This is a genomic window from Paenibacillus sp. PDC88 (assembly GCF_900106725.1).
Lineage (GTDB): Bacteria > Bacillota > Bacilli > Paenibacillales > Paenibacillaceae > Paenibacillus > Paenibacillus shunpengii.
Map to the genome: position 1 here is coordinate 1,209,728 of NZ_FNNT01000001.1, position 56,267 is coordinate 1,265,994.

The 56,267-nt window shown below is 45.5% G+C and carries 62 protein-coding genes and 1 riboswitch (1 of these 63 cut by a window edge); of the genes, 21 read left to right on the plus strand and 41 right to left on the minus strand.

Annotation, left to right across the window (positions count from 1 at the left end; all coding sequences use genetic code 11):
• Window positions 1-450 precede the first annotated feature (450 nt).
• From BLW49_RS05880 to BLW49_RS05930, 11 genes are all read right to left on the minus strand, one after another.
• The gene (locus tag BLW49_RS05880) at window positions 451-939 is read right to left on the minus strand and encodes a hypothetical protein (protein WP_090723649.1); all 489 of its coding nucleotides are present in this window, start codon (window positions 937-939) and stop codon (window positions 451-453) included.
• 40 nt (window positions 940-979) lie between these two features.
• Window positions 980-1,186 carry a hypothetical protein gene (locus BLW49_RS05885; RefSeq protein WP_090723650.1) on the minus strand — a complete coding sequence of 69 codons (207 nt, stop codon included), beginning with the start codon at window positions 1,184-1,186 and terminating at the stop codon, window positions 980-982.
• A 23-nt stretch (window positions 1,187-1,209) separates the two neighbouring features.
• Window positions 1,210-1,725 (minus strand): GNAT family N-acetyltransferase, encoded by a 516-nt coding sequence (locus tag BLW49_RS05890; RefSeq protein WP_090723652.1) that lies wholly within the window; start codon window positions 1,723-1,725, stop codon window positions 1,210-1,212.
• Window positions 1,722-2,027 carry a hypothetical protein gene (locus tag BLW49_RS05895; protein ID WP_047912047.1) on the minus strand — a complete coding sequence of 102 codons (306 nt, stop codon included), beginning with the start codon at window positions 2,025-2,027 and terminating at the stop codon, window positions 1,722-1,724. Before BLW49_RS05895 ends, BLW49_RS05890 begins: the two co-directional genes overlap by 4 nt.
• Window positions 2,028-2,219: 192 nt before the next feature.
• Complete coding sequence (locus tag BLW49_RS05900; protein WP_256209597.1) at window positions 2,220-2,648, minus strand: hypothetical protein; 429 nt, start codon at window positions 2,646-2,648, stop codon at window positions 2,220-2,222.
• A 107-nt stretch (window positions 2,649-2,755) separates the two neighbouring features.
• Entirely contained in the window at window positions 2,756-3,316 is a 561-nt protein-coding gene (locus BLW49_RS05905) for a histidine phosphatase family protein (protein WP_090723653.1), read from the minus strand.
• A 244-nt stretch (window positions 3,317-3,560) separates the two neighbouring features.
• On the minus strand, window positions 3,561-4,028 hold the full coding sequence (locus BLW49_RS05910) for an HIT family protein (RefSeq protein WP_090723655.1): 468 nt from the start codon (window positions 4,026-4,028) through the stop codon (window positions 3,561-3,563).
• A gap of 37 nt (window positions 4,029-4,065) precedes the next feature.
• Complete coding sequence (locus BLW49_RS05915) at window positions 4,066-4,545, minus strand: 2'-5' RNA ligase family protein (RefSeq protein WP_177178654.1); 480 nt, start codon at window positions 4,543-4,545, stop codon at window positions 4,066-4,068.
• A gap of 358 nt (window positions 4,546-4,903) precedes the next feature.
• Window positions 4,904-5,386 (minus strand): DUF6933 domain-containing protein, encoded by a 483-nt coding sequence (locus tag BLW49_RS05920; protein WP_090723659.1) that lies wholly within the window; start codon window positions 5,384-5,386, stop codon window positions 4,904-4,906.
• A gap of 190 nt (window positions 5,387-5,576) precedes the next feature.
• Window positions 5,577-5,867, minus strand: coding sequence for a hypothetical protein (locus BLW49_RS05925; protein ID WP_090723661.1), 291 nt, complete (start codon window positions 5,865-5,867; stop codon window positions 5,577-5,579).
• 360 nt (window positions 5,868-6,227) lie between these two features.
• The gene (locus BLW49_RS05930; RefSeq protein ID WP_256209600.1) at window positions 6,228-6,638 is read right to left on the minus strand and encodes a hypothetical protein; all 411 of its coding nucleotides are present in this window, start codon (window positions 6,636-6,638) and stop codon (window positions 6,228-6,230) included.
• Between the two features lie 155 nt (window positions 6,639-6,793).
• Here BLW49_RS05930 and BLW49_RS05935 point away from each other — a divergent pair, with 155 nt between their 5' ends.
• Both BLW49_RS05935 and BLW49_RS05940 read left to right on the plus strand, forming a co-directional pair.
• A complete protein-coding gene (locus BLW49_RS05935; RefSeq protein WP_090723662.1) occupies window positions 6,794-7,054 on the plus strand; it encodes a hypothetical protein in 261 nt (86 codons plus the stop codon).
• Entirely contained in the window at window positions 7,051-7,431 is a 381-nt protein-coding gene (locus tag BLW49_RS05940; RefSeq protein ID WP_090723664.1) for an aspartyl protease family protein, read from the plus strand. The genes BLW49_RS05935 and BLW49_RS05940 overlap by 4 nt, the downstream gene beginning before the upstream one ends.
• Before the next feature lie 179 nt (window positions 7,432-7,610).
• On the opposite strand, the gene BLW49_RS05945 is transcribed toward BLW49_RS05940, so the two are convergent.
• The 3 genes from BLW49_RS05945 to BLW49_RS05950 all read right to left on the minus strand — a co-directional run bounded on the left by BLW49_RS05945 (window position 7,611) and on the right by BLW49_RS05950 (window position 10,359).
• Window positions 7,611-8,798 (minus strand): winged helix-turn-helix domain-containing protein, encoded by a 1,188-nt coding sequence (locus BLW49_RS05945; RefSeq protein ID WP_090723665.1) that lies wholly within the window; start codon window positions 8,796-8,798, stop codon window positions 7,611-7,613.
• A 449-nt stretch (window positions 8,799-9,247) separates the two neighbouring features.
• A complete protein-coding gene (locus tag BLW49_RS28485; protein ID WP_143042070.1) occupies window positions 9,248-9,400 on the minus strand; it encodes a GrpB family protein in 153 nt (50 codons plus the stop codon).
• Window positions 9,401-9,591: 191 nt separating this feature from the next.
• Window positions 9,592-10,359, minus strand: a complete 768-nt coding sequence (locus BLW49_RS05950) for a nucleotidyltransferase domain-containing protein (RefSeq protein ID WP_090723668.1) — start codon at window positions 10,357-10,359, stop codon at window positions 9,592-9,594.
• A gap of 203 nt (window positions 10,360-10,562) precedes the next feature.
• Between BLW49_RS05950 and BLW49_RS29105 the strand changes: the two genes are divergently transcribed.
• A complete protein-coding gene (locus tag BLW49_RS29105; protein WP_256209633.1) occupies window positions 10,563-10,646 on the plus strand; it encodes a putative holin-like toxin in 84 nt (27 codons plus the stop codon).
• Between the two features lie 468 nt (window positions 10,647-11,114).
• Here the strand turns inward: BLW49_RS29105 and BLW49_RS28715 are convergent, their stop codons facing one another.
• The 4 genes from BLW49_RS28715 to BLW49_RS05965 all read right to left on the minus strand — a co-directional run bounded on the left by BLW49_RS28715 (window position 11,115) and on the right by BLW49_RS05965 (window position 14,345).
• A complete protein-coding gene (locus BLW49_RS28715) occupies window positions 11,115-11,276 on the minus strand; it encodes a hypothetical protein (RefSeq protein WP_177178655.1) in 162 nt (53 codons plus the stop codon).
• A 202-nt stretch (window positions 11,277-11,478) separates the two neighbouring features.
• Entirely contained in the window at window positions 11,479-11,883 is a 405-nt protein-coding gene (locus tag BLW49_RS05955; protein ID WP_090723670.1) for a GNAT family N-acetyltransferase, read from the minus strand.
• Window positions 11,884-12,070: 187 nt separating this feature from the next.
• Window positions 12,071-12,592, minus strand: coding sequence for an NUDIX hydrolase (locus BLW49_RS05960; protein WP_090723865.1), 522 nt, complete (start codon window positions 12,590-12,592; stop codon window positions 12,071-12,073).
• Between the two features lie 244 nt (window positions 12,593-12,836).
• Entirely contained in the window at window positions 12,837-14,345 is a 1,509-nt protein-coding gene (locus BLW49_RS05965; protein WP_090723672.1) for a peptidase G2 autoproteolytic cleavage domain-containing protein, read from the minus strand.
• Between the two features lie 298 nt (window positions 14,346-14,643).
• Here BLW49_RS05965 and BLW49_RS05970 point away from each other — a divergent pair, with 298 nt between their 5' ends.
• Entirely contained in the window at window positions 14,644-15,315 is a 672-nt protein-coding gene (locus BLW49_RS05970) for a hypothetical protein (RefSeq protein WP_090723673.1), read from the plus strand.
• A 344-nt stretch (window positions 15,316-15,659) separates the two neighbouring features.
• Here the strand turns inward: BLW49_RS05970 and BLW49_RS05975 are convergent, their stop codons facing one another.
• From BLW49_RS05975 to BLW49_RS05985, 3 genes are all read right to left on the minus strand, one after another.
• Window positions 15,660-17,429, minus strand: coding sequence for a B12-binding domain-containing radical SAM protein (locus BLW49_RS05975; RefSeq protein ID WP_090723675.1), 1,770 nt, complete (start codon window positions 17,427-17,429; stop codon window positions 15,660-15,662).
• A gap of 45 nt (window positions 17,430-17,474) precedes the next feature.
• Window positions 17,475-19,355, minus strand: coding sequence for a DNA helicase RecQ (gene recQ, locus BLW49_RS05980; protein WP_090723677.1), 1,881 nt, complete (start codon window positions 19,353-19,355; stop codon window positions 17,475-17,477).
• Between the two features lie 287 nt (window positions 19,356-19,642).
• Window positions 19,643-20,485 carry a MetQ/NlpA family ABC transporter substrate-binding protein gene (locus BLW49_RS05985; protein WP_090723678.1) on the minus strand — a complete coding sequence of 281 codons (843 nt, stop codon included), beginning with the start codon at window positions 20,483-20,485 and terminating at the stop codon, window positions 19,643-19,645.
• Between the two features lie 208 nt (window positions 20,486-20,693).
• Here BLW49_RS05985 and BLW49_RS05990 point away from each other — a divergent pair, with 208 nt between their 5' ends.
• Both BLW49_RS05990 and speD read left to right on the plus strand, forming a co-directional pair.
• Entirely contained in the window at window positions 20,694-21,728 is a 1,035-nt protein-coding gene (locus BLW49_RS05990; protein ID WP_090723680.1) for an RluA family pseudouridine synthase, read from the plus strand.
• A gap of 171 nt (window positions 21,729-21,899) precedes the next feature.
• Window positions 21,900-22,772: an adenosylmethionine decarboxylase gene (gene speD, locus BLW49_RS05995; protein WP_076311899.1), complete on the plus strand. Its 873-nt coding sequence runs from the start codon at window positions 21,900-21,902 to the stop codon at window positions 22,770-22,772.
• 66 nt (window positions 22,773-22,838) lie between these two features.
• Here speD and BLW49_RS06000 read toward each other — a convergent pair whose 3' ends face one another.
• Complete coding sequence (locus BLW49_RS06000; protein WP_090723682.1) at window positions 22,839-23,174, minus strand: hypothetical protein; 336 nt, start codon at window positions 23,172-23,174, stop codon at window positions 22,839-22,841.
• Between the two features lie 213 nt (window positions 23,175-23,387).
• Between BLW49_RS06000 and BLW49_RS06005 the strand changes: the two genes are divergently transcribed.
• The 4 genes from BLW49_RS06005 (at window position 23,388) to BLW49_RS06020 (ending at window position 26,093) form a co-directional block, all read left to right on the plus strand.
• Window positions 23,388-23,831 carry a MarR family winged helix-turn-helix transcriptional regulator gene (locus BLW49_RS06005; RefSeq protein WP_256209601.1) on the plus strand — a complete coding sequence of 148 codons (444 nt, stop codon included), beginning with the start codon at window positions 23,388-23,390 and terminating at the stop codon, window positions 23,829-23,831.
• Between the two features lie 24 nt (window positions 23,832-23,855).
• A complete protein-coding gene (locus BLW49_RS06010; RefSeq protein ID WP_090723685.1) occupies window positions 23,856-24,608 on the plus strand; it encodes an SDR family NAD(P)-dependent oxidoreductase in 753 nt (250 codons plus the stop codon).
• A gap of 26 nt (window positions 24,609-24,634) precedes the next feature.
• Complete coding sequence (locus tag BLW49_RS06015; protein WP_090723687.1) at window positions 24,635-25,393, plus strand: SDR family NAD(P)-dependent oxidoreductase; 759 nt, start codon at window positions 24,635-24,637, stop codon at window positions 25,391-25,393.
• Window positions 25,394-25,532: 139 nt separating this feature from the next.
• Window positions 25,533-26,093, plus strand: a complete 561-nt coding sequence (locus BLW49_RS06020; protein ID WP_090723688.1) for a GNAT family N-acetyltransferase — start codon at window positions 25,533-25,535, stop codon at window positions 26,091-26,093.
• 103 nt (window positions 26,094-26,196) lie between these two features.
• Here BLW49_RS06020 and BLW49_RS06025 read toward each other — a convergent pair whose 3' ends face one another.
• Together BLW49_RS06025 and BLW49_RS06030 are read right to left on the minus strand one after the other, a co-directional pair.
• Window positions 26,197-26,487, minus strand: a complete 291-nt coding sequence (locus BLW49_RS06025; protein ID WP_256209602.1) for a GNAT family N-acetyltransferase — start codon at window positions 26,485-26,487, stop codon at window positions 26,197-26,199.
• Window positions 26,488-26,701: 214 nt separating this feature from the next.
• Window positions 26,702-27,766 carry an NAD(P)-dependent alcohol dehydrogenase gene (locus BLW49_RS06030; protein ID WP_090723690.1) on the minus strand — a complete coding sequence of 355 codons (1,065 nt, stop codon included), beginning with the start codon at window positions 27,764-27,766 and terminating at the stop codon, window positions 26,702-26,704.
• Window positions 27,767-27,994: 228 nt separating this feature from the next.
• On the opposite strand from BLW49_RS06030, the gene BLW49_RS06035 reads away from it, so the two are divergent.
• From BLW49_RS06035 to BLW49_RS06050, 4 genes are all read left to right on the plus strand, one after another.
• Window positions 27,995-28,675 carry a GntR family transcriptional regulator gene (locus tag BLW49_RS06035; protein ID WP_090723692.1) on the plus strand — a complete coding sequence of 227 codons (681 nt, stop codon included), beginning with the start codon at window positions 27,995-27,997 and terminating at the stop codon, window positions 28,673-28,675.
• A 22-nt stretch (window positions 28,676-28,697) separates the two neighbouring features.
• Window positions 28,698-29,795, plus strand: coding sequence for a mannonate dehydratase (uxuA, locus tag BLW49_RS06040; RefSeq protein ID WP_090723693.1), 1,098 nt, complete (start codon window positions 28,698-28,700; stop codon window positions 29,793-29,795).
• Entirely contained in the window at window positions 29,792-30,655 is an 864-nt protein-coding gene (locus BLW49_RS06045) for an SDR family oxidoreductase (RefSeq protein WP_090723695.1), read from the plus strand. Before uxuA ends, BLW49_RS06045 begins: the two co-directional genes overlap by 4 nt.
• A 235-nt stretch (window positions 30,656-30,890) precedes the next feature.
• Entirely contained in the window at window positions 30,891-31,778 is an 888-nt protein-coding gene (locus BLW49_RS06050; protein WP_090723696.1) for an FG-GAP repeat domain-containing protein, read from the plus strand.
• A 225-nt stretch (window positions 31,779-32,003) separates the two neighbouring features.
• Here BLW49_RS06050 and BLW49_RS06055 read toward each other — a convergent pair whose 3' ends face one another.
• Complete coding sequence (locus BLW49_RS06055; protein WP_090723697.1) at window positions 32,004-32,957, minus strand: arabinan endo-1,5-alpha-L-arabinosidase AbnA; 954 nt, start codon at window positions 32,955-32,957, stop codon at window positions 32,004-32,006.
• 326 nt (window positions 32,958-33,283) lie between these two features.
• On the opposite strand from BLW49_RS06055, the gene BLW49_RS06060 reads away from it, so the two are divergent.
• The 3 genes from BLW49_RS06060 to BLW49_RS06070 all read left to right on the plus strand — a co-directional run bounded on the left by BLW49_RS06060 (window position 33,284) and on the right by BLW49_RS06070 (window position 35,646).
• Window positions 33,284-34,201 carry an ArsR/SmtB family transcription factor gene (locus tag BLW49_RS06060; RefSeq protein WP_047912075.1) on the plus strand — a complete coding sequence of 306 codons (918 nt, stop codon included), beginning with the start codon at window positions 33,284-33,286 and terminating at the stop codon, window positions 34,199-34,201.
• A 216-nt stretch (window positions 34,202-34,417) separates the two neighbouring features.
• Entirely contained in the window at window positions 34,418-35,188 is a 771-nt protein-coding gene (locus tag BLW49_RS06065; RefSeq protein WP_090723699.1) for a threonine/serine exporter family protein, read from the plus strand.
• A 23-nt stretch (window positions 35,189-35,211) separates the two neighbouring features.
• Window positions 35,212-35,646, plus strand: a complete 435-nt coding sequence (locus tag BLW49_RS06070) for a threonine/serine exporter family protein (RefSeq protein ID WP_177178656.1) — start codon at window positions 35,212-35,214, stop codon at window positions 35,644-35,646.
• A gap of 142 nt (window positions 35,647-35,788) precedes the next feature.
• Here the strand turns inward: BLW49_RS06070 and BLW49_RS06075 are convergent, their stop codons facing one another.
• Window positions 35,789-36,295 carry a GNAT family N-acetyltransferase gene (locus tag BLW49_RS06075; protein WP_090723700.1) on the minus strand — a complete coding sequence of 169 codons (507 nt, stop codon included), beginning with the start codon at window positions 36,293-36,295 and terminating at the stop codon, window positions 35,789-35,791.
• A 151-nt stretch (window positions 36,296-36,446) separates the two neighbouring features.
• Here BLW49_RS06075 and BLW49_RS06080 point away from each other — a divergent pair, with 151 nt between their 5' ends.
• Window positions 36,447-36,836, plus strand: coding sequence for a hypothetical protein (locus BLW49_RS06080; RefSeq protein WP_090723702.1), 390 nt, complete (start codon window positions 36,447-36,449; stop codon window positions 36,834-36,836).
• A gap of 53 nt (window positions 36,837-36,889) precedes the next feature.
• Here BLW49_RS06080 and BLW49_RS06085 read toward each other — a convergent pair whose 3' ends face one another.
• Both BLW49_RS06085 and BLW49_RS06090 read right to left on the minus strand, forming a co-directional pair.
• A complete protein-coding gene (locus BLW49_RS06085) occupies window positions 36,890-37,762 on the minus strand; it encodes an SDR family oxidoreductase (protein ID WP_090723704.1) in 873 nt (290 codons plus the stop codon).
• Between the two features lie 150 nt (window positions 37,763-37,912).
• Window positions 37,913-39,097 (minus strand): PQQ-dependent sugar dehydrogenase, encoded by a 1,185-nt coding sequence (locus BLW49_RS06090; RefSeq protein ID WP_256209603.1) that lies wholly within the window; start codon window positions 39,095-39,097, stop codon window positions 37,913-37,915.
• A gap of 204 nt (window positions 39,098-39,301) precedes the next feature.
• Here BLW49_RS06090 and BLW49_RS06095 point away from each other — a divergent pair, with 204 nt between their 5' ends.
• Window positions 39,302-40,393: a M24 family metallopeptidase gene (locus BLW49_RS06095; protein ID WP_090723705.1), complete on the plus strand. Its 1,092-nt coding sequence runs from the start codon at window positions 39,302-39,304 to the stop codon at window positions 40,391-40,393.
• 146 nt (window positions 40,394-40,539) lie between these two features.
• Here BLW49_RS06095 and BLW49_RS06100 read toward each other — a convergent pair whose 3' ends face one another.
• The 12 genes from BLW49_RS06100 to cobD all read right to left on the minus strand — a co-directional run bounded on the left by BLW49_RS06100 (window position 40,540) and on the right by cobD (window position 53,553).
• Entirely contained in the window at window positions 40,540-41,937 is a 1,398-nt protein-coding gene (locus BLW49_RS06100; RefSeq protein WP_090723707.1) for an L-cystine transporter, read from the minus strand.
• A gap of 385 nt (window positions 41,938-42,322) precedes the next feature.
• A complete protein-coding gene (locus BLW49_RS06105) occupies window positions 42,323-43,966 on the minus strand; it encodes a cobyric acid synthase (RefSeq protein ID WP_256209634.1) in 1,644 nt (547 codons plus the stop codon).
• Between the two features lie 25 nt (window positions 43,967-43,991).
• Window positions 43,992-44,813, minus strand: coding sequence for an adenosylcobinamide-GDP ribazoletransferase (gene cobS / locus BLW49_RS06110; protein ID WP_090723709.1), 822 nt, complete (start codon window positions 44,811-44,813; stop codon window positions 43,992-43,994).
• On the minus strand, window positions 44,810-45,364 hold the full coding sequence (gene cobU, locus BLW49_RS06115) for a bifunctional adenosylcobinamide kinase/adenosylcobinamide-phosphate guanylyltransferase (protein WP_090723711.1): 555 nt from the start codon (window positions 45,362-45,364) through the stop codon (window positions 44,810-44,812). Before cobU ends, cobS begins: the two co-directional genes overlap by 4 nt.
• Window positions 45,361-46,452, minus strand: a complete 1,092-nt coding sequence (cobT, locus tag BLW49_RS06120) for a nicotinate-nucleotide--dimethylbenzimidazole phosphoribosyltransferase (RefSeq protein ID WP_090723713.1) — start codon at window positions 46,450-46,452, stop codon at window positions 45,361-45,363. Before cobT ends, cobU begins: the two co-directional genes overlap by 4 nt.
• A gap of 139 nt (window positions 46,453-46,591) precedes the next feature.
• Window positions 46,592-47,443 (minus strand): ABC transporter ATP-binding protein, encoded by an 852-nt coding sequence (locus BLW49_RS06125; RefSeq protein ID WP_090723715.1) that lies wholly within the window; start codon window positions 47,441-47,443, stop codon window positions 46,592-46,594.
• Entirely contained in the window at window positions 47,440-48,486 is a 1,047-nt protein-coding gene (locus BLW49_RS06130; protein ID WP_090723717.1) for a FecCD family ABC transporter permease, read from the minus strand. The genes BLW49_RS06125 and BLW49_RS06130 overlap by 4 nt, the downstream gene beginning before the upstream one ends.
• A complete protein-coding gene (locus tag BLW49_RS06135) occupies window positions 48,483-49,505 on the minus strand; it encodes an ABC transporter substrate-binding protein (protein ID WP_090723719.1) in 1,023 nt (340 codons plus the stop codon). Before BLW49_RS06135 ends, BLW49_RS06130 begins: the two co-directional genes overlap by 4 nt.
• Window positions 49,506-49,698: 193 nt before the next feature.
• Window positions 49,699-49,916, minus strand: a riboswitch (cobalamin riboswitch).
• Between the two features lie 153 nt (window positions 49,917-50,069).
• Window positions 50,070-50,726 carry a histidine phosphatase family protein gene (locus BLW49_RS06140; protein WP_177178657.1) on the minus strand — a complete coding sequence of 219 codons (657 nt, stop codon included), beginning with the start codon at window positions 50,724-50,726 and terminating at the stop codon, window positions 50,070-50,072.
• Complete coding sequence (gene cbiB, locus BLW49_RS06145; protein WP_076311923.1) at window positions 50,723-51,706, minus strand: adenosylcobinamide-phosphate synthase CbiB; 984 nt, start codon at window positions 51,704-51,706, stop codon at window positions 50,723-50,725. Before cbiB ends, BLW49_RS06140 begins: the two co-directional genes overlap by 4 nt.
• On the minus strand, window positions 51,703-52,461 hold the full coding sequence (locus tag BLW49_RS06150) for an adenosylcobinamide amidohydrolase (RefSeq protein WP_076311924.1): 759 nt from the start codon (window positions 52,459-52,461) through the stop codon (window positions 51,703-51,705). Before BLW49_RS06150 ends, cbiB begins: the two co-directional genes overlap by 4 nt.
• Window positions 52,462-52,464: 3 nt before the next feature.
• Window positions 52,465-53,553 (minus strand): threonine-phosphate decarboxylase CobD, encoded by a 1,089-nt coding sequence (gene cobD / locus BLW49_RS06155; protein ID WP_256209604.1) that lies wholly within the window; start codon window positions 53,551-53,553, stop codon window positions 52,465-52,467.
• 374 nt (window positions 53,554-53,927) lie between these two features.
• Here cobD and BLW49_RS06160 point away from each other — a divergent pair, with 374 nt between their 5' ends.
• Together BLW49_RS06160 and BLW49_RS06165 are read left to right on the plus strand one after the other, a co-directional pair.
• Complete coding sequence (locus tag BLW49_RS06160; protein ID WP_076311926.1) at window positions 53,928-54,929, plus strand: lipoate--protein ligase; 1,002 nt, start codon at window positions 53,928-53,930, stop codon at window positions 54,927-54,929.
• A 51-nt stretch (window positions 54,930-54,980) separates the two neighbouring features.
• Entirely contained in the window at window positions 54,981-55,781 is an 801-nt protein-coding gene (locus BLW49_RS06165) for a Cof-type HAD-IIB family hydrolase (protein ID WP_076311927.1), read from the plus strand.
• A gap of 105 nt (window positions 55,782-55,886) precedes the next feature.
• Here BLW49_RS06165 and clpP read toward each other — a convergent pair whose 3' ends face one another.
• Window positions 55,887-56,267, minus strand: partial view of an ATP-dependent Clp endopeptidase proteolytic subunit ClpP gene (clpP, locus tag BLW49_RS06170; RefSeq protein ID WP_076311928.1) — the 3' portion only. 198 nt of this gene lie beyond the right edge of the window; only the last 381 of its 579 coding nucleotides appear in the window; its start codon lies beyond the right edge, outside the window — the gene reads right to left on this strand; its stop codon occupies window positions 55,887-55,889.

A 56,267-nucleotide genomic window follows, 5' to 3' on the forward strand; every position in this document is an offset into this window, starting at 1 on the left:
AAAAGATACCCTACTCCAAACTCGCTCTCATCCCACCCCTAAAGGAGTGGGCTTTCTCGCTCGCTAACTATATGTAATCCCTCGCCAATTCCAAAAAAACTCTATACTCATAAATCCAATCTGAGGATTCTCGCTACAGCAACCCACTTATGAAAGGCCAATAGCCGATTTATTCTCATGCCAATAATGAATACAACAAAAGGACCCTCCATTTCAGCAGTATATCTACCGTGAATTACATCCGACACGTAGTTCTAATGTATATTTATCCTTTTATATTTCCGTACTTGTTTGTATCCTTAGAGGAATGCAATGATTAACGTACGAGCACTAATTTTTCTCTTGTGAGATCGAAATTCTTATTATGATAGCCAATCGTATGTTTCGTTCATCGTAATTCTCCTAGGTATTATGTTGGTGTCATGTCACCTTGGGTTCATTTCATCCTATTTATATCCATCTATATATTTTTCCACTCGTTACTTTTATCCTGTTTGCGCTTGCCCACTGTTCTAATTCTTCTATGTTCATCTCTTCATCATTCTTGAATCTAAAGTGTAAATTCATTGAAACTAATTTTCTTCGATATAACTTGATACCGATACTCTGCACAAAATAGCCCTGAATGATAATCTTCTCGATTTTTTGTAAGGGTACTTCAATATGATTTATTTTAATTTTATTTTCTGTGATTTCTAGCTCATTATTGTTCCTTAAGATTCTCTTCAATAACATTAATACTTGTATTGTGTTGCCTAACAATAAGATCACAAACAAGAAAATAGATAAGAAATCATCTGTTCGAAGTACAAATGATAGTAAGCAAGTAGTTAAAATCGAACTGATCACTTGCAAATACTCTGATGTGGGCATTTTGATTTTATATTTCTTGTTCAAGTACCCTAACTCACTGGATTCAGATAACGTTCTTGTATGCACGACGAGACACCACCTTAGGTTCATGAAAAAAACTTAGTACTCATTCTTGAGAGACTTGCACAGCAATGCCACCAATATCCTGAGAATAATTACTTAACGCAATGACACATACTTCATCCTCTGGAAATCTACAAAGGAAGGAACTAAATCCGTGAATCCCACCATTATGAAATAATACTTCTGATAATTGAGGCTTCTTACTATATACATCAGCTTGATTTGAATAAATTTCTTTGTGAGATGCCATAATCAGTCCTCCTTGTTGTGATTTTAATTCCTCAAATTAAGTCTGTATTGAATAAGTTGGCTGTCCACTCCTAGGTATTCTTCACTACCAATTCTACTAATTTCTTTGAAGCCTATTCTCTCAAGCATTTTTCTCGATCTAACATTTGAATCGTGTGTTTCTGCGTTAAAGACCGTAATGCCTAAATGCTTAGAAGCGTGGTCGATCATAGATTTTGCTGAATGAGATCCGAGTCCCTTCCCCCACAGCGTACTTTCACCAATTGCAATACCTAACTCAGCAGAATTGTCTTTAATACAGGCCAAGTCAGCATATCCAATGAGCCTTTTATTAAATTCTATTCCCATTCGGATAAAATCATCAGCCACATTATTTACACATTTCAGCCACCATATATATAATTCTTGTGGGTTTCTATCTTTTTCCCATCCGTTTGCTGAACAAAAAGAGTCATCCTTACTCCAATTCAGAACACAGTTATAATCATCTGCTCTTAAATTTCTTATTTTTACCGCTATTGGATTGTCATCTAGATTCATTTTCTTTCTCCTAACTTACGACAGCTTGAAGGTATTATTTGAATGCTTTCGTGTTGGGTAGGAATCAAGTCATGAGGATCTTCCTGCCGTGGATCTTCAATCTGTATCCATTCGAGAACTCCGAATCGATCTTCACAATATTCTTCCGCTTCAATCAAGGTCTCGAACCAAAAGTCTTGAGTGCAAGGTAAATTTTCTACGGTAATATAGGTAAACACGTAGACTACTTGATCAGCTTCATACACCATAACTTTCTTCACTTCACCTTCATCTTCGATATCAACAAAAGCATATTTTCTCATGGGTTTTCCTCTTATTTATGGATTAGAGTGTTTCACATGTACGTTGTTTCACTTGTTTATAAACAAGGCAGTAAAATTAACAATTAAGCTCTTGGAGGTGTTCAGATATGTGAATCGAGTTATAGTGCGTATACCCGATACGTAAATGTGATCTATATGATGCCAGTAACATTTCTGAGAAAACCATCGCCACTAAACTTTAACAACCGGATCTGATATAGAGACAACGTCCACAATATGGTTTAATGCAGCTATTCCATAATGTTTGAATGGTCCTGGGTACTCTTCGGTTGCAATTGTCCCGACACTTATGTAATCCAAGTATCTTGACTTGGTGAAAACACGAAATATATTCCCTTCAAATTGCTCATAATCATCCCAAACTGTAAAGCTCTCATTTAAGATCGAGTAACCGATAAACGAGTCAAACTCAATTTGAATTATTGGAAATCGACTATCATCCTGGATTAAAGTTGACCCCCCAAATTTATTGATCACTTGTTCATATTCACCAATATTACTTTCCTTATGGATCCTAAATAGAAGTTGTAATTTCATATTTTCTTTCTCAATACATTCAACTAAATCAACATTTACTAAATCCTTTAAATATGAGTACATAATTTTTTTCACCTGTTATAAGAATTGTTTATTTATCTTCTTTCAAATATTTTCAAAATAAAACAAAATCATAAATTACGCTTTAGCCTTCAGCGCTTTACTTTAGATTATTCATGCCACATTCTTATCACTTCTTTTAATTCTAGGCCTTCAAATTGCATTTTATAGATATCTGGTTTCTTTAATTGATCTAAGAATTCTAAGCCATAATTTGAATCAAAATAATTCATCATCAATGTCATTACAAGACCGTGTGTTCCAATTGCAATTTTCTTCCCTTGGTGTTGTTTTAATATGGTGTTAAGTACTGAAACTGATCTATTCTGACAATCTGCGTTTGACTCGCCACCTGGTAAGGTATATTCAAAGTTGTAAAAGTGATGTCTAATATTAGACATCAAATCAATAATTTCTCCTGAAGCAAAATGGCGTTCCCTGAGATCTTCAAATGTTTCTATCTCTAAGTTTAAGTGTTCAGCCAATCCCTCAACACTCAATACTGCTCGAGAATAGGGACTTGAGATTATGATGTCTATTCCTTCACCAATAAGTATCTTTGGTACTTTTTCAACATCCATTTTACCCTTTGCAGTAAGCCCTCTTGTTCTTTCATTTCCTTCATCATAAGGCGATTCAGCATGTCTAACCATATAAATAGTGGTAATCATATAGACCTCCTTGATTCGCTCACATAAATAGTCTCATTTTGATATCAAATAACATTTGATCATTCTTGAGTTTTCAAATATTTAGCCTGGCGCGATGTACTTATAAGTGCAGACCCTACCCCCGAAACCGTTTCCACAAAAAATGTGTTTCAGATTCTCGTTCTGAGAACGTGAACACTTTGATATGTAATGTGATGAAGGTGTCTTCTATGAATTCGCTTCATTTTCTTCCTTAATTTCTCTCTTAATATGCGCTTGACATTCTTTTTTCCAATACCTTTTTTATGTCTAACATTAAATCTCTGTGAGTCTCTTCATTCCATTGGTATTGATCATCTGTCCAATTTGATTCCGGATAGGTCCATACAGGGTTTCTTCGATTGTACTCCGGTTCCCATTCATATCTCGGAAATACATGAGCATGTAAGAATGGAGCCTCATTACCATAAATTGAATAATTGATTCTCTTTGGTTTACATACTTCTTTCAAAGCATCTCCTAATAGACTCATATCAAGTAAAAAATCATTACGATCTCCATACTCTAGATCTGTTAGCTCATTCACTTTTGGTGCTCGAATAAGCAAACAATACCCCGATAAAAATTGTGTTAATCCGATAACAGCGTAGCCTGATTTCATCTTGGTTATGACAGTAGGATTTTCACCTCTATCCGCAAAACCTATAGGATCTGATAGAAAATTATGCTTCATAAACTCATCTCCAAGATATTGATTTCCCTCTAATGTCTTATATAAATTCCTTACTAAGTATAGTTTCAACTACTTTTTTATTGTCCTTATACTGCAACTTGATAAGTGATATTTCTTGCACTTCGGCCTGTATACTCTCTAATCGTTTTGTACTGTAATGTAATGCTTCTAATAACTTCTGATCGTTTAATCGGTTTGCAATTGTACAGTGAGGTATCCATTTTTCAGGGTTGTACGTTGAATTGGAGAATACATTATATTCCTTGAAGTGATTATGATGATTGAAGTGAAGTTCTAGCAATTCCATTGTTGGATTCGGAGATAAGAATAAAGCTCCACTCTTTATGAACGTCCCCAACATGCTAAAGGTTAGACTGATCCTTGGAGTTGAATCGTAATATTCGCAGAACCTATTCTTGAAACTACACTCCTCCAAATCTGAATAATCAGCTATGGTTAGATGTGGCTTTCTATTCTCTATTTCGTTGGCATAGCTAGATATACCTTCCTCCTTCAATTCCCCCCATAGATTATTGATTTTATGATTTGTTTCTGAGTCAAAATGAAGTACTATCCCATACAAAATATAATCACTACCTTCTATTTGATATGATTGGTGAAGACTAATTGATATTCGCATATTGCAACGATTTCATCTAATTTTTCTGTGATGCTGAATCCGAAATGCTTAAAGGAGCCCAGCAACTGGTGGCGTCGTCACTTAGCCTAGCAAAGTTCTGCCTGATAATCTCTTAAAATCAACCGGCAGAGCTCGCCGAGAACAAGACTTAGCAGGAAACAATGCTATACGCTGTTTCGTTCTTCTTCATTGCTTATTTGTAAGTAGAGTTATACAAATGCTACCCACTCTATGTTTATGAATACCTTCGTTCAATTTCTTTCTTGAATACATTTATAGGTTCTTCATAATCAATGGGTTTAAAGATCATCTTGTTTAACCAGGCACTAAGATCATATGAATGCACAAACACTACATTGTCACAATAAAAGGTCATTTCATTCATGGTCCCAAGAACACTCCTGTTGTTTGTTTTTCCAATCTTAACGTTTCCTGCTTCCAAAAAATATTGATCAATTAAACTTTTTCTTAGTCCTTCTAACTGTAAATACTCTTTGAGTCCAGAAATGAATTTTTCCTGCAGCTTTCCGACTTGAGAACTCCTAATACCGTCAATGATTAGACATAATCGACTGGAGTCATTGACAAATATGATGTGTTTTTTTCTTAGTTGTAGGATATTTACATGCCAGCTAAATAATAGGTCGATCTCCTCGATTTCAACTGGAGCTGTTTTCATGTCTTTTAATAGTTTTTGAGTAAATCTAAGCGCTAGCATAATTTTCTCTCCTCTTTTTATCTTTCACTGATTTCTTGCATTCTAGAAACCACCGGGTCCAATGCGATCAGCCTCACAGGATAACTCTTACAAATTCGATTTTACTCTAATAAGTTTAGTCCAGCCTATGTCTTGTCTGAATAGCCCTTTTGCCTTATGTACATAAATCAAATACATCTCATTATTTGCATTAAAATCGGCTAGTCGGAACAATGTATCCATTTTCTTCGTTATTATCAAACGACATAGAATGTAATCCTGGAATGTAAGGATAGATCATATGCTGAGTATACTTGTTCTTATCAATTAAGACTTCGAGCATTACAACTTTGTGGTCCATTTTAGAGTTAGATTTAATTTTTAATACTGCTTCAACATGTACATCATCCGGCTTTGTTTCTTCTTCCATTGACTCGATTAAAAAAGCGGAGAGTGCGATTATAATAATACAACTTATTAATGCGACTGATACTTTCCACATAACTCCTCCTGTTTCTTTGCTCTTTTTTGTTTTGATTAGTTTTTTACAATGATTGCAATCATTTCTTGACTTAAGGCTCAGGAGGAGCCGAGCTCGATTCCCCTAGTTGGTGCGGACGTGTCCAGGTGAATAATAAGCTCCTGCAAATGCCCATGTCTCTTCAATTCCACATCTAACTCCGACTGGGCAAATACCCGATGCGTAAATATGTTGGAGTCATATACATTCAGTCAATCATTCAAAAACCGCTTTATTACTTCTTCATCCCATACTTGGACTTCAATATATCTTTCAGGGCCATGATCTCCCTTCATGTTCCATTCTTGCGGAAAACCATACTGTCTTATAATTTCTTTGATTTCATTTTTGGTGTAGACTTGTTTTGCGATATGGTTTGCCATCTTCAAGTCTCATTGTCGGGAACAAATCTCCATATGTAAAACTTACTGACTCTTCTAAAAACTCTTCACTAGAAATAACAATTACACCTGAGTTCTTATACCACGTTGAAATCCATTCACACGATTCTAAGGTCATGTAATGCGGATAGTGGTTTCGGGGTTTCCCACCTTTCGCAATAAATTGATCGCGAGCTGTGGATTCTAATTCTCTTCTAATATTCATGTATTCACTTGACCGTTGACTTGCAAAAGTCTTTCCGTCTCTCTGAATTTGTTTTAGTACCTCTTCTGCTTCTTCAATTGTTAATTTAGATAGGTTCGTGAACGGTCCAATGTCTTTATCAAAGTAATGATAGAAATTAAATGACATATATAGTATCCTTTCTCGGGCAGACCTAGGAGCCAACGCGACTCTGCAGGAAAACGGTGTTATACGCTGGTTCATTCTTCGAAATTCATTAACATTGCTTGTTCGCAAATAGAGCTGTACAATTAATTAATAAGTCTTTTCGGGGGTGTTCATGTATGAAGTGGAGTCATATCCGTAAGATCTACCCTAATCGTTGGGTACTAGTTGAAGCTCTTGCCACTCATTCTGACAATCACAAAAGAACTATTGAAGAAATGTCAGTTATTTCTGAGTATGACGACCCTAAGCTAGCCTGGGCTTCATATAAAAAACTTCATTTGTCAGAACCTACTAGGGAGCTCTATATATTCTACACCGGAAATGAATTTATTGAAGTCATTGAGCAACCCTTTACCGGAGTTAGAGGTCTACGATGAAGATCCATCGTGTAGATGGTCTACCTATTGTTTCACTCCCTCTATCTTACAAGAATAAATCAACCCTTCTTAATAATGTCCTTCTGGATACAGGATGCTCAACAACCATATTTGATACTGATCTTGTTGAACCTATTGGCCTAGACATAGACTTTATCAACGGAACATCAGTTCGGATGTATGGAGTAGGTGGCTCAAGTGAATTGTGTTATCAACAGATTGTCTCTAACCTCTCTATTGGTAGCATCCTGCTCAAAGAATTCACTATCCAACTAGGACTTACCAAAGAACCTTATGGTTTCGATGCTATATTAGGAGTCGACTTTTTTTATAAATATGGGTTGAAAATTGATTTTGAGAAATTAGTTATTTCATAAAGGTTTAACGAACTTGCGTATAACGTTCCTGTATTCACGACTCAGCGCATGCTGGATGTCCGGCAAATGCCGGATCAAGGGCGTAAGCCCGCAGTGTGAATCGGTGCTCAAGAGTCTTGGCGGAAACGTAATCTCGGTGAAAAAGTCGAGTATTACGTAGACCGCTGAACTGTAGACTGTCAGATCTCTGCCGAAATCGTCTCACACCCGTTGAAAATCGCAAACCTTTGGAGACAATTGTTCAGGGCTGTTCGCAACTGCGTTGTTTGCTTCACACCGTTCTCGTACCAGATGTTTTTAACAACGAGTGTTCCTGTTTTTCGCTCCACGATGATCTCGGCTCGTCCAATAAAGCTCTCTCCATATAATAGTGGCAGCACATAATATCCGTATTTTCGTTTGATTGCAGGAATGTATATCTCCCAGGTGTAATCGAAGCCAAACAATTCGTTGATAAGTCTTCTGTCCCATATGAAATTATCTAGAGGGGCAATAAGCTCGCAACGCAGTTTCGGCTCGTTATCTTGCAGAACGTCTTCAATTAGCAGTAAATCCTCCGTAAGGCAGTACAGCATATCCTTCATTTGTTCCACGGCAACAGCAACAATGCGTGCTTCTTGTAATAGCTGGCGAAAAACTTCATTACGCTGAGCCGTTTTCAACCCCCATATATTCATCCATGCATCGGACGCACGATTCCATAAGAGACCAACAGAGCCGATTCGACGCAGCACCCGCCACTTATAATGCTCAAGCTCATCCTCGAGCGGCTCTGATGCATTCAGCAGATTTGGCTGTATGTACTTCTTGGCAATATCGTAATACTTACGAGTTCCTTTTTTATGATGGATAATCAACTCACCCGTCGAATACATCTGTTCCAGCACCGAACGGGTTGTATTGTTTCCGCTGCTCCAGTGGATGGCCGATTGCCAAGAGAAATCTCCTTCCAATTTCAAATCATTTGAACTTAGTGCACCGTAATTTTGGATATGAGCTCTTACTTGCGCTGTCAACGCTTCCATTTCGGGATAGCGTGCGCCATGTAGCCTCGCGGCTTGTCTGAATCGCTCAAAATACGGCCAATCCTCGACAGGAATAATGGACAGATTCTTGTCAGGATAATCGACAAGACTTCTATCCTCATACAGCAGCTCGGCGAGCATTTCCTTCGTAAATCCCTTAATACGCGACTGCAGCACCAGTTCTGCGTTTTTACCGCAAACATCGATGGGGTCATATTGAATACAGCTGGCCTGCCGAGCAAAGTCCAACACACCCTGCTTCCCACTAAATTTATATTCGCCCAGAAGCCCATGCTTCAACAACAGAAATTGCCGTGCCTGGCGTTTTGTTAATTGGATCATGTTCGCACCTACCTTCTAGTTTAGTAAAGTATTACTTCACGAGTATCCAAATTGAAATCTCCTGCAATTTGCTCCTGGAAATATTTTTCATAACGTTCCTGTATTCACGACGCCCCACCACCCGAGGTCCGGAAGGGACGCCGCGATGCAGTTGGGTGGTGCGTGAGTGTCATGCTGAATCTACTCCACTGCTACTGAAATCCTTCATCAATTCCACTTCTAATATCGGGCGGACAAGGAACCAGTAATCACTTGAAGGTCTTTCAATAATGTAATCTTTTCCACTTAGCCTCGTATCTTCTTTGAAAATCCTCGGGTAGACCTAGGAACCAACGCGACTCAGCAGGAAAACGGTGTTATACGCTGGTTCGTTCTTCTTCGAAATTCATTAACATTGGTTGTTTGTAAATAGAACTGTACAATTAATTAATAAGTCTTTTCAGGGGGGTTCATGTATGAAGTGGAGTAATATTCGTGATGTCTACCCTAATAGTTAAGGCTAGATCACCAAGCTTCATTTCTAGTATTTCTTTCAATTCATTAAAAATAAATGGCCAGTCATCATTATAGTCTTCAATAATAACTGGTTTTTCGATCTTCATAGATACACCTCTTTAATATTATCTTTACGATGATTTCCTTAACGTTTTGTATTGACAACGTACTGGCCCCTTAGAGTCCCTGCTTATAGTTGTGAGGCTTGCCGAACACTTAATGAAGTGACGTCCCGACGGGCTTAGGGGCTGGATGTGATCACTCGCTTCTCAGAGTAACCAGGAGCTTCAATATGCTGTTAGCCGAATGAATTTCTGGAAGCAGCCATTGTATTTAAGGCGTTCTCAAAATAGCTGTATACTTCATCTGCAATTCCCAAAAACTCTTCAACAAGTACATCACTATCCAAGTAACAAGCATACAGATACTCAACTAAAGCGGAGTCAATCTCGCAATAGTTTATTATGGCATTCTTCATCTCAATAATGTCATCTTGCCATACACCTGTATCTACTAAAACCAAAGAGTATAATGCACGAATTAATCTCTTCGAATACCCTTTAATATATCTAGTTTTCATCGTGTGATCACTAGCAGTAGAAAGTGAACGACGTACACGATCTACTTCTTCCTTGGTATCTGTATTTAAGTCCAGAATGAACTCTGGAGAAATAATGATCGGTGGTACTTTTTCACCAATGTCATAACCATATAGGCAGACACAAATAATCTTAACCCAAAAACCCCACTCATTCGGTTTATTTAATACATCGTCAATCGAGCAAATGATCGTATCAATCTTAGTGATGAATGGATATTCTTTCAAAAGCCTGTCTTTAATGTTTGACAATCTTTCGTAATCAATATCTTTGGGATTTACACATACAATAGTAAAGTCTGCATCTGACTTAAAAGGTTTAGCAGTTCCTTTTGGAATCGAGCCACACATATAAATGCTATGAATCTTACCTTTAAATTCGGCAAGTGTATGATCTATATACTTATCAACAAAATCCTTATATTCACTTTGTATTACAATTCTATTTATAACTTTTTCTAACATCATATAGACACCTCCTAAAGAGATGTTACTCTCTCTTTGTATTTACTTTCTTAAATACCATTAAGATGTAAAAATTGTTATCTATGTATTCTAGCTATGTTTAGTGTTTTAATGGTATTTTATCATGTTTTATATGTTATAATTTTCTAGTACAATTTACGGCTATAAGGGTGGTCGGCTAATCTCCCAGAAGGGAGGTGATGCCCATGGAGGTAAAAGTTGCACTTTCCTTAATGCTCATGTTCGGCATGTTCATTTTGGCATTGCTCACCTACATGAAAAAGAAATAGACCGCCCTGGCTAGGATAACGGTCTACTTCCGACCCATCTTACGTGGCCGACTGCTCTTTATGCAGTTGTTGTACTTTGGAGTCGTGTTCCAGCACGGCTCCATACTTATTCTTACCTCAGTATAACTCTTTTTATAACGCTTTTATAGGTTTGTTCATTATTTTTATTTTATATAAGGTATGTAATATAGTCTGCAATAATTTCCTGACCTAGCAACTTTCCAATCTTAATTCCTGACCGCTTCAAGGACTGGTTGAACATTTTTTAAATGAACGCTCAAATAGAGATGCTTCCTTTGGTTTGAACAGGAAAGAGCCGATTAACAAGACTTCTCGCTTATATATTGTACGCATGAATAATTACCCCGTACCGCGTTAGAGAGCATCGTACACCACTTCTGCAACACGAAAAAGACAGCCTCATCACGAGCCTGTCAGTGCCGATACCTTCGGACCTTGTAAGAATCTTTACTTTTTACTTTTCTTAGAAGCCAACCAGAAGACAAGAATCACTACCGGAATGAAAATAAACCAAGGGATGTTGATCGTGCTCTGAGTGATGAAAGCAAGTATCATTAACCCGATAGCCCCAAGGATAAGCCAAAGACAACCTCTGCCGAACGTTTCCATGACTGCACTCTCCTATGCTCATCGTGTTTAAGATGTTTATGTCGGAGCTCTTGATTTATGTATAAACCTCTATAGTCGCACATATGTTGGCTTCAAAATTAAATTGCATTTACTCTCTAAACTAAAAATGAACGATGCTCCCACCATAACATCTTCAGCTACATACTCTTCAGTTCATACTATATCTGTTGATGGATAAATATCATAGCTTCTTGGTAAACAGGATCTCCATCGGATCATTCTCTTGCATTAAACAGCCGGCGTCTTTGTACCCTAGCTTGCGGTAGAAATGTTGAGCGTCTTCATTGGATTGGGTCGAGGTCATTACTGTAGCATAGCCTTGCTGCCTCATCAGCTGCTCCCAGTAGAGTACAGTCTCTTTGCCGTACCCTTTGCCTCGATAAGGTTCATCAAGCCACATCAAGTTCATAAAGGGGGTGTTATCCCAAAAGTATCCATACCTCATCCAGCCCATGACCTCAGAAGAGTGCTTTAGTATAAAAATTTCTTTTTCTCTAATCTTGCTGGCAATAAGCGCCTTAGCGATATGTTGATCTCGATCTGCTATATATGTATAATCCGCTTCGGTTGCAAATTCAATCTTCATGATATCTCCTCTTTCTCAAACAGAAATTGACTCCTATACGACATAATAACTGCATGTCCTTTATTAACTTTCATTGTCCATCTTACGTTCAATAAAGGCCCTAAATAACTATACTATAGAGATGACGACCCAGCCTTAAACCTTATTTGTTTGAGACGGAGTCATGTATAAACTAATTAGGGGAATCTTACTTCCCCGTCCTTACGATATGGGCAAGTTTATACATTTCCGCGATATCATACCGGTTGATCGACTCAAATCTTCTTACCGCTTCATCAATATCTACGAGCTCCACCAGATATACCTGCTCTCCATCCTCGGGATTCAGCGGCTTAGCCACAATCTTCACTTCACCATATCCTAGTAGACGAATAAAATTCGGATGCGGGATATGTGGGCGATAGGCAGCTTCAGCCATTGAGGAGCACTGAAAATGACCAAACGGCTCATAAGACACGAGCTCCGCCCCGATCTCTTCCATCAGCTCACGCCTTAAGCCGTCCATATAATGCTCACCGGGTTCGAGTGTACCGCCGATCAGCTCCCATCTGCCATCCTCCAGCTGCATGACAACATACTGATTGCCAACGACAGGAATGATACTGATGTTGCTGATCAGCGATTCATCGGGTTCCTGTTCTATATTCAGATGAGCCGTTACCACTCCCCAATGGATCGGTCCGCTCAGTGTCTTGAACTGCTGCATCATCTCGTTCAATATATATGCCACCTCTTCTGGTTCGTTATTTTGCAGGTTAGGTTTGAATTCGTTTGCTTCAAATGAGCTTGTTCTGCTTTAAGCTTATAACAGAAGCAGAAGATTTGCATCCTCCAGACGGAGCTACATACTGGTGAAACAACATATTACTTCAGACAATATTAATGATGTTGACGCTGTACATATCTGCAGTTTTGATGGAATGAAAGCATCACTTCAACATTCCCCATCATCCCTAAAAAACCTTCCCGATCAGCACCATCACCTGGCTCTCTCCTGTTCTCCGCAGCACATAATAGCCTTCTGTCGAAGCGGTTGCGATACCATCCGGACCTACGTTGCACAGCTCGCCTGGCTTGCACGATCCATCATCTCTGACCCGCAGCTTGCCCAGCATGCCGACGGCAACCCACTCGGGTCTTTGCATCCTAGGAATATACGCTTGCTTCGGATTCCAGGCAGCGTTCAGCATGGGCTGCAGCTCTGTTCGCTCAGGAGCGAGGACCGCTCCTTGTTTGTCCAATAGCGCAGGAACGGTGACCTCATGATATTTCGTTCTGCCCCACTCATCCGTCACATATCTACCCTGCCAACCCATCTCACCTGAGTCCGCAAGGTAAGCAGGAACGGCACTGCTCACACCCAAGATGTATCGGTCTCCCGGACGTGCAACTCTGACCCGATCCCCCTCCAGAGCAATAAAATAGCCAGGTTCAATGGGCTGTCCATCTACCGTCTCGAACATTTCGGCATAATCTGCAGCCGGACTGCTGACGGTACCGTCGATTCTTACATCTCCATTGCTTAATATCTTGGCAGCCAGCCCAGGCGCTTCAGCGCTTGTCCCATTCGCCAAATACCAAGAGTACTCCTGCTCATTGGCTGCTCCGAATCTTCCCATGATGTGGACACCTTCAAGACCATTCGTAGAAGTACTTTGTCCTTCGGCGTGAGCATAGTTGCTGTCAGCCATCGTGTTTACACCTTCTGAGTGAGAAGCGAGTCCTCCTGCTGTAGTGATCGCTCCTTCTGCATGAGCCGCTTGGCCACTTGATATACTCTGATTGCCCTCGGCGTGGGATTGGTCTCCACTCGCCACCGTACGCTGCCCCTCAGCATGAGTATAAGCACCACTGGCGAGATTCAGGTTCCCCTCGGCGTGGGAGGCTCTTCCGCTGGCTGTATTGTTTTCACCCTCTGCATGGGCTGCTTGTCCCGCTGCCGTGGTCTCCATTCCTTCGGCATGGGAATTAAGGCCGCTCGCAATCGTCAATTCACCTTCCGCGTGCGCGTTAATGCCAGCTGCGATCGTGAGTCCGCCTTCTGCATGAGAGTTTTGCTCAATAGCCGACGTAAGAAATCCCTCCGCATGCGAGTTATCTCCATCTGCAATGGTAGCTTGACCTTCGGCATGAGCATAGAGCGCACGCGCCATGGTACCGCCGCCCTCCGCGTGCGAAGCCGATCCAGATGCAGACGTAAAATATCCTTCAGCATGGGCTGCTTCTGCACCAGCTACGGTCTGCTCCCCTTCCGCATGTGAATATAGGCCGGATGCGATCGATGCTCCTCCCTCTGCATGTGAGGCATCTGCTAGTGCTTGCGTTAAGTATCCCTCGGCGTGACCCGCCGTCTGTGTTGCCGTCGTGTCCAGTCCTTCCGTATGGGATGAGCTGCCGATTGCCACCGTGTTTGTCCCTTCCGCTGTCGAACAGGTTCCTATCGCCTGCGAATTACACAACATCGATACATCTCTCCTTCAGAATCTTTGATTCTACTATTCTATGAGAGAATATGAACAATGCCTGGGACATTGCTAGGCAGAAGGTTTCTTTTTGAGGAAAAGGGGGTATGACTACTTTTTTCTCAATTTCAGTAAATTTCTTTAGCCATGACCCAAAACTAATCTGCCAACCGAAACGCTATATATAATAGATTCATTGTTTTAATAGGGGACAACTATTTTTCCATTGATCACTGAGTGAATGCACGATTAAGAAATTATCACTTTAGATCTTTCATCTTATCTTAGGAGCGATGTTATGAAAAAGAAACGCGATCGCATCTCCATTCTGCAGCTCACATGTCTTATGATCCTGCTTACGGGATGCGCTAACGTTGCCCCAGCTGCTTCTAGTCTCTCACCTGAACGTATAAACGAGCTTAGACAGGAATACCCTGCTGTACAAGGATTCCCTCCAAACATCATGGCTAGAGAGATTCCCTTCGAGCAAGTATTAGAGGTGGCAGATGCCGTGATTATTGCGGAAGTCGTGCAGCCTAATCCCAACTTCCAGAGTGAATTACCTGCTGAGCACAACACGCCGGAAGGAGCTCTTGCCGAAAAAACAAATAAACAAGATCTATCGCCAAATGTTTTTGAATTTGTCTCTTACCAAGTGAGGGTGGAAGAAGTCATCGATGGAGAGCCTGTTCAGGACACAATCGATCTGTTCTATAATGCTGAATTTCAGGGATTTGAGCCGCAATTACAATCTGGCATGAAGATCGTAACGGCAATCATGTCGGGAACAGGCGATGAACAAGAGGGGAAATACTCATTTACCCGATACGGGACCTATTACATTGTAGATGAGGAATATGTCTTATCTGCTTATGAAGGACATAGCGAGGAGCTGACCACCTTTGCCTCACAGACTAATGGCAAGCGTCTGGCGCATTTGATCCGTACAATTAAGGAATTGGCCCATTGACCCAGCCATAGGGTCCGTCAAGTATTGCTTGTTCTATTCCTTGTTCTACTCCTTGTTTTATTTCCTTGTTCCATAGCCAATTCTATCGACTCCTCCTCCACCTCGTTTACCTCAAATTATTCAAATTAAGATCATATCAAAGAGACCTGCGAATAAGTCATAAGGATGAACCTGTTCGCAGATCTTGCTGATATGCTGCATTGCTATACTCGCTGTTTACAACGTATTTTCAAAACGGATGAAAATATCAATTGTATTCATTGCTGTTTTTTTACTCTTCACTCATTGCTTCTACAACATACGAATTTCAAAGGAGGTATCCTCTTTTTTAAACTTCTTACAGCCTAGATCGCCTTCGCTTCCGCACCAAGCGGCAGTGTAAAATAAACCGGCTTTTGCGCTTCATTCTGCTGATATACAACCAGCAGCAGTGTTCTGCCTTCGGCAGCAGCCGGGGTACCTCCAGCCAGCACCTTCTCCAGATGGAACGGCAAAATTTCCAGTACCGCATGCTTCTGCAGCTCTTTTTCACTGAGTGCCATGCTCTCATATACCGAAGAAATCTCTTCTGGATGCTCACTTAGGCGCTTGATATACCCTGACCAATCGCTCTTCTCCAAGGTAAGATCCCACCACATTTTGCGCGGCTTGTACTTGTGCCCAAGGAAGTAATCCAGCTTCATCAGGCCAAGGATGACGTCCATGTTCGCCGTACCCCGATCCTCCAGGAATGCACGCAGACGGGTGAACAAATCCTCCAGCTGGTGGCCGATCTTCTGCCATCCCTGCCCTTCCCAGTAATCCCCGAACGCTTGGAAGAAATCAAATGGAGAGGTGAATTCCTGCTCCATCAAGTACTTCAGTGTGTGATCCATCCGGTGTGCGTTCCAGTATTTCTCCAGCACATCCTCCAGCCGTTTCAATCGGACGATATCGCTGAATGGAAGGACATCGCTTCCCAGTATTTCATACGGTGCATGCTCCATATACGAGTAATTATACTTGTCCGCATCGATTCGCAGGCCCGTCCCCCGCAGCATTTTCAAAAATCCGAGCTGAAGCTCTTCTGGACCGAGTGCAAATACATCGTTAAAGGTCTTACGGAATGTATCGTAATCCTCCAGCGGCAAGCCGGCGATGAGATCCAGATGCTGATCGATTTTACCGCTCTCCTTGATCTTGCTTACGGTACGGCTCAGCTTCGTAAAGTTCTGACGGCGCTTCACAAGCTCATTCGTCGGATCATTCGTGGACTGAACGCCAATCTCAAACCGGAATATACCAGGCGGCGCATGCTCCGCGAGATAATCGAGTACCTCGGGACGCATAATGTCTGCTGTAATTTCAAATTGGAACACGCAGCCTCTGTGGTTCTCGATCAGGAACTGGAACATGTCGAGCGCATAATCACGTTTGATGTTAAACGTCCGATCCACGAATTTGATCAGCTTCGCCCCGTTATCGATCAGGTACAGAATATCCGCCTTGGTGCGCTCAATATCGAAGTAGCGTACACCAACCTCAATGCTGGACAGGCAGAACTGGCAGCTAAACGGACAGCCGCGGCTCGTTTCGAAATACACGACTCTTTTACCGAGATCCGGGATATCCTCTGCAAAACGATGCGGCGAAGGCAGCTCATTCAGATTCGCCTTTGGCCGACCCGGCATGACGATGATCTCAGCACCCTTGCGATAGGCAACTCCATACACGAAGTGGTATTTCTGAGTCGTCTCGATCTCCGTCAGCAGCTGATGAAAGGTCTCTTCTCCTTCGCCAACCACGATAAAATCGACGTTTGTCAGTCGCTCCATCCAATATTCCACATCATAAGACACCTCAGGTCCGCCAAGAATGATTTTGACCTCGGGCATGACCTTCTTCAATATATTAATGACCTTGATCGTCTCTTCGATATTCCAGATATAGCAGGAGAATCCGATGACATCTGCCCCGCGCTGATATAGATCGGACACGATGTTCATGACGGGATCCTTGATCGTATACTCAGCAAGCTCAATATCAAAATCCTTCTCGCTGTAAGCCTTCAAGCAGCGAATGGCAAGTGACGTATGGATATATTTCGCGTTCAGTGTCGATAAAATAACCTTCATTCTGCACAACCTTTTCCCTGTGGTTAATATATAATTAATTACTGTCTAAAAATCATAATCATCATAAGGCTCGTCCACAGAACTACCGCCCTGATTCAGGAAGAAATCGAGGAACGGCTGTCCGTATTTCTTGAATTTCACTTCCCCGACCCCTTTTATCTTCAGCATGTCACGTTCGCTCTGCGGACATACCACACTCATCTCGCGCAGTGTCGCATCATTGAAAATAATATAAGAAGGCACATGCTCCTTTTCCGCCAGCTCCCTGCGAATCAGCCTTAGCTGTTCGAATACCGTTTCATTAACCGCCGAAGGTGATGTATCCCGGCTCACACGACTGCTTCTGCTGCTGCGCGATGAGGCGGCTGACGCACTTACGCGGGCAACACGCTGCATCACTTCACGCTGTCCCTTGAGCACTTCCACTGCCAGCGGCTGCAATCTTACCACAGGGTATTGACCCTCAGATAAGGTAAGATATCCTTCGGATACCATCACGTTAATGATCTCCGATATTTCCTTCTCCGAGCGATTGGACATGACTCCATGCGTAGGCAGCTGGTCGAATCCATACTCCAGCACCTTCTTGTTCCGCGACCCCTTCAGAACCTGGGATACCATCGTAATGCCAAACCGTTCACGCATCCGGTGTATGCAGGAGAAGATCTTCTGCGCGTCAACCGTCATATCGATGAGTTCTCGGTCATCCGTGCATGAGCTGCATATGCCGCAGCCTGTTCCATCATGAACCTCACCGAAATAGTCCAGCTGTGCGCTCCTAAGACATTTGGTCGTATAGCAGTAATCGATCATCTGCTGAAGCTTCCGGTAGTCATTCCGCTTCCGATCCTCATCCTGGAATTCACCCTGCTCAATCAGGAATTTCTGAGTCATGATATCCTGTGCGCTAAACAGGAGAATACACTGACTCGGCTCACCGTCCCGCCCTGCACGTCCTGCTTCCTGAACGTAGGCTTCCATATTCTTCGGCATATTGTAATGAATGACATACCTTACGTTACTCTTGTCAATCCCCATGCCGAAGGCATTCGTAGCGACAACGACTCTTATATCATCGAATAGAAAAGCCTCCTGGCTCGCCGCACGTTCGTCATCCGTCATGCCGGCATGGTAACGCCCTGCTGCAATCCCCGCAGATTTGAGCCGGCTGTACAGATCATCTACATCCTTACGGGTTGCCGCATAGATAATGCCCGCCTCATCCGCATGCTCGCGTGTGTAGTCCATAATATATTCCTTCTTGTTCTCACCGCGCAGTACCTGCATCGCCAGATTATCCCGTCCAAGTCCGGTTACGAAGGTTTCAGGCTCGCGAAGCCGGAGCAGCTCCAGAATATCATCCATCACCGCAGGCGTTGCCGTCGCTGTGAAGGCAGCCACGATCGGCCGCTGAGGCAAATAATCTACAAATGGCGCCACCGCCAAATAGCTCGTCCGAAAATCATGTCCCCATTGGGAGACACAGTGTGCTTCATCGACAGCGACACAGGATATGGGCAGTGCGGCCATCTCGTCTCGGAACCAGTCGAGCTCAAGACGCTCCGGGGCGACATATAACAGCTTCAGCTCTCCGCGCTGTGCCGCCCGGATCCGCTCATTCACTTCACGTCCAGTCAGTGTACTGTTGATGTATGCAGCAGGCACGCCCATGGCAAGCAGGGCATCCACCTGATCCTTCATTAGGGAAATAAGAGGTGACACCACCAGAGTGAGACCGGAATGCAGGAGCGCCGGAATCTGATAGCATATCGACTTGCCGCCGCCTGTCGGCATGATGCCGAGGGTATCATGTCCTCTCAATAAGCTGTCTACTATTTTCTTCTGGCCTTCCCGAAAGTCGGGATAACCGAAGTAAGTCTGAAGCAGCTCGCGTGCCTCATCCATTGTTCTTTCTTGTATACTCATTGCCGTTACTCCTCACCGTCTTTCTTGATAAGAGAACATCACCTGTTAGTATTCAGCTTACATCTATCCAGAATGAATGAACTATAGAGTTAGATTTACGATCTCAATCTATTTAGTGTACCGAACATTCCTGCTCTACATCAAGATGCCTAGTGGATTTCATTTCAGAACAGCTTCATTTAATTGTAGATTGATCCTAAAACGCAAAAAAAGGAGGTCATCTCATTGAAATGACTTCCTTTTGTCGTTCTATACCCACTCAGGGTAACTTCTGCTCATAGATTGAATTAATCTTCCATCCATTCCGGCTCATCATAGCCTGGGAAATGCTCATCCATCAGCTTCCTGAACTCGGTGGACTGAAAATGCTCCTTCAAGCTGCGGGCAAAGTTTGTTCCTTGATCCTTGCTGCGCACGACCAGCTGGTCCAAGAATTGACCTGGAACATCCTCTACATCAAGTGCCTCCTGCTCTGTAAGGCCTGCATCGACAGCAATATGCAGGGGGGCAGCAATAAGCGCTTCGTTCTTGATTCGATCGGAGAGCTGATCGATGGGTGCCTTTTCGAATTTCAAATTTTTTGGATTATCCGTGACATCTGTCTCTACAGACATCTCAGATAATGAAGCGCCTTTGCGGATGCCAATCAGATTCTCGTCCTCCAGCATCATCAGGGCACGGCTCTGCATCAAGGGTTCCTCCGGAATAATTACCGTCGTACCATCTGCAATCTGGTCATCGTCCTTGAATGTATTCGAATACAGCGCAAGCGGCTCGGTCGGAACACTCGTTAACGTCGTCAGCTGCTCCTTCCGATTATCCATGAATGTATTGATATACGCATCGATCGAACCTTCAGCAAGCTTCGTCGCTGCCTCTGATGGGTCTGTAATTTCTGTGACCTGCAAGGTGTAGCCCTGCTTCTCAAACAGATCCTTGATCGTTTTGTCGATAAATTGCTTGCCTGCACCTTCAGTCCCGGCAATCACAATTTGCTGATCCTCATCAATATTTTCCTTGCTTATGTCGTTGCTGTTCTCCTCTACCAAATGATCACCACAAGCGGCGAGCAGCAAGCTAATTACAGCGAGAAGTGCTAGTAGATGAAACTTCTTTTTCTTCATGTTCATGATGTCTATTCTCCCTTTTCTTCATACTCTTATAAGATTTCATACTTGAGCTCATTCTATGCATCATCATTTTACCACGAACAACCTCCACGACCCCAGGCGATTCCGTGCAAACTTTACCTCTTGTGTGGTATATTAACCAGGATATCAAGAACTAAACGCTTGATGGATTTGCCGTATTTTTAACCGAACCAGGAGGCCTTAAGGCATGCGAAAAAAAACGAATTATCCAGGTACAGAGGATGACTACAGCAACCGTCCACCGTCAGCCTCGAATACAAGATCACATAAAGGCAGCAAAGGACAGGCTTCAAGCTTCAAAGGAGCAGCCAAATCCGCTTCGAAAAAGCCTGCTTCCGTCCAATCAGGGACAGTAAAGAGCTACATCGTTCAAGAAGACACTGAGCTGCTCACCTACTTGCTAGCGAACTTATCCAATAAGAGCCGCAATTCAGTCAAGGCACTCTTGTCCCGCGGTCAGATTAGCGTAGATGGGAAGACCATTACGGCATTTAATCATCCTTTGACCAAAGGGATGAGCGTCACGATTGATCAGGAGAAAAAAGAAGAAGCTCCTCCCCTCATTGGCCTGACGATTCTGCATGAGGATGACGACATCATCATTGTGAATAAGGATTCTGGCTTGCTGTCTGTTGCTTCCGACAAAGAACAAGAGCTTACAGCCTATCGTCAGCTGACGGCCCATGTACGTGTATCCCATCCGGCTCACCGAATCTTTATCGTTCATCGCCTTGATCGGGATACCTCAGGAGTGATGATGTTCGCCAAGAGCGAAGCCATTCAGCAGTCTCTCCAAAATGCTTGGCGTGATACGGTCGAAGAACGAACCTATGTTGCCCTTGTGGAAGGTAAGCTCAAGCAGGAGCAGGGCACGATTACTTCCTATCTAAAAGAGAGCAAAACGCTCAAGATGTATTCCACTCCCTATGCAAATGATGGGCAGAAGGCCGTTACTCATTACAAAACACTGCAAACCAGCAACGACTATTCATTGCTTGAAATTCAGCTCGAGACCGGCCGCAAGAATCAGATCCGGGTTCACATGGAGGAACTGGGACATCCAGTTGTCGGGGACAAGAAGTATGGTGCCAAGGGACGAGGCATTGGCCGACTTGCGCTGCACGCCAGAGTGCTTGCCTTTACTCATCCGGGAACAGGGAAGCAAATGCGATTTGAAACACCGATTCCCAAAGCTTTTCTCAGACCTTTTCCACCGAAGTGATCTCATCCGGAAGCTATATATCGTTTCGCATTCATCTTTTTTATGCGTTATGAAATGGATTCCAACACCATATTTACTTATGCTTCCTCTTTAATTCCCAGCTATTCTGGGTAAAGTATGTACAGGACTGTACATGTTACTAGCGATACTCGGGACAGGAGGCAAGCATTCATGGCACTTACACCAGAACAGCGTATTGAGCTGCATGGGTTTAACAATTTGACCAAATCCCTCAGCTTCAATATGTACGATGTATGTTATACCAAGACCAAAGAAGAACGCGAAGCTTACATCGAATATATCGATGAACAATATAATGCAGACCGATTGACTCAGATATTGACGAATGTATCCCATATTATTGGAGCGCACGTGCTTAATGTGGCAAAGCAGGATTACATCCCTCAAGGGGCAAGTGTAACCCTGCTCGTCTCGGAAGGTCCTGTAGGCGATGCTGAAGAGGAGTCGTTCGAAGAATCGCCTGGTCCGCTTCCGGATCATGTGGTGATGCATTTGGACAAGAGTCATATTACGGTTCACACCTACCCGGAGTTCCATCCTTATGAAGGAATCAGTACCTTCCGAGCTGATATTGATGTATCCACTTGTGGAGAAATTTCACCGCTGAAGGCGCTGAATTATCTCATTCATTCGTTTGATACGGATATCATGACGATCGATTATCGTGTGCGCGGATTTACTCGTGATATCGATGGAAATAAGCTGTTTATTGATCATGACATCAGCTCCATTCAGAACTACATTCCTTCTAGTATTCAGCAGCAATTTGATATGATTGACATCAATGTGTACCAGCACCATATTTTTCACACCAAATGCAAACTGAAAGAATTTGATCTCAACAACTATTTGTTCGGTTATACGAAGGACAAGCTGAGTGCAGAGGAACAACAAGAAATTACGGAACAGCTCAAAACAGAGATGGACGAAATTTATTATGGCATCAATATGGATGCCGGCGTCATAGACGAGAATGCAGAAGAAGATTTTATTTACCAGCGGGCAGTAGATATGGATTCATGAGATATATGAAAAGGACAGCATCGCCGAAAGATTAGAGCTTTTGGCGCCTGCTGTCCTTTTTATGATTTAACCACGCAAGAACTTCACAGCAAAATTGGCGGCTTCATGCACCTCTTGCACAAAAGCCCTGTTTTCCTTCTCCCACTCCTGCTCATCGTCCAAGGCAATTTCCTCTATGAATTCGTTTAACAGCTCAGCCAGCTCTTTTTTGCCAGGGGCTTTGCCAGCGCCTTTTCCTCTAAGCAGCTTGACTACTGAGCGAACGACGCCAAGACTCTCTTTAATGTATGGATATTCGTCACGATCCCAAGCCTTCGGGTTGTCCATATCCAGAAACACTATCCATTGATCAAGTAAGTCAGCTGCTTTTTTAGATGTCATTTGTACCATAATATTCTTCATTTCTCTCCTTCAAAGTTTCCTTGTCCTAACGATAACCGCTGATTATGAAAGTAGCAAGTTTCGTTTTACAGATCGTGAATATATCTGAGCACCGAGTGGAAGTATAAACCAAGTTGACGTATGACTCATATTTATTTAAACTAAAGTTGTTAAGAGATATTAACATTTAATATATTTAAACAAAAATGCAACAGGACTTGAGGTGAATGATTCGTGAAACACGAATTACTGTCTAAACTAATGAGCGGCTACATGACGAACTTTGTGGTGAAATATGCCAAGATTTTGGACAACGATCTCACCTCCTCGCAATACTTCATCCTCCAAACACTGGCTTGGGAAGGTCCTCAGACTTCAACCTATTTTGCAGGCCAGCTGGATGTAACGATGCCGGCAATTACGAATTTGACCAACAAGCTGGTTAGCAAAGGGTATATTGAGCGGCGAAGTGCTGAATCCGACAGACGTAAGGTTGTACTGCATATTACGGATCAAGGGATGGCCGTCGAGCAGAAAATGCTGGATAAGTACAAGGAGCTTACGGATGGAGTATGGTCCGAGTTCTCAGAAGAAGAGATGGATCTGCTTATCGCTTCGTATCAGAAGATGCTTAAGCATTTGAATCAACCAAAGAACCCGTCTCAATCTGACAATTAAATTTACAATTAGGAGGAACAAGTCATGGGAAGATTAGATAATAAAGTAGCCATTATTACAGGTGCAGCTGGCGGTATGGGTAAGGCAGACGCACTTCTTTTTGCTAAGGAAGGGGCTAAAGTGGCTATTACGGATCTGCAGGAAGACAAAATCCAGGAGGTTGTAGCCGAAATTACAGCAGCCGGCGGAGAAGCGATCGGATTCAAGCATGATGTTACGTCTGAAGAAGGCTGGATCAACATTGTTAATGAAACCGTTACCAAGTATGGGAAAATTGATATTCTTGTCAATAACGCTGGTGTGTCCAACGCGACTCCTTTTTTGGATCTTACGGTTGAAGGATTCGAAAAAACCATGTCCATCAATGTGACCAGCATCTTCCTGGGTCAGAAGTATGTCATTCCACATATGATCGAAGCTGGGGGCGGCTCCATCGTGAACATCTCTTCGATCGCAGGTCTGACAGGCGGCAGCGGCGCAGGTCCATATACTGCAAGTAAAGGTGCTGTACGGATGCTGACCAAGGCGACGGCAGTCGATTATGCGAAGCACAATATTCGTGCCAACTCTGTTCACCCGGGCTATATCGAAACACCAATGACTGTCGATATGTTCAAGGACGAGCGCATGACACAATGGTTCCAGTCCCAAACTCCGCTCCCTCGTCTTGGTAAAGCAGAAGATATCGCTAACGGCGTATTGTTCCTGGCATCGGATGAATCCTCCTATATTACTGGAGTAGAGCTGCCCATCGACGGAGGCTATTTCGCAAAATAATTCTGCATAAAGGGAGTGTTGATATGATGTCTAATGATAAACAAATCGCAGTCATCACAGGCGCTGGAAGCGGAATCGGCAGAGCAAGCAGTGTCCAGCTTGCGAAGGACGGTTATACCGTTGTACTCGTCGATTATAATACGGAATCCGGAGAAGAGACGCTTCGTCTGATCAAAGAACAAGGCGGCGAAGGCATCTTCGTTCAGGCCGATGTTTCCAAGAGTGAGGATGTACAGAACTATGTGAATGAAGCTGTTCAAGCCTATGGACGAATTGACTTCTTCTTCAATAACGCCGGGATTGTACAGAAATTCTCGATGTTTGATGATATTGAGGAAGCCGAATTCGACCGCATCATGTCGGTTAACGTGAAGGGCTGCTTCCTGGGGATGAAATATGTTCTGAAGGTAATGAAGGATCAGGGCAGCGGACATATTCTCAATACCGCGTCTACCGCAGGAATTCGCAGCGAGCATAGTGCAGGTGCCTATTCTGCAAGCAAGCACGCGGTTGTGGGACTCACCAAATCTGCGGCTTTGGAATATGTCAAAAAAGGAATCCGCGTGAACGCCATTTGCCCAGGTGGAGTAAACACCGCCTTGACGCAAAGTGTTGCTGCATCATTCCAGCAAGGCGGGTATGTTCCTGAAGAGCTGTCCAATATGAGAATGGGACGCCCTGCGGAGTCGAACGAAATATCCGGTGTCGTCTCGTTCATGGCCTCCCCTGCCTCCAGTTATATGACAGGCTCAATTGTAACGGTCGATGGCGGCCTCACTCTTTAATTTTGTGCATACTTCGTATAGATGGCTGTATCTGCATTAAGCAGGTGCAGCCTTTCTTCGTGTATGCTAAGAGATTCTGCAGCTAAAATAGACTATAATAGGATGTGTATTGTTATTACGAGAGGAGTGCTGAGTAGACATGGATTATACTTCGAACCCGAACAACTGGTTCCATGGAAATAAGGTTCGGCTTGCCGCAGCAATTCAGCAGGATGCACAAACACTTGCAGGTTATACAGAAGACTATGAATATTTGAGGAATTTGGACACGGATTATGCGGTTCCGCAAACGGTTCAGGAGAATGAACCCAAGAGTGCCCGGATGGATCACGGTGTTGAATTTATGCTGCGTACGATTGATGAAGACCGCCTTATCGGCTTTGTGGCCCTGCACAGCATCGAGTGGAATAATCAGTCCGCGAGACTTGCCATTGGTATTGGCAAGGCAAAGGACCGTAACAAAGGATACGGCAGCGATGCACTTCAGCTCATATTGCGCTACGCTTTTTACGAACTGAATCTAAATCGGGTTAGTCTGGATGTCATTTCGTATAACGAGATTGCCTATCATGCCTATAAGAAGGCCGGCTTCGTTGAAGAGGGCCGTATGCGCCAAGCCGTTCTGCGCGGAGGTCAGAAGTACGATCGAATCATGATGGGCCTGCTGAGAGAAGAATGGGAAGCTCGCAAGCCATCCTGATCCCCCATGAGGCTCCAGCCATCATATGATATTATAAAAAGATAGATAAAGCATATTCAGTTATATGCCATATCTATCTTTTTTGGTCGTTTCTACACGTCAATTAAACCAGCACATCCTGCAGCTCCGTATGCTTATCCATCACACTGCTGGCAAAAGAACACATCGGCACAACCTTTAACTCATTGTCTCGTGCATATTGGACGACTTGCTTCACCAGGTCAACTCCCACGCCTTCACCCCGAAGCTCCTCTGACACAAAGGTATGGGTAATCATGATGACGCCCGGCCCTTCCCCGCCTTCACTGCCTGGCTCAAATTCAATTGTCGCCGCCTTCTCGCCATCATGCTCTACGTAGAACTCATTAGCTCCCTGCAATATTTCGCTCATCATATGCATCTCCTCTCTATGTTCGTCTCTCAGATGGTCGTGCATCTAAACATTCCTACTTACTCTTACACCGCAACATCCAAGGATGACGCACGATCTGATGATTTGACTCTTGATGTTGGTTGTAAATGCATGAGCTTGCCTAACCTATCTAACTTAGCTTGCCAAGATCCTATGAAATTTATAACAAATTTGCGCTCATTCGAACTCGCTTCGCTTAATTCTCCATCCCATTCGGATAAACTATGATCTTGAGACTGCCGCTCTTATTATGAATAGCCCGCTCCATCGCCTCCTGAGTCTCTTCCAAGGCATAACGGTCGGTAATGAGTGTGTCTACTGGAATATCACCTGAAGCAAGGAACTTGATCCCATCCGGATAAGTGTTGGCATAACGGAATACACCGTAGATGTCGATCTCATTATCTGCGATGAATGGAACGTTCAGCGGAATTTCATCCTGAGCTGGAAGGCCGACAATGACGAGTCTGCCCCCGCGGCGCAGTGAAGACAGCGCTGAACTCAGTGCCCGCGGACTCCCTGCAGTCTCCCAAGCCGTATCTACACCGATTCCGCCGGTAAGCTCTTTGATCTTGGCATTGGCATCCACTTGCGTTACGTTAATAGCATGTGTAGCCCCCAGCTCAAGTGCTGCCTGAAGCCGAATATCCTCTAGATCAGTTACGATAATCTGGCTCGCACCGAAGGATTTGGCGGCAGCTACCGCCATCAGGCCGACGGGTCCCATCCCCATAATGGCAACCGTCCCGCCAGGCTTAAGTTGACAGCGATTCGCAGCATGAATTCCTACTGAGAACGGCTCGACAAGTGCCGCTGCTTCATAAGATAGCTTATCTGGAATGGGAAATACGAAATCCTCCCGAATCGCTAAGTATTGAACGAACGCACCATCAACAGGAGGAGTTGCTAGAAATTCAACATCGGGACACAGGTTATATCTGCCTTCTTTACAATAACGGCATCTACCGCAGGTTACCCCGGGCTCAATTGCTACGCGATCTCCTGTCTTCACGCGCTTCACACGATCTCCTGTCTCTACAATAATGCCTGCACACTCGTGCCCCAGTATAATGGGTTTCTCTACCACGAATCGCCCAATTCTGCCATGCTCATAATAATGCACATCTGAACCGCATACCCCAACCGCCATAATTTTGACAAGCACCTCGTCGGGCTTGACCTCTGGTATGGGCAGCTCCTTGATCTCAATGTGACCTGGTTTATCCATAATTGCTGCTTTCATTAACTTTACGTTCTCCATATCAGGCACTCTCCTTGGTCATATAAATTTGAAAGGAATTAAAATGAACACGGTTACATAATTGCGGCTCCGTACCCCCAATGATCAGGTAATACAGCGAAATGTCATAGCTCTTCTAACCTGACACAATACTCATTTCCAAGTTTTCAATGACAAAAAAGATATCTTCCTCTTTCATACTACCATACTTGTATGGTAGTATGGTGAAGAAATGAGGTGAAATTTTAAATGGATTTACATATTCGTCCTCAGCCGACTTCTACAAGAGAAGCCGTGTACGATGCTTTGAAGGACCAAATCTTGAATTTTGACCTCATTCCGGGAACAAGCATATCCGAGAAAGAAATTGCATTAGCTTTTAATGTCAGCCGTACACCTGTACGAGAGAGCTTTCTCAGACTAGCTGGAGAAGGACTGCTTGATGTGTATCCTCAGCGCGGTACGATGGTATCTCTCATTGACCTATCCCTCGTTGAGGAGGCCCGCTTCATGAGAGAACAGCTGGAATGCGCCGTCATACGCCTTGCGTGTCATCAATTCTCGGAAGTGGACATTGCTGAGCTTGAGCTGCTGCTTGTTAGACAGCGTGCTTCCATGGAAGCACAAGATAACAAATCGATGTTCGAGCTTGATGAAGCCTTTCATCGCACTTTATTTACAAGATGCAACAAGAGTAATACTTGGGCAGCAATGCAGCAAATGAACGTCCATATGAATCGTATCCGCAAGCTGCGTCTTGCAGCAGATCATGACTGGCAGCATATTTATGATCAGCATCAGCAGATGGTCGATTCCATTTCCAGACAGGATGAGGAGCGTGCGGTAAATCTCATGAAGGACCATATGAACCTGGCGATTCATGATGAACGCTTCTTAAGAGAGAAATTCCCAACTTATTTTAAACCTTGACCAATGAAAGGTGGCTGCTAACATGAAAATGGTATTCCGCTGGTTTGGCGTAGGCAACGATACGGTCACTCTGAATCAAATCAGGCAAATCCCAGGTGTCGAAGGCATCGTATGGGCGCTGCATGATGTTCCTGCTGGTGAAGAATGGCCGATGGACAAAATTCTCGAGATCAAGTCTCAGGCTGAACAGGCCGGGCTTCATCTTGATGTTGTTGAAAGCGTGAACATCCATGAGGATATCAAGCTTGGCCTTCCCTCCAGAGATAAGTACATTGAGAATTATAAGAGAACGATCGAGAAGCTCGCTCAGGTCGGCGTTAAAGTCATCTGCTACAATTTTATGCCGATCTTTGACTGGCTGCGGACAGACTTATATAAGGAAGGACCTGACGGATCCACTGCTCTTTTCTATGAGAAAGCCCGAATTCACAATATGGATCCCTTTGAGCTGGTTCATCAGATCAATCAGGATTCACAGCTCACAATGCCCGGCTGGGAGCCTGAGCGGCTGAAGCATCTGACCACTCTATTTGAGGCCTACAAGAATGTTACAGAAGAAGACCTGTGGGCCAATCTGGAATATTTCCTGAATGAGATCATTCCCGTTGCGGAGGCCCATGACATAAGAATGGCCATTCACCCGGACGATCCGCCATGGTCCATTTTTGGACTGCCGCGGATTATTACGAGTCAGGACAACGTCCGTCGTTTCCTCTCAATATATAACAGTCCGAGCAACAGCATTACGCTCTGCAGCGGCTCACTCGGCGCAAACCCAGGAAATGATATCGTCTCCATGATTCACGAATTCAAGGACCGAATTCCATTTGCCCATATCCGTAACGTCAAAGTATTTGATAACGGTGATTTCATTGAGACATCCCACCGTACACAAGATGGAACGGTCGATATTACGGGAATTGTTCAGGCATACCACGACACCGGATTTACCGGATATGCTCGTCCAGATCATGGTCGGCACATATGGGATGAGAAATGCAGACCCGGCTACGGACTGTATGATCGAGCGCTTGGCATTATGTATTTGTGGGGACTATGGGACGCCTACGCCAGAATTAAAGAAGGAAATACGCTGGAAGAGCAGGTGAAGAGCATATGAGCAGCCTAAGATCACAGCCACACCACGCAAGTCTTGCCGGAAAAGTAGCTGTTATTACGGGAGGCTCTGGTGTGCTCTGCCGAGTGATGGCGGAAGAGCTGGCAAGACAAGGAGCCAAGGTCGCGATCTTAAACCGAACGGTGGAGAAGGGAGCCGCAGTCGCTGATAAGATTAATCAAAATGGCGGTACCTCCATTGCGGTGGCCTGCGATGTAACGGATGAACAGAGCGTGATGAATGCTGCGGACACCGTCGCACAAGAGCTTGGCCTCTGTGACATTCTCATCAATGGCGCTGGAGGAAATCGCCCAACGGCTATAACTACGAATGAAATTTTTCAGACAGAGGATCTGACCAGAGAGGATACTGTCTCCTTCTATGATCTGAAAGTCGAAGGCTTTCGTGGCGTCTTTGATCTGAATATCGTAGGCACGCTGATTCCGACGCAAATATTCTCCAAACAAATGCTCGGCAGGGAAGGCACAACTATTATCAATATCTCATCTATGAGTGCATACTCCCCCATGACGAAGGTTCCTGCCTACAGTGCAGCAAAAGCGGCGATTAGCAATTTCACGGAATGGCTGGCTGTTCACCTTGCTGAGGCCGGCATCCGTGTTAATGCGATTGCACCGGGCTTCTATCTCACCGAACAAAATGAGAAGCTGCTGTTAAATGAAGATGGAAGCTTGACTGAACGTTCGAATAAGATTATCTCGCACACTCCAATGCGCAGGTTCGGCAAGCCTGAGGATCTACTGGGCACGCTGCTATGGCTGGCTGATGATCATGCTTCCGGCTTTGTTACAGGTACGGTCATCCCGGTTGATGGAGGCTTTAACGCCTACTCGGGTGTGTAATTCACGGAATAGAACTTATAATTTTAATACTGTCACAGGTCTGCGTAGTGTACGCAGGCCTTTTTTTCATTCCATTCGTGCAGAATATCATCTATGGTCTCGAAAATATCTCTCCCCGTTAAATTAGTCCAAGCTCTCAAGCCTCCGATCCTTCTCTGCATCTCATCCATGCATAGGTATTCACCTAATTCTGTAATGTCACATAGGCTAGAAAAAAAACGGAGGTATATCAAATATGCGCTTCCCCGAACTTACATCTTCTCACTACCACCCGCAGCGTTTGCGGCCAAATCAATATTATCCCCATCCTTCACCGTGCTTCCCTGCACCTTGGATGATGCCTGTACCACTCTCCTATACTAGAAATCAATTTACTTCCTACTCAATGTACTCACATTACGGGCTTCGCACGCCGTTCGATCAGCACTCTTCTCCGATTACAGCTGATTATACAGGAGACGGTATTCAGGATACGGCCATGCTCGCTTGGAACTACAATGCTGAGGACAGTCCATTTGCGACAGATATTACACTTATTATCCAAAATGGTGCCGGTGGTCCTGCCTTCCAGTATCAGCTTCCCGAGAGCTCGGGTTATAGTCCAACCCTATTTGCCGGAGATTTTAACGGAGACGGTGTTTCGGATCTGTTCATTGCCATTCAATCCGGCGGCTCCGGTGCTCTAACTTATAACTTTCTATATTCATATAATGGCGGTGTGCTAAAAGAGCTGTTCAACTCGGACCGATATAACAGTGAATATACCTATCGCGTAGATTATTTAGATAACTACAGGCTTCAAGTGAAAAGTGAGAATAACGGGAAAAGATATCTGATCGATATATCAGATCGAGGTGCTGAGTATTTATCTGCGATTTATAACGAGAATGGAACACTGAAGCAGCCGCTCCAAGGCGATGTGCTGCCTGTAAGTGGCGTATACCCTGTAGATTTCGATCAGGACGGCATATATGAGCTTCTCACTTTTCAGGGGATCATGGGGCAGTATAATGCAGATCGATTCGGCTATGTGCAGAATGCACTGAAGTACCAGAACGGCCGCTGGACCCTGATGAATCAGTGGGTTGCCATCTATGGGGCGGATGTTAACCAAGATCGTTAACTGTCCTATTCATAAAAAAACAGCTAACCACTAAGAATGAAGTGCACCATCATGGTAGAAGTAGAGTTTGTTTTTTCTACTGTCTACTATAGATGGGAGCATTTCAGAAGTGTGGTTAGCTGTTCTGCTATTGAATGTTCTTAGTTATTACTTTACTTTAGTGAATGTTAAAGTTAAACCTTGAATCATCTTTATCCTAAAAGCCATCATTCTCTCAAATCATGATTAGTAGCTCGGCCAACCATTTGGCCAATTCAAATCATTGATCAATAGCTTAGGCGCCCCGTTGTCATCCGCGTCATAGGCATGTCTCACAATAACATTCGTACTGTAGATGTCTTGTCCGCCTGGTCCCTTCCACTTGACATTGCCTGAATCAAGCACAGTACCCCCGCCATTCAGCATATTAACACCATTCTTGTCCACGTACGGTCCAGTAATGCTTGTTGAGCGGCCATAGACAATTTTGTAAGTACTGTTGACACCTTGGCAGCAAGTATCAATTGAAGCGAATAAGTAGTAGTAGCCATTACGGTAAACAATGCTTGGTCCTTCAATAGCTCCGTTGTTCGATGGTCTAGCTGCGATGGAATGGATGCTGCCTGTCGGCTTCATCGTGTTCTTATCCAGCTTCGTGAGCTTGATGCCGCTCCAATAAGAGCCGAAGGCAAGCCACGGTTCGCCGTTCGCATCAATGACGAGATTCGGATCAATCGCATTATAGTTGTTAGACGTCGTAGTCCGGAGCACCAAGCCGTCATCTCTCCACTGCCCTGCACCTACACTGGAAGCGGATGCAAGACCGATCGCAGACTGGTTGGAGCCGAATGTCGAGATGGAATAGTACAGCCATACTCTGCCGTTGTATTCATGAATATCCGGGGCCCATACGTCGTTATGAGTTTGATTCGGTACATAAGTGCTCCACCAGGAAGGGGGACTCAGGAAGATCTGTGGAACCCGGTACCAGTTGGTGCCATTATCCGATTTCAGCACCTGGATACCCTGCCCTGTGGAGAACGTATACCAGCTGTTCCCTTCCTTGATGATGCTTGGATCATGCACCCCAATATCTCCTGTCAAATTCCAAAAAGCTGCAAAACCAGGTGAACTGAGTCCGAACACGGACACCGAGGTAGCTAGCGCTGCCGTAAGCAGCCACTTCTTTAGCTTTTTCATAGAATATCACCGCCATGATATGGATTAGAGTCGTTCAATTTAATTTAAATAAACTTAAACTATTTTAGACTCATGAAGATTATAAAAGCGTTTACATTTTTCCGCAACTAAAATTTTACATTTTGTTCATATTTTTCAGCAGTGCTGCATCCTGTTCTTCCCTTTTGTCATTCTTTGATGTTGTTCGCATGGCAAAAATAGCTTAGAATGCAATTATCATCTATATTACATTATTCCCATGGTCTTCTATTTTAGCTGGACTTCTAACGCTGCCTCCCTACATCATCTACAAAACTCTCATTTTTTCGTGGAAAGGAATTCTATATATGATATACATAAAAGATTTAATGTCCGGCATTCATATATTTAAGGCACTCAGCTCGGATGTCAGAATACAAATTATAGATATGCTGTCCAAGCATCAAAGTTTGAACCTAAATGACATTGCAACTAGGCTAAACCTGACAAACGGTGCAATTACGATGCACATCAAGAAGCTCGAGGAGAGCGGCCTGATCAATATCAACACCGCTGTCGGCAAGCATGGGATCCAGAAGATCTGCTATCTGAATGATGATAAGCTGATGGTCGATATACGAAGTCAGGATATACATAACCGATATGAAGCCGAAATTAAAGTGGGACACTACAGTAATTATAAGGCTTTACCTACCTGCGGCCTTGCTACCAAGGACAGCATCGTTGGCGATTTTGATGAACCGAGGTATTTTGCTGATCCGATGCGGATTGATGCTGAGCTGATCTGGCTGTCGGAAGGCTTCCTTGAATACCGGATTCCCAATTACCTCAAATCCAATGAATCGTTCAAGGAGATCCAATTCTCGATGGAGCTGGGTTCAGAAGCACCTGGATTTAATAACAACTATCCTTCCGATATCTATTTCTATTTGAACGGAATTGAGCTGGGCTGCTGGACAAGTCCGGGGGATTTCGGAGATAAGCGAGGAGCATTTAACCCGGAATGGTGGCCGCCGCATCTGAACCAGTATGGCATGCTGAAGCTGATTCGAATCAATGAGGAAGGCAGCTACGTTGACGGATGCCGAATTTCAGATGTCACCCTGAAGGATATTGCGCTTGACTACAAGAGTGATATTCGATTCCGTATCGCGGTAACCGATCATCCCGTCAACAAAGGCGGCCTTACTGTATACGGTAAGCATTTCGGCAATTACAGCCAGGACATTCTGGCACGCGTATTGTATCATGTCGAAGGCGAATAAAGATTGAATAATTGCATAAAGCTTCATAACGCCATAGAGGTCTGCAGCATTCGCGATGCTCATCATATCCAAGTCGCGAAGCTGGCAGGCTTTTATTACTTGTATAAAGAGAATCCCCGTAGTCTGCATTATAGTGCATATGGAAATAATGGAAGATATGATAGAATGGAAGTTCTGATTTGTCAGGAAAATGAATGATAAAGGATGCGTAAATAGATGGAACCATCGATAAAAACAGATAAGAACAGCATAACGATGGAGATTATCGAGGTATGTCTGCTTGCCGGAAAAATCATGCTTCAGAGCGGTGCCGAAACCTATCGTGTCGAAGACACGATGATGCGGATCGCTTCTGCCTATGGAATGCCTAACTCTCACAGCTATGTCACACCAACAGGTATTATTTTCTCCACGGACGGTTTGCAGCCAGCCAAGCTGATCCGCATCTCGGAGCGGACGACCGATCTGCATAAGGTAGCTGCCGTCAACAATGTTTCTCGTGCAATTGGAAGAGACGAGCTGAATCCTAGCGAAGCTTATCATCAGCTGACGGATATTGAGAAGGAGTCGGTTCTGTACCGAGTTATCGCACGGACCTGCGCCGCTGCGCTAGCCAGTGGCTGCTTCACCATCATGTTTCAAGGCGGATGGACAGACTTTCTGCCCGCCGTATTATGCGGTGGTGTCGGGTACGCCGCAGTGAGCCTTTTTCAAAGGCTGTCACAGGTTCGCTTCTTCGCGGAATTCACCGCTTCATTTATTATCGGCCTTCTGGCTCTCGTCATGGTACTCATAGAGGTCGGCAGCGAGCTGGATAAGATTATTATCGGCTCTGTCATGCCGCTCGTACCTGGGCTGGCCATTACGAATGCAGTAAGGGATCTGATGGCAGGGCATCTCGTGTCCGGGCTTTCCAAGGGGGCCGATGCTTTTCTGACGGCGTTTGCGATCGGTGCTGGAATTGCCGTCGTCTTCACTATTATGTAAATGAAAGCTGAGGTACGAACATCATGTTTATTCATATCGTGGAACAAGCTGTAACCAGCTTCATCGCTTCCCTTGCCTTTGGCATTATTTTTAACGCACCTCGCAAAATGCTCTTCCCCTGCGGAATTGTCGGTATGCTCGGCTGGATCATTTACGATATTATGGAACCTGGATATGAGGCGGTCTCCGCTACCCTAATGGCAACACTGGTCATTGGTGTATTAAGTCAGGTCTTTGCAAGGCTCTACAAGCATCCGGTCATTATCTTCAGCGTAGCCGGCATTATCCCGCTCGTTCCAGGAGGGATGGCATACAATGCCATGCGTTATTTTGTACAGAACGATTATACGACTGCCGTAGAGCTTGCTGCCAAAGCGCTCATGATTGCAGGAAGCATCGCTGTCGGCCTCATCTTATCCGAGGTGCTCAATCAGGCCTTCCGCAGGAAACAAGCTTAGCAATATAAAAAAGAACTCGTTTGTCCTTCTAAGGTGTATACATCCGTACACCTCTGGACCCGAGTTCTTTTTATATGTGCAGCTACAGCCGATCAATTTATATTAGACTTAACAAGTAACAAATAGAGTAGGGTGAAATAATTTAGTCCAATTTTTTGCCAAGAATGGCTAGATCACGCCTTACACCGTCCAGAACAGCGATCTCGGGATAGTAGCCCCACTGTTCAAAGCCGTATTTCTTCAATAAATGAAGACTCGGTTCATTGTGACCGAATACGAAGCCAAGTAAGGTTGTAACCCCCAGCCGCGGACTATCCTCAATCACTTTCTCGATGAGCCGGCTTCCTGCTCCTGTTCCTCTGAAGGCTTCGTCAACATAGACGCTCACCTCTGCGGTACCGTCGTAAGCAGGTCTTCCGTAGAAGGAGCTTAAGCTGACCCAGCCTGCGATCTGTTCATCATACTTCATCACCCATAATGGACGCTTGTCCGGTGTATGCTCCTCAAACCAAGGTATACGGCTCTCAACAGTGACCGGTTCAAGGTCAGCTGTGACCATTCTCCCGGCAACGGTTGAATTGTAGATCGCAACAATAGCGGGCAAGTCCTCTGGTTGTGCATAGCTGAATGTAATGTTCGGTTCCTTCACAGCTGTTATCCCCCACTAATATCATTTTTTAATGACTAGATTAACAGAGAAGACCCAGAATGATCAATAGAAAAATTCCAGAAGAGTTCAGCGAAAACGATAAACTTTTTTCGAAGTCATGCGTCTAAATATGATAAGTCCCTTAGGAAGGATGAAAGAAGTGAAGATAAAAAAGAAGTGGCTTATACTGTCGGGTAGTCTTGTTTTGGTACTGGCGCTTGGTATTTGGTACGTTCTAAGTTCTGATATTTTGCTAGGATGGTCATCTCCATCTAAGCAACAGGAATATTACGCAGGTATCGTTGTTGAAATAATTGAGGAAAATTCCACAATTGATGGAGATAAAGTACTTCATTCTATAAAACTTAACACTGGAGATGTGCTGACAGTAACCAAAAATACGACGTTCTTTGCTCAAACAAGCGATGTCAAACGAACAGAATCCGATTTTGGTATAATACAAGAAGGTGTTGAAGTCGAAGCATGGAGTAGACAAGTCAATAATCATATGTTTGAAGCATTTGAAATAACGGCAAAATAAGATCAATATAAAAAACAAGCCTTGTGAAGGCTTGTTTTTTATATTGTCTCAAATTAGTTTTTATTCAGTTCCAGATCATAAGGCAGCCCTGTCTGCTCTGCACTCCAGTTCCACAGGAACTGGGATGTCGCCTCATCCATGGCATGAGGCTTCAGCTCCTGAATCTTCTCCTCATAAAAATACTCACCTGTAATTCCTTTCACTTCTGGCCGAATCGCTAGATAGATTGCAGTCCTGGCCCCTTCTTCCGGCGAGAGGAAAAAAGGAGTTTTCGCCAAAAAGGCCATGATCTTCGTACCGAAGCCCGTATTGCGATTAACACCGATGCTAGTGCCTACCGCCCCGGGATGGAGTGCATTAATGGTAACGCTTGTTCCTTCCAGCCGGTAAGCCAGTTCTCTAGTGAACAGCACGTTTGCCAGCTTGGACTGGCCGTAACTCTTCACCACGTTAAACCCCTTTGTGAGATGCGGATCTTCCTGATGGATTTTGCCAAATTTATAAGCACCTGATGCCACGTTAACGACTCTTCCTTCAGGTGCATGTAATAGACTTGGAAGCAGCAGTCTTGTCAGTAAATAATGGCCTAGATGATTGACGCCAATCGCCATTTCAAACCCGTCCGATGTTTCCTCTCTCTTCAGAGAAACCACACCTGCATTATTAATAAGCACATCCAGCTTCTCATGAACTGATTGGAATTGTTCAGCAAACTGGCGGATGCTGCTCAAGGAACCCAGATCAAGTAACATCAGCTCAATCTGCTTTGAGCCTGTTGCGGCTATTGCTTCATTCAGCGCTTTACGTCCTCGCTCTTCGCTTCGGCATGCCATGATGACATGATACCCTTGCAGTGCTAATTCAATGGTTGTCGCAAGGCCCATACCGGAATTGGCGCCAGTTACGATAGCTGTTTTTGATTTCATTGGATAATCATCCTTTCAGCAGGAAACATGCAGCTGTTGTTCTAGTTACAGGCTTATATAATGAGGTCGATGATCGATGGATAACAATTGATTCATACTTCCTATATCATACCTTATAAATATTTCAAAATAAAATATAGGGATATGCCATCACGTGGCAGGCCTCAGTGCAATGATTCGATCATCCTCTTCGGCTGGATCTCCTCTGCCATCCCGATTGCTCGTCAGCAGGTAGAGTGTTCCATCAGGACCCTCACTCACACTACGAATCCGGCCCCATTCGCTCTGGAACAGCACTTCTAGTGAAGGCTCTTCACTTGCTCCGCCTTCTCCATCCAGCTCAAATTTAAGCAGCGCCTCTCCCCGAAGCCCCCCTGCAATGAGGGAGTTCTTCCAAGAACCTTGCGTTATGAACGTCATTCCCGAGGGGGCCCACGTATCGGTTCCACTGTGAATGAGCGGCGAAGTCATTCCCTCCTCCTGCTCATCTCCTTCAATCAGCGGCCATCCGTAATTCGATCCCTTCACTATGACATTCAGCTCATCATGGTTCGATTGTCCGTGCTCTGAGCTGTACAGCTGCCCTGTATCTGGATGCCAGGCAAGTCCCTGTGCATTACGATGTCCAAGACTATATACAGCTGAATCGTTTATAGGATTATCATCAGGTATTGAACCATCGCGGTGGATACGGAGGATTTTGCCCCCAAGGATTGTTTCATCCTGAGCCATGTCAGGCTCATATCGTTCCCCGGTCGTAATATATAGCATCCCGTCCGGTCCTATCTTCAGACGTCCCCCGTTATGATTCACACCGCCCGGTATGTCAGCGAGCAGCACCTTGTCAATTGAGGCCTCTTGACCCGTCAGCTTAAGTCTGAGCACCCGGTTTAGGATGTCTTGTCCCTCACGGTAAGAGTGATATACATATACATAATGATTCGACTCAAAATCAGGATCCACTGCGAGCCCTAACAGACCGCCTTCCCCTTCATCTGCAAAAGGAGCCTCAAAGGCCAGCACCGGCTCCTCCAGCACCTGTCCGTTCTCAATCATACGCAGCGTGCCGGGTCTTTCCGTAAACAGCATTCGGCCATCCGGTAAAAAATCAAGCTCCCAAGGTACATTAAGTCCGGCAGCCAAGGTCGTTATTTCATAAGGAAGTGTATTCCCTTCTTCCTTTTGCTCTTCGGAAGCAGGCTGTTCCGTCTGATTGTCCGGAGTGCCCGGTACAGGAGTATCTGGGCCAGGCTCTTGAGCGGTCGGATTGGAACAAGCAATGAGTGCCAGTGTCAAGAGACTGATTCCTGTCATCATCAAGTACTTCTTGTTCATATTTTTACTCTCCCTATTCTCCAATATTTTCAAATATTACCCTCTTGGATACTTCACCAATCCACAGCGCAGAAGATAGACTTTTCTAAGACATTATAGGTGCCATTGTTTGTTTTTGGGTTTTTGCTTCATAAGCTTTATAATATATAGCGATAATGAAACTAAAGGATTTTTTATAATCCTAATATAAAGGCGGGGAATATCATGACAAATCAACCTATTACTTTACTAGAGCAGGCCATTTCGGAGCAAGGATACGACTGTGTGCTGATTACAGATCCTAAGCATGTCTATTATTTGACCGGATTCGCAAGCAATCCACATGAACGCTTTCTCGGACTGCTGCTGGTAAGAGGAGAAGAACCAACTCTGATCGTACCAAGCCTCGATGAAGACGCGGCGGCTGCAGCTTCCTCTGTGAAGAAGATTGCGACCCATCAAGACACAGACAACCCGTATCACATCCTGCAGAAGTATCTTCCTCAGCATATTGACACGATGGGCGTTGAAAAAGAAAACCTGTCAATCGCTCGTTACGAGGAGCTCGTTCAATATGCCAATGCCAAGAGCTATGCCGATGCAGGTCCACTGCTGCGCAAGCTGCGTGTTCGCAAGGCGCCGCATGAAGTGGACCGGATGAAGTTCGCTGCCCAAATGATTGAGGAAGTGCTGAAAAGAGGTCTTTCCCATGTGAAGGAAGGCGTAACGGAAATCGAGCTCGTAGCGGAGATGGAATATCAAATGAAGAAGCTCGGTGCTTCTGGTCCTTCTTTTGACACGTTGGTGCTGTCAGGACCTAATACGGCCCTTCCTCATGGCGTTCCAGGCACTCGCAAGCTGCAATACGGCGATCTGCTCATGTTTGATATGGGCGTATATGCGAATGGATATGCTTCTGATATTACCCGTACGTTCGCTTTTGGCCAGCTGTCACCTGAGCTCACGAACATATATAATACGGTTCTTGAAGCCAATCTGAAGGGAATTGAAGCCGTTAAGCCAGGGGCAACCCTCGCTTCTGTAGATCTGGCCGCAAGACAAGTGACCATTGATGCAGGATACGGCGAACGCTTCCTCCATCGCCTCGGTCATGGACTGGGTATCGATGTGCATGAATATCCATCCGTGCATGGAGCGAATCAGGAGCTCTTGACCGAAGGAATGACCTTCACCATTGAACCCGGCATCTATGTACCCAATCTCGGGGGAGTTCGCATTGAGGATGAAGTCCTCGTAACAGCAGATGGGGTGAAACTGCTAACCAGCTACCCGAAAGAGCTGCAAATACTGGGCTAAGCTTCGTGCTTCGCTACATAGAAATCAAACTGGCATAGATCTCTGATCTCTTCGTACTATTTGTGCAGGTTGAGACTCTATTGTAACCCAAAAATAAAGAGTGCGAGTCCCTCGGTTTTAGCCAAGGGCCCGCACTCTTTTTTATTTTATGCTTCTGTTGGTGCATCTAATTCCGTGTTCGGACGATTGAAGGTATCCCGATCATTCTCATTCAGGAGCTTGCTCGTAATGAGACCGGAGGTCATTGAACCATTAACGTTCAGCGCTGTACGTCCCATATCAATCAGCGGCTCCACAGAGATCAGAAGTCCGACCAGTGCAACAGGCAGGTTCATGGTGGAGAGTACGATCAGTGAAGCAAACGTCGCTCCGCCACCTACACCAGCTACACCGAAGGAGCTGATCATGACAACCAGGATGAGTGTAATGATGAAATCCCAGCTGAGCGGATCAATGCCCACTGTAGGAGCGATCATCACCGCAACCATCGCTGGATAGATTCCTGCACAGCCGTTCTGGCCAATCGTTGCGCCAAAGGAAGCCGACAGATTCGCGATACCTGCGGATACACCCAGCTTCTTCGTTTGCGTCTCCACGTTTAATGGAATGGTTGCCGCACTCGAACGGGACGTAAACGCGAAGACCAGCGTGGTCATTACTTTTCTAAGGTACGCTACCGGGTTAAAACCAAATGCGGTAACGAGAATAAGATGAACCACGAACATCAGCAGCAAGGCAACATAAGAAGCGATAACAAACTCACCAAGCTTCAAGATCTCCTGTGCATTAGTTGTTGCGGTAACCTTCGTAATCAGCGCAAGGATACCGTATGGTGTCAATCGCAGCACCAGAGTTACGATGCGCATGACGACAGCATAAAGTGCGTTAATCATTTTACGAAAAGTATCCGCCTGCTCTGGCTTCTTGCGATCCAGTCCAAGAACGGCAATACCGACAAAAGCAGAGAAGATAACGACCGCAATGGTAGAGGTACTGCGAGCACCGGTCATATCCTCGAATGGATTGCTGGGAATGAATTCAAGCACTTGCTGAGGAATGGTCATATCCTCTACATCAACAAGCTGCTCTTCGAGCCTTTGGGTTCTCGCTGTTTCTGCTTCACCGCTCTCCACGTTAATACCTTCCAGGTCAAAGGCAAGTGTGACCCCTATACCAATACTTGCTGCAATGGCTGTGGTAATCAGCAATGTACCAATAATCGAGAAGCTCATCTTCCCGATATTCTGATTACCCTTCAAGTTCATAATGGCAGATATGATAGACACCACGATCAGTGGAATGACGATCATCTGCAAGAGGCTTACATAACCGGAACCGACGATACTGAACCAGTCAACACTCGTCTCTATGGTTCCCGATCCTGCCCCGTAAATCAGTTGCAGCAGTATTCCGAATACAAGACCCAAGCCAAGACCCGTAAATACACGCTTCGTAAAAGATATATGCTTCTTCTGCATCCAATACAGAAGGCCAATTAACACAAGCATCACTGCTACGTTAATAATTACCTGTAATGTTTCCATCCAACTAACTCCCTTCAACTTTCTATATATATGCTGATCCCTTTATGTAACGAATTATATATAAATTATCTAAAGGGTCGGTAACTACCTTACAGCATATGTTACTATAGCATAAACCCGACTATTCGGGTAGACTTTTTTTGAATAAATTTTAAAGCGACTTACTTATTCTCATAACTCATCCTAAATCAGTGTCTGCCGGGAGCTATGCTTAGGATGGATTATTCAGATTTGGGTTATACCTTATTCTTCAAAAATCGCACAATTATCTATAACCAACAAAGGCTGTAATCCTAACTTTTTTATAATTATGTCCACAACAAAAAAGCCGAAGCTGCTCATAATTGACAGCTCCGGATTCTTTTTCTCTTATCTAGGTATTCATTTAAGAGTTCAATATCTGATAAATTTTCTCCATATCCAAGTTCGTTCTTACCACATCCGCTACCCGATCAAATTCCTCAACTTTTCGCTCCTTCGCCGAGAAGGTCGAAATAACAGGAGAGAGTCCCTTCCGGATTCGAACCTGATCCAGCCAGGACCTGCGCAGAGCATCGTTCTCAAATAATCCATGTAAATAGGTTCCCCACACCATACCATCCGATCTAACTAGACCTTCTGAATGAGATGAAGCATACGTACAAGAGTCGAAGGAAGCCTGCAGATCACTTGCAGCAGTGTCCGTTTCGGTTAGTCTGAACAATTCGTCATAGCTATAATTAACTTGATCTTGGTCCAGTCGCTCAGAAACTCCCATATGAATTTCATAAGCCTCAATCGGAGCTTCAGTACTGCTTGGGTCCGTACTTGCCAGTGGCAGTCTCTGTTCGTCCGTCAGTAGTCCAGTCACTCTTATCGTTCGCTTTTCCTTCAAGAATGAAGTCCTAATAGGCAGCAGTCCAAGTCCCGCTTCTTCCTGTATACCACTCTCCACCGCATAAGGATCGGAGAGCGAGTACCCGAGCATTTGATACCCGCCGCAAATCCCGACGATCTGGGTATGATGCTCTTCGGATAGCCTGAATATGGCCTGATCCAGTCCTCTCTGCTTCAGGAACTGAAGATCACTGATTGTATCCTTCGTGCCTGGCAGAATGACAATATCCGGTGTACCCAGCTCTTCGGCAGAATTCACATAACGAAGGGTAATATCCGGCTCCCAGCGCAGCGGATCAAAATCTGTGAAGTTTGAGATGCGCGGGTAACGAATGACGACGATATCCACTTCCTTCTCCTGCTGCTTCTTATACTGCAGCTCGTCGAGCACAACCGAATCCTCAGCTTCAATCCGCAGATCCTGAATATAGGGAAGCACGCCCAGTACCGGAATACCTGTACGAGCCTCGAGCCAGTCCAGCCCAGGCTTCAGGAGAGCAAGGTCTCCGCGGAATTTGTTAATGATAAAGCCTTTGATCCGCTGGACTTCATGGGGTTCAAGCAGCTCAAGTGTACCTACGATGGACGCGAATACCCCTCCCCGATCAATATCGGAAATGAGGATCACCGGTGCATCTGCCCAGCCTGCAAGATTCATATTGACGATGTCACGATCCTTCAGATTGATCTCTGCCGGACTTCCCGCCCCTTCCATCAGGACGATGTCATACTCTGCACGTAATCGATCTAGCGCCTCCAGCACGATTCTCTTCGCTGTGGGAAGGAACTTCATGCGGTAATCCATCGCACTCATCTGCATAGCAGGCACGCCGTGAACGACGATCTGAGAATGCATATCCTTGACTGGCTTAATAAGAATCGGGTTCATGTCTGTTGTGGCCGGAATCTCACACGCCTCTGCCTGTACTCCCTGGGCTCTTCCGATCTCCTTACCGTCCAGCGTTACATAGGAATTAAGCGCCATATTTTGCGATTTATACGGAGCAGGCTGGTATCCATCCTGCAGGAATATACGGCATAGCGCTGTTGTTACGATGCTTTTTCCAACGTCTGAAGCCGTGCCCTGCAGCATGAGAACAGCTCCATTTTTCGGCTTATGCTCATCATTACTTTGTTCAAGTTCCGTGTTCATGTCTGTCATAACGATATGTCTCCCCCTAACCTGCGATATGCAGAACGATAGTCAGCATCAGCAGACCGACTGTCTCCAGCCCTTCATTCAGTGCTCCATATGTATCCCCGGTTAATCCCCCAAGACGTGCGCTCATTCGATCAGCGGCCAGCCTTCCGATCACCCACATGACAATCGGAACGGCGATGAAGGCCATCAGCACCGAAGCCTGTGTAACGTATAACACATTCGAATAATGAACAATTAAGCTAAGAATCCCCAATAAAACAATAGTTATCACGGTTGCACATCCCAGCGATTGCTTATAATAACGGGCAAGGATGTTGCCAAACATCGCTGCAAGCCCTTCTCCCGCCCGGGCAGAAGGATATCTCGATATCGCATACACCATGAAGAACCTGCTCCATATGAGAGGCAGGATGGCGAGTCCCATCATCATAGGCTGATGAATAATGCTGACAAGCAAGGAGGCTTTAAGCATCAGCAGCAGCACACAGGCGATGACACCCATCGCTCCAACCCGGCTGTCCTTCATAATCTCCAGCATGCGCTCTCTTGAACGGTAGCTGAGAAGCGCATCTGCTGAATCCATCCATCCGTCCAAATGCAGTCCACCGGTAAGCCATACCCAGACGACCAGCGTCACAATGGAAGCAGGCAGGGCCGGCAGCAAGAACCCTGACACGATAGCTGCCACCCATAGGATAAGTCCAATACAAACGCCAACGAATGGATAATAAACCGTGCTTTTTTGCATCATTTCAGGTGTAAAATCAAGATTCATCCTCACTGGAAAACGGGATAAAAATTGAAAAGCGGCTGCCGCCGCCTTTACTTCATCCTTCATACTTTGTACTCCTTGCTCTTCAGTTCAATGGCAATGCCTGCAGTGACCAGAAACACCTCTTCACTCACCGCTGCCATTCGCTGATTCAATATTCCGGCCATATCCCGGTACAACCGTCCCAGCGGATATTCCGGCACTATGCCGTCTCCTACTTCATTGGTGACAAGAATGATAAGACCCGGATAAGTTTGAACACTGCTTACCAGCCTGTCCATTTCCTGCAGTATGGCATCCTGGCCCTCTGCTTCCTTAGACATTAATATGTTAGACAGCCACAAGGTCAGACAGTCCAGTAGTATCGTTGGTGCTGGATAAGTCGCTTGTCCAATGCTCTCCAGTGTATCCGCAACTTCGATCGGCTCTTCAATAGTATGCCACAGGTAGGCTTCGTCAGAGCGCTGAAGACGGTGTGCTGTGATACGCTGCTCCATCTCTTCATCAAAGGCCTGTGCTGTTGCCAGATAGATCGCTTCCGATGAACGGCTCATACAGAGCTTCTCCGCAAATGTGCTCTTCCCGCTGCGCGCGCCACCAGTTACAAGTATGATCATGGCTTGCTCTCCTCGGGATCCAGATCCGCATGACTACCGGAAATGCCTGCACTTGTGAATGTCGCCATCTCCTTCATGATTCGGGATGCAGCTTCAATAATATGCAGACAGAGTACACCGCCTGTGCCTTCGCCGAGACGCATGTCCAGATGAATCATAGGTGATAGGTTCAGCTCCTCCAGCAGACCTGCATGTCCCCGCTCCTCCGACTTATGTGAGGCAATCATATAATGTATGGACAGAGGGGCGAGTCTTGCAGCTATCAGCGCCGCGGTTGTAGAAATGTAGCCGTCAATAACCACAGGACATTTTAATGCACTCGCAGCAAGGATAACACCGGTTAGCCCGGCAATATCAAGTCCACCCACCTTCGCGAGTACATCCAGCGGATCGTTTGAATCGGGACGGTTCAGCTCAATTGCCTTCTTTATTACTTGCTCTTTGTGCTTCAGACGCGTATCGTCAATTCCTGTTCCCCTGCCTGTAGCAGCTTCCACTTGAATTCCAGTCAGTACGCTGGTTACTGCGGCGCTCGGCGTCGTGTTTCCAATCCCCATTTCACCTGTGACAAAGAGTCGAATCCCTCTGTCATACGCATCCTTTACGACCTCAATTCCTGCAAGAATGGCTGTCACGGCTTCCTCTCTGCTCATAGCAGGACCATGCGCCATATTTGATGTTCCTTTACGAACAGATCGCTGAACCAGCTCAGGATGCTCAATGTCTCCATTGATCCCGATGTTTACGCATATAACGTCTGCAGCGGCCTGACGGGCAAGAACGTTCACCGCGGCTCCGCCGGCAAGAAAATTATGTACCATCTGCTGAGTTACGACGGCCGGAAATGCACTGACTCCTTCTTCCACCACACCATGATCTGCTGCCATGACTATGACCGCTTTACGGTCATAGGAGACATGGGTCTCTCCCGAAATTCCTGCCAGCCGAACAACCAGCTCTTCTATTTTGCCCAGGCTTCCCGGCGGCTTGGTCAGCTGATCCAAATGCGCAGCTGCGGCCTGCTCAGCTGATGAGTCAAGCGGCCGAATTTGCTGTATCCAATCCATCAATATTTGTTCTCTCTCCATCTCCACGCACTTCCTTTATGCTGAATCCTCTTTTTTAATAGATTATAACGAAAAAAGGGCATCCACTTCAAAAGGATTTAACTAGAAACCCTTCTTATTGAAATGCTGCCCTTGTAGCGATGCCGCTCTTATATAGAGCCTAGTCTTTTTTCTTAAGCAAGAATTGAGGAAGCTCATGTTGTGGATGACGAATCATGACGGGATCAACCTGAAACAGACTTCTTAAATGCTCTTCTGTGACGCATTCATCCGGGCTCCCTTGCATGAAGCTCTCCCCTGCCCGAAGTCCATAGATACTGTCGCAAAAAAGTGAAGCCAGATTGAGGTCATGCAATACAGCGACAATGGTAATACCGGTTCTTCGGCGCCAATCTGCGAGCAGCTCCATGAACTGAAGCTGATAATGGATATCGAGATAGGTTGTCGGCTCATCCAGCAGCAAAATTTCCGGCTCCTGGGCCATCACCTTGGCGAGTGCAGCCCTCTGTCTCTGACCTCCGCTTAATTCTGTTAGAAGACGATCGGCATAAGGGGTCAGCTCAAGCTGCTCAAGTACGCGATCCACTACTTCTTCTCCATCGGATTGATCCCGTCCCAGCCAGTCCTGATAAGGATACCTGCCCATGGCTACAACATCTCGTACGGAATAATCTATTTCAGGCAGCCCGTCCTGCTGCAATACAGCAATAAGCCGGGATAACGCCCGCCTGCTGTAGTCTTTAACCGGCTTGCCTTTGATCAGAATAGAGCCGGAGCTCGGAGCTAGGACACCGGACAGCAAGTGAAGCAGTGTGGATTTGCCGCTGCCATTGGGTCCTACGATACCCCACCATTCTCCTGAATGAACCGTAAAATCGATATTGCGAAGTGCCATATGGTCTCCATAGGCTTTGGCCGCAGACTTCACTTCCAGCACCGGAGCGGAGGTACGAGCTGACGCGGTCAAGTCCTGTGAATATTTCTGCTGCTCTGCCTGAATCCGTGAGTTCATCTCATTCCTCCCCTTCGCAGTTTCTTGCTTCGGTGCAGCAGGTAAGCGAAGAACGGTGCTCCTACAAATGCAGTGACGACTCCGAGCGGGATCTCTACCGGTGCAAGAATCGTTCTCGCCCCCATATCAGCCCATGCCAGGAAAATGCCTCCCATGATCGCGGATAACGGAATAAGGAGACGATAATCCGGCCCAACTAATAAACGAAGCATATGCGGAATCACAAGCCCGACAAATCCAATGACTCCAGCTACCGATACAGCAGCAGCAGTCAACAAGGTAGCAACAATTAGAACAGAGAGCTTAAGCCACTCTACCTTGACTCCCAAATGTGCTGCCTGCCGCTCACCCAGCGCAAGCAGATTAAGCGCCCTTCCCCGGCTCCATAGAAACACAATCCCAATGATCAAGTACGGAAAAAGGATGGCCGTATATGACCATCCTCGTAAGCTGAGGCTGCCCATGGTCCAGAATAGTATCTGATTCACTGTATCCTTGGACATGGCTGTTAAGAAGGATACAAACGCTCCGAGGAAGGACTGCATAATTACACCGGATAGAATCAGGCTGTGCGTCGGAATCCTGCCGCCTTCACTGGCAAGCGCGAGCACCGCCCACAACGTAATGATCCCTGTGACAAAGGCAACCAGAGGCAGCATCCATTCTCCAAGAACCGCATACTGCAATCCAAAATAGATCATGACTGCTGCTCCAACCGATGCACCGGAGGATACACCGAGTGTATACGGATCTGCCAGCGGATTGCGCAGCACGCCCTGGAAGGCAGCTCCTGCCGTGGCCAGTGCTGCCCCCACCAGCATACCGAGCAGTACTCGGGGAAGCCGAACCTTCATAATAATTTGCTCCGAGGAAGGATTCCAGATCGGATCAATCGGTTCTGAAACCCAAGGCAAATGATTGACCAGGATTCCCACAATATGGCGAACAGGCAGATCTACTGCCCCGATCGCCAGACACAGGAGCAGAGTCAGCACAAGCAGGAGACCGCCGGCAATTCCGTATCCTGCTAGTTTTGTTTTCATTGAAAGAGGTCCGGATAGATCGCTTCAGCTACCACTTTCAGGCCTTCGGTTACACGCGGACCTGGACGGCTGAGCAGATTGGCGTCAATGGAGATAACGGCATCTTCTTTAATAGCCGTAATTTCGTTCCAGCCATCACGAGCTGTGATGATTTGATCCAGTGTTTGATTGTTATCATCGATAACATCGCTTGCGTACAGAATCACGTCAGGATTGGCTTGAATGATCTTCTCTTCACTGATTTCATTCCAGCCCTCTGTATCTCCTGCTACATTGACTCCACCAGCAAGAGTAATCACTTCATCCATAAATTCGCCTTTGCCTACCGTCCAGCCTGGAGAGAATTCAACGTACACTTGCTTCTTCTCTTCATCTGACAGTGCAGCTACTTTATCCGACACTTCCTGAATATCAGCTTTCATTTGATCTACCACTTCTGCAGCTTCGGCTTGGCGATCTGTAATCTGACCGTAGACTTCGATATTCTTCATAACATCATCGATGGTTTTAGGATCTGTTTTGAAGATGACGATGCCAAGATCGCGCAATTTTTGCACTGCTGCTTCATCCATGGAGATTCCTGTAAACACGATATCCGGCTCAGCCGCAATAATCGCTTCAGCATTGGGTTCATACAAGCTTCCCATTTTGGGCTTGGAGGCTGCAGCTTCGGGATAATCGTCAAAATCAGATACACCTACAATTTGCTCCTCAAGTCCAATGGCGAAGAGGGACTCTGTTTCTGCGGGTGATACGGACACGATTTTGGCCGGCGCTTGTTCAAATGTAAAGGATTCTCCAGTCGCATCTGTTAAGGTCAGCGGATATTCGGTCTTACTCGAAGCTTCCTCGCTGTCATTATTCGTCTCTGATCCTTGATCGGCTGCTTGTCCTGCTTCCTGCTGCGCAGCTTGTCCCGTCCCTTCAGACGTTTCCGTTTCGGTGCCGCATGCAGCAAGCATCATTGCCATCATTAATGTAAGCAGTAAGGATAATACGCTTTTTTTCATTTTGTTCATGACTCTCTCCCTTTCAGATCTGGTTAACCCGTAATAAATTGTTTCAAAGCTTAGCCCATAACCTATCCACCTGACTTCCAATCCATAGCAAAAAAACCTTGGTCCTTAAGCCAGGATCAAGGTTTACGTCTCGCACTGCCCCTTAAAAATGGGCATAGAACATCGCAAAACGTATCCTTTCCTCGAAGGATCGCACGCTTCATTCCGACAAGGCAGGTCTCCTGACTCACCAGGTTTGATATAGCTGGACAGCTGCCCTTCCCATTTCTCACATAAGAAACAGTGGATATAACGCTGTCTGCCCCTGGTATACAGTGGCGGGACCGTGCCGGATTTGCACCGGCTTCCCTTTTAACCTGAGCAGCTCTATTAACGTCATTCGCTGCCAGGACCTTGTCGGCTATTATTCGTTTGTTGATGTATAAATCTTTATCGATTCATGATTATACATACTTTGTTCAAGTGTATGGAGGCCTTAACTTCTGTTGTTGATTATAGGGGAAAGGCTGTATTTCTACAACCCAAGTTTTCCCTTGAAAATAAGGAACGCCAACCCTGAATTACTTAATTCAGAATTTCTCCACTCAGCTGTCCTGCTTGAAGTCGGAGCCGCAGTACCTGCATTTCTCCTGGACCAGGCATGGCGGAGCTGAAATCTCTGTCTTGTACATAGGCTGATACAAGCTGTCTGATGACGCCGCCATGCGTAATGATAAGCACCTTCGGATAGGCCATCTTCATACTTATTTGGGTGCCGCCGGATGAAAGATCCACCCCATCCTTGTTCTCCAGAATCGGCAGCAGCCTGCACTCGACAAATTGAGATATTCGCTCCTCGAAGGCAGTAAAAGGCTCTGCACCCGGCGGCGTAATCCGCTCCGGATGATCGATCCAGCTTCGATATGTAGGGTTGTCCTTAAGCATGTCATAGGTAGATCCTTCCCAATCACCAAAGTGATACTCGCGGATCCGATGATCCCTCACAGCCTTACTGACGAGATGCGGCGCAATGATCTGAAGGGATTGCATTGCACGAACCAGATCACTGATGTACACATACTGAAATGCCAGCTCCTCTTGCTTAATCTTGAGCTGGAGCGCCTTCAATTCAGCTGCGGCATTACGATGAAGAGGCACATCGGTATGCCCCAAATATCTTTTTTCCATATTCCATAACGTTCTTCCGTGTCTGACGAGATATAGGTCAAGCCCAGAATTCATCTCCACCACATCCATTCGATACCGATGATGGATAGAACAGATATAATGGCACAGAGGATCAATACAAACAAACTGGATGACACAAACATCATTGTAATGCTTGTCTTGATATGTGCAGCCTCAAGCGTATGATATGGCTTGCCCATATAAGCTCGAAACGATTCCACACCGTGATATACGTTAACCCCCCCGAGCCGTATTCCGATAGCACCTGCGACCGCCGATTCAGGGTATCCACCGTTCGGACTGGGGTGCTTGCTTGCATCCTCCTTCACTGTTCGAATGCTATTCTCAACATGCAGCCCTAGTATACGAGCCGAAGCAAACAGCAGCAGTGCGGAAATACGAGCAGGCAAATAGTTAGCTGCATCATCAAGCCGGGCGGAGGCTTTGCCAAGGTAGAAATATTTCTCGTTCTTGTACCCTACCATCGAATCCAGTGTATTGACTGCACGGTACGCCATCGCTAGAGGAGCACCGCCGATCAGAGCATAGAATAAGGGAGATATAATGGCATCCACAATATTTTCCGCAATCGTCTCTACCGTTCCGCGGACAATTTCCGGTTCATCCAGATGGTGAGTGTCCCGGCCTACAATCATGCCAAGTGACCTCCTGGCTTCCGGGAGCTGTCGGTTTCTTAAATGCTTATATACCTCCATTCCCGCCTCCTTCAGCCCCTTGGCTGCAATCGTGCTTGCGATCAGAACGATCTCGGCGGCAATGGCAAGATAAGGATGAACGAACGAAAGCAGCTTGAGCACCGCCCAAGTGATGAGAAAAGAACCGCCTACGATGACAATCGGAAACAGGAAGCCTGCAAACAGTAATCCCTTATTTGAAGTCACTTTGGAGCGGATTGATTTCTCAAGTAGTGATATCGCTTTGCCCATGCCAATCACCGGATGGGGAATCCATTTCGGATCACCGATGATCCGGTCAAGAATATAAGCGCAGAAAAGAATGAGAGCCAGGGTCATCCTGCCGCCTCCTCTCCAGCGAGCAGACTCTCGGTAACCGTCGCATATACGAGCCGTCCGATGCAGGAGCCAAGCTCTGTAGCTGTGCCTGCATAAGCATGAATTTTGTCCGGCGTGCTTCCATCTGGTTCAAATCCGCTGACACCAAGAACAACGGCATCTGTTGTTGTCCCCGTCGCGATCATTCCGTTCTCAGCATCCCTGACTCCGAGATCCTGCAGGGCGCAAGCCTTTGCTTCGACTGCAGTTTGCAGCGCATTGACCATGGCATAGGAAGTCAGCTCACCGGCAATAAACAGCATCGTATTAATCGTGCCTGGAGAATAGGCTGCGGGAAAAACAGTCCTTGGAGACGCCGCTCTGGCTGCATTGCCGGCTCCCGCTGTCGTGCAGCAGAAGACGACGGCATGGTCGGTACTTTCCTCTATAACAGAAACATGTGCTAGCTTCACTGCTGTCAGCAGACCGGCGGTGCCTGATGCAGGAAGCTTCCATTTTTTTAAACGCGCTTCAATCTCTGCTGCAGGATGATCTGACGTAAAATGCTTATCTACATATATATTGACTGCACGATCAATCCGGCTCATGCCTCCACCGTAAACACTGCTCGACAGCGATTGAACCGTCTGAGGTGATTCCACAAGCAAATACGCATTGTCGTACTTCGTTAGCTTGAGGCCAGGCCAGAGTGTGGAGGAATAAATATCTGGAATAGCCTGGTTAGAAGCGAACTTGTGCAAAAAAGGTGTTGTCATTATCTATTGCTCCCCCAATAATAATCGCAGCACTTCAAGAAACCGGCTATTGTCCTGCCGCCCCTTCACCGCAATCCGAACGGATTTGTCGCCCAGCCCTGTATACATGGCACAGTTTCGAATAAGAATACCCTGCTTTCCCATCGCCTCTTGCAGAGACTCGGCGTTCCAGCCGTCCGGTGTCTCCAGCAGCAAGTAATTGGCCACACCCGGATAGACCTGAAAGCCAAGGGCAGGCAATTCGGACATTAGCCGGTTTCGCTCCTCTTTAATGCAAGCCTGGGTCTGCTCTTCGTATGCGCTATTTTCCATAAGACAAGCCTCACCTGCGAGCAGAGCCAGTCCGTTTACACTCCAGGTTACCTGTTTTCTCGACATCGCCGATATTATATCAGGGTGGCCTATCGCGTACCCAAGACGAAGTCCCGGGATTGCATAAAATTTCGTCATGGAATGAATGACAATGACGTTCGGGTACGGCTCCAAGGAGTCCGTCAGTGTCTCACGCTCATGCTCGGGTATGAAATCGATAAAGGCTTCGTCAATTACAACCTTGACATCCCGGTCTCTAGCATAAACAGCAATCGCTTCCAGCTCGCTTCGGGCATATTGCACTCCGTTCGGATTGTTTGGCTGACCGATAAATAGCAGCTCTACCCTATCGAGAAGCTCCAAGATTGCTGACAGCTCGGCTCGATAATTCAGCTCTTTATGTCCATATATGTATTCTATCCGGCTGCCGTACTGTGCTGCCAGCTGCCGATACTCCGAAAATCCCGGTTCAATGGTGCCTACTGCTGCAGGTGTAAATGCCTGAATAATAAGCGCCATACACTCCGCAGCCCCGTTGCCGATCAGAAGCTGGTCTTCGGACAATTTCAGCTTGGCTGCAAGCTTGTGTTTAAGACTGCGGTGCCCCGGATCGGGATAGCGAAGGATGTGATGCATCCCTTCTGTGAGTGCTCGTGTGACCGCAGGAGGCGGGCCAAGCGGATTGATATTGGCACTGTAGTCGAGGAAGTCCGCTGGTAACCGTCCGTATTTCACTGCTGCGGTCTCTACGTCACCGCCATGTCCATAAACCTCTATCACAGGTGTTCCTTCCTTTCTGCTCATGCTTGTTATCTGTAATCGTGCAAAATTTTACGAGTTATTTTTTGCATATCGTATCCAATATAATGCAAATGTTCCGAGACCGTCCGCGTATCTTTTCCAATTATAATGGAAATGCTCCGAGACCATGTCCGCGTATCTTTTCCAATATAATGGAAACGTTCCGAGTCATCTTTTACGCGTAACGTATCCATTATGAAGCTACAAAAATCACCCGTCAACGGCAATTCCTTTTGTGTCGCACACCCAATTCGTTTACAATAGGGATGGAGTGTTTCAAGACACCAAGGCCTCAGGCTTACAGGCCTGTCCTTGCCTACATATTTGAACTACTTAAATTGGAGGAATAGACCATGCTGTTTATTGACAACCAAGGGATTACAGACCCGCGCATTAATCTCGCCATCGAGGAATATGCCCTCAAGCATTTATCCCTGGATGAGAGCTACCTGTTATTCTACATTAACGCGCCATCCATCATCATCGGCAAGCACCAGAACACCATTGAAGAAATTAATCAGGAATATGTGCAGGAGCATGGCGTACAGGTCGTCAGAAGACTGTCTGGCGGCGGTGCGGTGTACCACGACCTTGGCAACCTGAACTTCAGCTTCATCACCAAGGATGACGGCAACTCGTTCCACAACTTCCGCAAATTCACCCAGCCGGTGGTTGAGGCACTGCACAGCCTTGGCGTGAATGCAGAGCTTACAGGACGTAACGATCTTCAAGTCGGCGAGCAAAAAATATCCGGCAATGCACAGTTTGCCACTCGCGGCCGCATGTTCAGCCACGGTACCCTGATGTTTGACCTTAACTTGGAGAACGTTGCCGCTTCCCTCAAGGTCAATCCAGAGAAGTTCAAATCCAAGAGCACCAAGTCTGTTCGCAGCCGTGTAGCTAACATCAGCTCCCTGATGGATCGAGAGATGACCATTGTAGAATTCCGCGAGGAATTGCTTCGACATATTTTTGGCATGGAAGCAAATGAAGTTCCTGAGTACAAGCTGACCGAGCAGGACTGGGAGAAGATCCACGAAATTTCCAAGGAACGCTACCAGAACTGGGATTGGAACTATGGCTTGTCTCCCGAGAGCAATGTGAAGCATTCCAAGAAGTTCCCGGTCGGCATTATCGATCTGCGTATGAATATTAAGGAAGGCCGAATCGAGGACATCAAGATCTACGGTGATTTCTTCGGGGTAGGCGATGTGGCTGATATCGAGAATCTGCTCCGCGGCAAGCGTTATGAAGAACAAGAAGTACGTGAAGCACTTAAGGATACAGATATTAAACATTACTTCGGCAATCTGGAATTCGATGATTTCATCGGTCTGGTATTCCTGGAGGAGTAGAACTGCCTAACTGCCCCACTAAATATAGATATAACTGAGGAGAGAGAAGCCATGACTTACAAGCTGATTGCCATCGATATCGATGACACACTCATTAATGACGAGAAGGAAGTTACGAATCCCACACAAAAAGCACTTGAGGCTGCTGTGGCCAAGGATGTCGTGGTTACACTCGCAACAGGACGCGCTTACGCTTCTGCACAAGCAATTGCCCGTCAGACCGGGCTTAATGTACCGATCATTACGTATCAGGGAGCTCTAATCAAGAATCTGATGGACGAAAAAGTACTGTATGAGCGATACGTTCCAATGGAAGCTGCTCGTAAGCTCTATGAGTACTGCCTGGAGCACAACCTGCACCTGCAGACTTATATTGACGACAAGCTGTATTCCCGTGAAGAGAATGAGAAGCTGGTTGATTACTGCAAACTGAACAAAACGCCGTACTACATTGAAGCTGATTTTATAAAAATGATTGAACAACCAGCACCTAAGCTGCTGATCATTGATGATCCTGATTATCTGGACAAAGTGGCTGTAGATCTGCGCGAGCTGCTCGGTCCTGAAGTGCATATTACCAAGTCCAAGCCGCATTTCCTTGAAATCATGCATCATGAAGGAACCAAGGGACATGCGCTGACTTTCCTCGCGGATCATTTTAACGTTGATCTTAAGGATACCATTGCAGTAGGCGATTCCTGGAATGATCATGAGATGCTTGAAGCGGCGGGCCTTGGTGTAGCGATGGGGAATGCCATTCCTGCGCTGAAAGAAATTGCGGGCTATGTTACGCTGAGCAACAATGAGGATGGCGTGAAGCATGTCATTGAGAAGTTCATTCTAGAGGCTTAGATCCATATAGACAACAAATAACCCGGCTGCTTACAAGCATAGTCCTGTACTATGCAGTAAGGCATCCGGGTATTTTATTTTCCATACCTCACTCTATACATTGGTTTATCTATTAATCACCTTATCCACCAAACCGTAGGCTACAGCTTCTTCTGCTGTCATAAAATGATCACGATCGGTATCCTTCTCAATGCGCTCGATCGGCTGTCCTGTGGACTCGGCAAGAATCCGGTTAAGCAGCTCTCGATGCCTGAGGATTCGATCAGCTTGAATCCGAATGTCAGAGGCCTGACCTCGGCTGCCGCCATGCGGCTGGTGAATCATGATCTCGCTGTTCGGCAAAGCGAAGCGCTTCCCCTTGGTTCCAGCGGTTAGCAGCATTGCGCCAAAGCTTGCCGCCATCCCTGTGCATATAGTCGATACATCAGGTTCAATAAATTTCATTGTGTCGTAGATAGAGAATCCTGCGGTTACGGAGCCCCCAGG

What these genes read in the sequence shown, in the direction of transcription:
- BLW49_RS05935 (WP_090723662.1), top strand. Translation starts at nt 6,794, where the DNA reads ATGAAGTGGAGTCATATCCGTAAGATCTACCCTAATCGTTGGGTACTA.
- speD (WP_076311899.1), top strand. Translation starts at nt 21,900, where the DNA reads ATGGCACTTACACCAGAACAGCGTATTGAGCTGCATGGGTTTAACAAT.
- BLW49_RS05955 (WP_090723670.1), bottom strand. Translation starts at nt 11,883, where the DNA reads ATGAAGATTGAATTTGCAACCGAAGCGGATTATACATATATAGCAGAT.
- uxuA (WP_090723693.1), top strand. Translation starts at nt 28,698, where the DNA reads ATGAAAATGGTATTCCGCTGGTTTGGCGTAGGCAACGATACGGTCACT.
- BLW49_RS06070 (WP_177178656.1), top strand. Translation starts at nt 35,212, where the DNA reads ATGTTTATTCATATCGTGGAACAAGCTGTAACCAGCTTCATCGCTTCC.
- BLW49_RS06130 (WP_090723717.1), bottom strand. Translation starts at nt 48,486, where the DNA reads ATGAAAACAAAACTAGCAGGATACGGAATTGCCGGCGGTCTCCTGCTT.
- BLW49_RS05990 (WP_090723680.1), top strand. Translation starts at nt 20,694, where the DNA reads ATGCGAAAAAAAACGAATTATCCAGGTACAGAGGATGACTACAGCAAC.
- BLW49_RS05920 (WP_090723659.1), bottom strand. Translation starts at nt 5,386, where the DNA reads ATGCTAGCGCTTAGATTTACTCAAAAACTATTAAAAGACATGAAAACA.
- BLW49_RS06160 (WP_076311926.1), top strand. Translation starts at nt 53,928, where the DNA reads ATGCTGTTTATTGACAACCAAGGGATTACAGACCCGCGCATTAATCTC.
- BLW49_RS06135 (WP_090723719.1), bottom strand. Translation starts at nt 49,505, where the DNA reads ATGAACAAAATGAAAAAAAGCGTATTATCCTTACTGCTTACATTAATG.
- BLW49_RS29105 (WP_256209633.1), top strand. Translation starts at nt 10,563, where the DNA reads ATGGAGGTAAAAGTTGCACTTTCCTTAATGCTCATGTTCGGCATGTTC.
- BLW49_RS05950 (WP_090723668.1), bottom strand. Translation starts at nt 10,359, where the DNA reads ATGATGTTAGAAAAAGTTATAAATAGAATTGTAATACAAAGTGAATAT.
- BLW49_RS06045 (WP_090723695.1), top strand. Translation starts at nt 29,792, where the DNA reads ATGAGCAGCCTAAGATCACAGCCACACCACGCAAGTCTTGCCGGAAAA.
- BLW49_RS06085 (WP_090723704.1), bottom strand. Translation starts at nt 37,762, where the DNA reads ATGAAATCAAAAACAGCTATCGTAACTGGCGCCAATTCCGGTATGGGC.
- BLW49_RS06060 (WP_047912075.1), top strand. Translation starts at nt 33,284, where the DNA reads ATGATATACATAAAAGATTTAATGTCCGGCATTCATATATTTAAGGCA.
- BLW49_RS06025 (WP_256209602.1), bottom strand. Translation starts at nt 26,487, where the DNA reads ATGATGAGCGAAATATTGCAGGGAGCTAATGAGTTCTACGTAGAGCAT.
- BLW49_RS05890 (WP_090723652.1), bottom strand. Translation starts at nt 1,725, where the DNA reads ATGAATCTAGATGACAATCCAATAGCGGTAAAAATAAGAAATTTAAGA.
- BLW49_RS06000 (WP_090723682.1), bottom strand. Translation starts at nt 23,174, where the DNA reads ATGAAGAATATTATGGTACAAATGACATCTAAAAAAGCAGCTGACTTA.
- BLW49_RS05885 (WP_090723650.1), bottom strand. Translation starts at nt 1,186, where the DNA reads ATGGCATCTCACAAAGAAATTTATTCAAATCAAGCTGATGTATATAGT.
- BLW49_RS05910 (WP_090723655.1), bottom strand. Translation starts at nt 4,028, where the DNA reads ATGAAGCATAATTTTCTATCAGATCCTATAGGTTTTGCGGATAGAGGT.
- BLW49_RS05965 (WP_090723672.1), bottom strand. Translation starts at nt 14,345, where the DNA reads ATGTTGTGTAATTCGCAGGCGATAGGAACCTGTTCGACAGCGGAAGGG.
- BLW49_RS05945 (WP_090723665.1), bottom strand. Translation starts at nt 8,798, where the DNA reads ATGATCCAATTAACAAAACGCCAGGCACGGCAATTTCTGTTGTTGAAG.
- BLW49_RS05925 (WP_090723661.1), bottom strand. Translation starts at nt 5,867, where the DNA reads ATGTGGAAAGTATCAGTCGCATTAATAAGTTGTATTATTATAATCGCA.
- BLW49_RS06090 (WP_256209603.1), bottom strand. Translation starts at nt 39,097, where the DNA reads ATGAACAAGAAGTACTTGATGATGACAGGAATCAGTCTCTTGACACTG.
- BLW49_RS06105 (WP_256209634.1), bottom strand. Translation starts at nt 43,966, where the DNA reads ATGAACACGGAACTTGAACAAAGTAATGATGAGCATAAGCCGAAAAAT.
- BLW49_RS06140 (WP_177178657.1), bottom strand. Translation starts at nt 50,726, where the DNA reads ATGAATTCTGGGCTTGACCTATATCTCGTCAGACACGGAAGAACGTTA.
- BLW49_RS05985 (WP_090723678.1), bottom strand. Translation starts at nt 20,485, where the DNA reads ATGAACATGAAGAAAAAGAAGTTTCATCTACTAGCACTTCTCGCTGTA.
- BLW49_RS05960 (WP_090723865.1), bottom strand. Translation starts at nt 12,592, where the DNA reads ATGATGCAGCAGTTCAAGACACTGAGCGGACCGATCCATTGGGGAGTG.
- recQ (WP_090723677.1), bottom strand. Translation starts at nt 19,355, where the DNA reads ATGAGTATACAAGAAAGAACAATGGATGAGGCACGCGAGCTGCTTCAG.
- BLW49_RS06020 (WP_090723688.1), top strand. Translation starts at nt 25,533, where the DNA reads ATGGATTATACTTCGAACCCGAACAACTGGTTCCATGGAAATAAGGTT.
- BLW49_RS05895 (WP_047912047.1), bottom strand. Translation starts at nt 2,027, where the DNA reads ATGAGAAAATATGCTTTTGTTGATATCGAAGATGAAGGTGAAGTGAAG.
- BLW49_RS06055 (WP_090723697.1), bottom strand. Translation starts at nt 32,957, where the DNA reads ATGAAAAAGCTAAAGAAGTGGCTGCTTACGGCAGCGCTAGCTACCTCG.
- BLW49_RS06035 (WP_090723692.1), top strand. Translation starts at nt 27,995, where the DNA reads ATGGATTTACATATTCGTCCTCAGCCGACTTCTACAAGAGAAGCCGTG.
- BLW49_RS05940 (WP_090723664.1), top strand. Translation starts at nt 7,051, where the DNA reads ATGAAGATCCATCGTGTAGATGGTCTACCTATTGTTTCACTCCCTCTA.
- BLW49_RS06065 (WP_090723699.1), top strand. Translation starts at nt 34,418, where the DNA reads ATGGAACCATCGATAAAAACAGATAAGAACAGCATAACGATGGAGATT.
- BLW49_RS06150 (WP_076311924.1), bottom strand. Translation starts at nt 52,461, where the DNA reads ATGACAACACCTTTTTTGCACAAGTTCGCTTCTAACCAGGCTATTCCA.
- BLW49_RS28715 (WP_177178655.1), bottom strand. Translation starts at nt 11,276, where the DNA reads ATGGAAACGTTCGGCAGAGGTTGTCTTTGGCTTATCCTTGGGGCTATC.
- cbiB (WP_076311923.1), bottom strand. Translation starts at nt 51,706, where the DNA reads ATGACCCTGGCTCTCATTCTTTTCTGCGCTTATATTCTTGACCGGATC.
- BLW49_RS06015 (WP_090723687.1), top strand. Translation starts at nt 24,635, where the DNA reads ATGTCTAATGATAAACAAATCGCAGTCATCACAGGCGCTGGAAGCGGA.
- BLW49_RS06030 (WP_090723690.1), bottom strand. Translation starts at nt 27,766, where the DNA reads ATGGAGAACGTAAAGTTAATGAAAGCAGCAATTATGGATAAACCAGGT.
- BLW49_RS06095 (WP_090723705.1), top strand. Translation starts at nt 39,302, where the DNA reads ATGACAAATCAACCTATTACTTTACTAGAGCAGGCCATTTCGGAGCAA.
- BLW49_RS05975 (WP_090723675.1), bottom strand. Translation starts at nt 17,429, where the DNA reads ATGAAGGTTATTTTATCGACACTGAACGCGAAATATATCCATACGTCA.
- BLW49_RS06050 (WP_090723696.1), top strand. Translation starts at nt 30,891, where the DNA reads ATGCGCTTCCCCGAACTTACATCTTCTCACTACCACCCGCAGCGTTTG.
- BLW49_RS05900 (WP_256209597.1), bottom strand. Translation starts at nt 2,648, where the DNA reads ATGTACTCATATTTAAAGGATTTAGTAAATGTTGATTTAGTTGAATGT.
- BLW49_RS05930 (WP_256209600.1), bottom strand. Translation starts at nt 6,638, where the DNA reads ATGTCATTTAATTTCTATCATTACTTTGATAAAGACATTGGACCGTTC.
- BLW49_RS06080 (WP_090723702.1), top strand. Translation starts at nt 36,447, where the DNA reads ATGAAAGAAGTGAAGATAAAAAAGAAGTGGCTTATACTGTCGGGTAGT.
- BLW49_RS06100 (WP_090723707.1), bottom strand. Translation starts at nt 41,937, where the DNA reads ATGGAAACATTACAGGTAATTATTAACGTAGCAGTGATGCTTGTGTTA.
- BLW49_RS06010 (WP_090723685.1), top strand. Translation starts at nt 23,856, where the DNA reads ATGGGAAGATTAGATAATAAAGTAGCCATTATTACAGGTGCAGCTGGC.
- cobS (WP_090723709.1), bottom strand. Translation starts at nt 44,813, where the DNA reads ATGAAGGATGAAGTAAAGGCGGCGGCAGCCGCTTTTCAATTTTTATCC.
- BLW49_RS28485 (WP_143042070.1), bottom strand. Translation starts at nt 9,400, where the DNA reads ATGAAGATCGAAAAACCAGTTATTATTGAAGACTATAATGATGACTGG.
- cobU (WP_090723711.1), bottom strand. Translation starts at nt 45,364, where the DNA reads ATGATCATACTTGTAACTGGTGGCGCGCGCAGCGGGAAGAGCACATTT.
- BLW49_RS05970 (WP_090723673.1), top strand. Translation starts at nt 14,644, where the DNA reads ATGAAAAAGAAACGCGATCGCATCTCCATTCTGCAGCTCACATGTCTT.
- BLW49_RS06165 (WP_076311927.1), top strand. Translation starts at nt 54,981, where the DNA reads ATGACTTACAAGCTGATTGCCATCGATATCGATGACACACTCATTAAT.
- BLW49_RS06125 (WP_090723715.1), bottom strand. Translation starts at nt 47,443, where the DNA reads ATGAACTCACGGATTCAGGCAGAGCAGCAGAAATATTCACAGGACTTG.
- cobT (WP_090723713.1), bottom strand. Translation starts at nt 46,452, where the DNA reads ATGGAGAGAGAACAAATATTGATGGATTGGATACAGCAAATTCGGCCG.
- BLW49_RS05905 (WP_090723653.1), bottom strand. Translation starts at nt 3,316, where the DNA reads ATGATTACCACTATTTATATGGTTAGACATGCTGAATCGCCTTATGAT.